The organism is Arcobacter vandammei (genome assembly GCF_016106035.1).
Lineage (GTDB): Bacteria > Campylobacterota > Campylobacteria > Campylobacterales > Arcobacteraceae > Aliarcobacter > Aliarcobacter vandammei.
This window is the reverse complement of sequence record NZ_JADKPZ010000004.1, coordinates 1-57,671: the sequence shown is the minus strand read 5'-3', so window position 1 is coordinate 57,671 and position 57,671 is coordinate 1. Positions and strand designations below refer to the sequence as shown.

The following is a 57,671-nucleotide window of genomic DNA, read 5'->3' as shown; positions in this document are numbered from 1 at the left end:
TCCACCGTTGGAGGCATTTTATATGAGAAAAAATTAAAGTTTTCTTAAAGTGGGTTATTTTCGGTTAATTTTTGGTTAATTTAAGGCTAGATTTAATTATTGCTATATAAATGCTATTTTTTGGGGTATTAATTAAACTATAAATGTGTTAAAATGGAGTTATGAATATAGAAAAATTAATAAATATAGTAGAAAGTGCTTTACTTTCTAAGAGTTGCGAAGCAAAAAGAGTGTTTCATGGTAGGGGGAATTTTTATGAAAATTTCTCATATTTATGTATAGATAGTTTGGATTTTGTTTTATTTGCAACTTTGTATGAAGAAAATGAGATAGAGAATAAACTTTTAAAAGCTTTGGAAGAGTTGGCAAGAAATAGGGGTTTTAAAAGCTTTGTTGTGCAAAGAAAGTATAAGAGTAGCGATTTTTTTGAAGTTGTTTTTGGTGAAGTTTTTGATGATTTTTTTGTAGTTGAAAATGGTTTGAAGTATAAAATAGATTTTAAAAATAGAAATATTGGACTTTTTTTTGATATGAAAAATACAAGAGAGTATTTGAAAAATATATCAAAAGACAAAAGTGTTTTAAACCTTTTTTCATATACTTGTGCTTTTTCTGTGGCTTGTGTTTTTGGAGAGGCTTCTAGGGTTGTAAATATTGATATGGGTAAAAATAGCCTAAGTATTGGAAGGTTAAATCATCAAATAAATGGTTTGGATACAAAAAATGTGAAGTTTCTTGCACATAATATTTTGAAATCATTTGGAAAAATCAAAAGTTTATCACCTTTTGATATAGTAATTATTGATCCTCCTTCTTTTCAAAAAGGCTCTTTTGTTGCTACAAATGATTATGTTAAGATTGTAAAGAGATTAGATTTATTTACACAAAAAAATAGTTTGGTTGTGGCTTGTTTGAATGATCCTTTTTTGAGTAGTTCGTATTTAAAAGAGATTTTTAGTGAATATGCAAAAGAGTTTAGATTTGTAAAAAGAGTAGAAAATCCAAAGGAATTTGTGTCAAATAGCGATGAGAATGGTTTAAAAGTGTTAATTTTTGAAAAGATTTAGTATAATGAATGAAATTATGAAAAAAGATTTGGAAAATGCAGTTTAAAATTACAGATAAGATTAAAAAATTAGATATTGAAGATATTAAAGAGAATCTTCTTCACTACTCTTATGATAATAAGACTTTAAGAGCTTTGGTAAAAAACAATATTTCAAAAGATGAGATTTCTTATATTACTGCTTATAGCAGTTTTGTTGGAGAGATTTATGAAAATATCATTTATGAGCTACTTTTAAAATATGCTTTGGAAAATGATTTGATAAAGAGTTTTGTTTTAAAAGGTCCATATCAGGCAAAAGAGAATCATTTTATTAAAAGTGGGCTTTTAATAGATAGAAGTTCTCAAATAGTTTATAAGTCTGCATATAAAGATATTAGCGAGTTTGATGCTCTATTTTTTACAGAAGATAGTTTGTATTTTGTGGAGATGAGTACATCTAAAAAAACAGCTAGTTTAAATAAAAGATTGGCAAAAAAATATGCACTTTTAAAAATAATTTTTCCAAACTTAGAGATTAAGGCTTTGATTGTTTTGACAAAAGGTTCAAGTGGAGTTAAAAATTTCCCAGAATATGCAAGTATTTGGCTAACAGATGATTTGCTTGATAATGAGCTAATAGAGAAGATAATTTTTGCTAAAAGAGTGAAAAATGAGCTTCAAACACTTGAAGCTCCAAAAAGTGATAAATTTATTGAAGCTTATAATATAAGATATAAAAAATTTCCATATTTTCCGACTTTAGAGTGGATTTTAAATACTTCTAGGAAACATCCAAAATTTAAGGTTGATTTGAGATTTTTTTCTAGTCCTAAAATGTCTTTGTATTTTGATATTTATACAAAATTATATATAGGTTATATAAGTAGTAGTGATTTTAAAGAGTTGTTTAGTGATTTTTGTTATATTGTAAAAGAAGATAAGGTGATTGTAACTTTGGAGAAGATAAATCAAAGTGAAATAGATATAGTTTATTATGTAAAAGAGACAAATGAGAAGCTTCAAAGAGTTCGACTTTGTGGTGAAGATGAAGTATCTATAAAAGAGAAAGAGCCTGATGGTTTTACAAATGCTGAAGTTAGATTTTTTATGAAAGTTTTAGAAGATAGTCATAAATTAGATGTAAATGATATAAAGCATATTATTAAAAATTTAAATATAGTGGAGTTTAAAAAGTAGTTTTTTGAGGCTTAAAAGATTAAGCCTCTTTGGATTTTGTCGTAGTTGTAAATATCTTCTCTAAATTGTAAAACTCCATTTTTATCAACCCAAGTTGTAAGGTAGATTATATGAATTGGTAGTTTTTGGTTTAAACTTATTGATTTCTCTTTTGTATCTTTTAGAATTTCTGTAACTTTGTTTTGGTCTATGTTTTGATTGTCTTGTGAAAGCATAGATAAAAGCTCATTTGGTTTTGATAATCTTACACAACCGTGAGAATAAGCTCTTCTTGCATTTGCAAAAAGGTATTTGTTTGGTGTGTCGTGAAGATACACAGCATGTTTATTTGGGAACATAAATTTCATTTTTCCTAGAGGGTTTTTGCTTCCAGGAGTTTGTGCCATCCTAAATGATTCTAAAGATGCACCGTCTTCTAGTATGATAGAGTTTATAATATCTTTTGTATCCACTTTTGCATTTTCACTATCCCAACCTGCATATATATCTATTCCTTGAGAGATTAAATAATTTGGGTCTTTCATAAGTTTTGGGATAAGCTCTTTTTTTGCTATGCTTGAGGGTATATTCCACGTTGGATTTAAAACTACATAAGACATATTGTCTGAAAAAATAGGAGTTGGAAATTTTACATCTCCTACAATTACGGACATATCTAGTTTTATCTCTTTGTTTTCTATCATTTTAAGATTGTATTCTGGAATATTTATAAGAAGATATTTTTCTCCAAAATCTCTTGGTAACCATCTCATTCTTTCTATATTTAATCTTATTTGTTTGATTTTTTCTTTTGCACTTTTGTTTAAAAATGCTTGAGTTGAGCCACCAACTATTCCATCTGCTAAAAGTCCGTGTTGTTTTTGGAAATTTATAACAGCTTCTTTTAAATCTTCATCAAAGTATTCTGTACAGGGAATCTCTTTTATGATTTTCTCTTCTTTTTGCTCTTCTTCTTGAAGAGTGTTTTGATTTGTTTGAGTATTGTTTGTGATTATGTTTTCTACATTTACACTATTTTGGCAAGTTTTTTGTAAGTCGTTGCTTTGAAATAGCCTATCTCTTAGGATTTTTACATTTTCTCCATAATCTCCAACTCTTAAAGTTTTGAATTTTGGAAGTTTAATATAATCACCAGCTTCAATAATAGATTCTAAGCTAGAAATTGCATCTACTAGCTCTTTTTTATTTGGAAAATTTGTATCTAGGTTTTCAGAGATAAGAGAGATATTATTGCTTTCTATTGCCTCTTTTAGAACTTTTTTGTTATCTTTTTTTACATAAATTCTATCCCAATGGGCATTTATATCTTTTAGTTTTAGCTCTTTTAGTTTTTCTTGGAATTCATCCCATTTTATAGAGCCTTTTAATAGAAAATTTGTATATTTATCATATATTTCTGTGAGCATAAATTCGATTTTTATTAGCTCTTGTTTGTATGATTGGCTTGAAGTGTCTAGTTTTTCTATTTTTGTTTCTAATTCATTTATTGAGAATAGATTGTTTACATTTGGTTTGTAAACTGGGTCATTTTTTACTAGGTTTATAAACTCTAAAGAGATATTTTTTAAACCATTTTCATCTATCCAATAAGTTTTTATATCATTTGTATAGTAACTTTTTAGTTTGTCTGCTTTTATCAAAGCTGGATTTACACTTTTTTGCAAGGAGCTTTTTAGCTCTGTGTTTATGCTTGAAGAGAAAAGATAAGAATTTAATAATAAAATAGGAATTGCTAATTTGTAGTTTAACATTTATGTCTCCGTATAAAATAAATGCTTAAAATATCAAAAAAATAATTAAAACTTACTTTTATTTATATGATAAATTTTTATTGTAAGTAAATTTTGGATATTGTTCTATAAATAAACAAAAAGGTAAAAGATGAGAATGAATTTAAAATTTTCTATATTAGCAGTTGCAAGTGCTGTTTTATTTGCAGGATGTGGAGGAGAGAGTCCAAAAGAAGCAACTACAAAATTTTATGAATCTTTAAAAAATGGAGATGTTGCAACATATAGAAAATATTCAACAGAGTCTACACAAAGATTAATGGGGCTTACTTTTACAATGGGATGTTTTAGCAAAGATTTAAAACAAGATAGTGAATTGTCTATTTGTATGAAAGATATTTTTAAAGATATGATTAGTTTTAAAGTTCTTGATGTAAAAGAGAATAATAAAGTTAGTGCAACTGTAATTGTGGAAGAGAAGACAAAAGATGGTGTAACAAATAATACTATTGAGCTTGAAAAATTAGATGAACAATGGAAAGTTAGTATTAAAAAATAATGAAAATTAGGCTTATTGCTCTTTTATTTTTACTATTTTTTGCTTCGTTTGAAGTTAAGAAGTTTTTTGATAAAAATAGAGATAGTTTGAGTAGTGAAAATATCAAAAATCTAGTTGAATTGAAAAGTGGAGATATTATTTTTAGAAAAGAGTCAAATATTTTAAGTGATATGTTTTCTAAAATTGATGAATCTTCTTATTCTCATATTGGAATTGTTTTACAAAAAGATGATAAAACCTTGATTTACCATATGGAAGCTGATGAAAAAAGTGATGACTTGAAGATACAAAATGTTCAAGAATTCACAAAAAATGCAAAAAGAATAGCAGTTTATAGGGCAAAAAATAGCTTTGTTGAAGAGGATTTGAAGAAAATTTTAGATGAATATGAAAAATCTAAAATAAAATTTGATTACTCTTTTATGCTAGATAATGATACTTTATACTGTACAGAGTTTGTAAATGAGATATATTTCAAACTTTTTAATGAAAATTTATATACATATTTATTTGATTTTTATGGGCTTGAGGGCATATCTATAAATAGTATTTTAAAAAATACAAATTTAGAGAAAAGATATGCTTTGGAGTTTTAAAATTTTTTTAGAATATAATTATATAGAACAAAAATACTTAAGGAATTAATACAAAATGACATTACTGTTTTTATATCTGTTTTTAGCTCTGTTTTTCTCGACTCTTTGCTCAATTTTGGAAGCTACTGTTTTATCTTCTACACCTTCATATATTCAAAGTATGGACAAAAATAACTATAGTCAAAAAAGTATTGAATTGGTACAAAATATGAAAGGTGATATTGATAAATCTATTGCTTCTATATTGACATTAAATACATTCGCTCATACAATGGGAGCTGCTGGAGTTGGGGCTCAAGCTGCTATTGTGTTTGGTGAAAAGTGGCAAAGTTTGGTTGCTTTTATTTTGACTCTTTTGGTTTTATATATAACTGAGATTTATCCAAAGACTTATGCTGCACTTTACTGGAAAAGATTTTTAGTGCCAACAGCTTATATAATCTCTTTTTTAATTAAGATAACTTATCCATTTATTTGGGTTGGAACAAAGATTACAAACTATATTCAAAAAAATAAAAAAGATGAGGCTAATTTTTCAAAAGATGAGATTATGGCACTTGTAACTTTGAGTGAAAAAGAGGGGACTATTCAAGCAAAAGAGAGTGATTTTATAGAGAATTTATTTAAATTAAAAAGTATAAAAACAGAAGATATTATGACTCCTAGAAGTGTTGTTTTTGCTCTAAATAGTCAAATAACTATTAAAGAAGCTGTTGAGATTGATAAGCTTTATGTATATTCAAGAATTCCTGTTTATAATGAGACAATAGATGATATTGTGGGTGTTGTATTTAGTCAAACTATTTTGGAACAGAGATTGAAAAAAAAGAAAAATAAGAAATTAGAAGATATTATGGTGCCTGTCCATAAAGTTTCTGAGGGTTTATCTGTTTCTGTTTTAATAGACTCTTTTTTAAGAAGAAAAACTCATCTGTTTATAGTTCAAGATAGCTATGGGCAAACAAGTGGAGTTGTAACACTAGAAGATGCTTTGGAGACACTTTTAGGTGTTGAAATAGTTGATGAAATGGATGAGGTTACTGATATGCAGGAGTTTGCAAAGATAAAAAGTAAGAAATATAGTAAAATCTTGACAGTTTAAGGGAGAATTTTTGCAGAATTTAAATACAGATATACATTTTGCTAGGGCATTTTATTTCCTAGCTTTTATGTTTTTGGTTGTTTTTACTTTTAATAGTTTAAGTTCTGTTTTAACTCCTATTGCAATAGCACTTTTTATCTGGTTTTTGATAAATGCTTTTGCAAATCAGATTAAAAAAATTCCATTTATAAACAAAAAAGTGCTAGATTTTATAGCAACTCCTTTATCTTTAATAATAATTATATACTCAATGATAAAAATAGGGACTTTTATAACTTCAAGTATGATGGAGTTGGGTTCTGTTGTTGCACAACTTGATTCAAAAATAAATATTGTAATAGAGAAAATTTCAACACTTACTTCAATTGATTTAAAAGAGCCTTTAGAGAAGTTTTTTCAAGAGTTTAATATGGCTTCTTTATTAAATAAAATATTTATGGCTTTTAGCTCAATTTTAAGCAATATGATGCAGATTTTTTTATATGTTCTTTTTTTATTGATTGACCAAAGATTTTTTAATTTAAAATTAAATGCACTTTTTCCAAAAAAAGAGAATAAAGCAAAAGCAGAAAATATTTTAACTTCTATTTCACAAAGTATTAGAACTTATATTTTAATTACAACAATTGTAAGTTTAGTAACTGGTTTTTTAACTTTTGTTATATGTCAATATTTTGGATTACAAGGCTCTGTTTTATGGGGATTTATTGCTTTTATTTTAAACTTTATACCTACAATTGGAACTATTATTGCTGTTTTAATTCCTACAGTATTTGCTATTATTCAATTGACAGATTTTGCTTCAATTCTCTCTTTGTTTATGGCTTTGGTTGTAATTCAATTTGTAATAGGGAATGTAATTTATCCAAGACTTATGGGAAATAGTTTGAATATTTCTCAATTTGTTGTAATTTTATCTTTGGTTGTTTGGGGTGCTATGTGGGGGACGATTGGAATGTTTTTGGCTATTCCTATAATGATGATTTTATTAATAATATTGTCTCAATTTGAAAGTACAAAAAGTTTAGCGATTTTAATATCTGAAAATGGAAATATTGTAAGAAAAGAGGGATAAATTTAAGAAATATTGGGTTTTTGAAATTTATATATTTTTTAAAACTCTTTTGAAAGCTTCCTCATAAACTTCATTCTTTTCTCTTTTTCCAACAGCAACAACTTCTACAATTTTTGCAATATTATTTTCAACTTTTATAACTATTCTATATGTAGCATTTGCAAGATAAGTTTTTCTATAACCTTCAAGATTTAAGCCACCTTTATTGAAAAGTTTTTGGCTATATTTTAGAGGGTCAATTTCATATTTTTCAAAATAATCTATAACTTCACTTAAAATTTCATCTGATAGTTGCATTAAGTCATTTTCAACTTCATCTAATAAATCTAATTTATACATTTTTTCCTCTTGCTCTTAGTCTTTGTTTCATCTCTTCCCAAGATATAGTTTTTATAGGCTCTTTTTTATCAAGAACTCTCTCTTTTATAATATTAGCAATTTCCAAATCTTCTAAATAGTCTTGAAACTCTTTCATTCTTTCGTATTCATCTATACTTATAATAACTGCTTCTGCTTTATTGTGTTTTATAATTGCTAGTTTTTCTACGGCTTTTGATGAAACTTTATCTATAAAGCCACTTAGTGATTTTGAAAGTTCTGTAATACCTACCATCTCTTTTTGTGAATAAGAAACCATATTTTTCTCCTATTTTAAATATATATTATAATCCATATTATAATATATATTTTTTATTAAATCAATATTCTAAATTACTGCTCTTGCCAAAGAAGTTCTAATTTTACATTAAAAATATCAACCATTCTTGGATTTATAAAAATCTCATCAATTTGACAACTTGAGATAGAGTTTTGCTCTTTTATTTTTGAAACTTCATTTTCAAGTGTAGCTTGTAATGACTCTTTTTGAGAGATTAAAAGTTCTATATCATTTTCTACCATTTTTACATCATTTCTCTCTTTTAAGATTTTGTTTGCACCTCTTGCTCCACTTGCTACTTTTCCTAAATTTGAAGCAGCACTTCCTTTCCCAAAAAATGCCCCTAAAATAGAAGTTCCTATATTTAAAATCGTATCTGTTGTTGAAGCATTTGCTTCTCTTTTTTCTTTGTCCAATTTATCATATAGTTTTGATATTTTAAGCTCTAAAGCTTCACTATCTTTTGCATATCTTGTTTTGATTTTTTCTAGTTCTAAATCTATTTTTTCATTTAATCTATCTTGAATTCTTAGTTTAAAGTCTTCTAAATTTTCATCTTGTTTTGAAGATAATCTTAAAGAATCAACTTTGTATAAAGTTAGTTTTGCTGTTCTATAAATGTAGTCAATAAACTCTTTTTCTACTTGTTTTAACTCTCTTTGGTTTTGTATAAAACTAGGAACTTCATAGAAAAATGAGTTGTTTTTTTGTTCTGTTTCATATCTAAATTCACTTAACTCCTCTTTTTCATTGAAGTCCAAAGTTTTCATATTTTTATCAAGATAAAATTTGTATTTAACACTTGTTTCAACATCAATAGCTTTGCTTGTATTTATAAATCTAACAGAACTTGAGCAAAGTAAATAAGGTTGCATATAGTAGCTATCGTTTCTTGAAATATAGTTATAAAGTTCATTTATATTGCTTAATAAAACTGGTTTTGCTTCACCTTTTGAAGTTTGTGAACTATTTTTTGTTTGTTCTGTCGAACTTATATTTTCACTACTTTTATAAGATTTTTTTTCGCTCATTAATTTTTTTATTCCATCTTTTGGAATAGGACCTTTTAGATAAGATAATGCCCATCTTGTCTCAAATACTTTTATTCCGTCTTCATTTATATTGTTTAAAACAAAGTTTCGTTTTTCTAAATTTGATAAAAGAGAAGCTATTTGAGCTTTGTTTATTGTTCCATTTGTGCTTGTTAATCCGTCTATTACTCTATCAATATCTTGTTTTGTTTGAAGTCTTCCTAAAAACCAAGTTCCAATATTTGCTAAACCTTTGTAATCTATATCAACAGGGTTTTGAGTTGAAAGTATAATTCCAATTCCAAAACTTCTTGCTTGTTTTAAAAGAGTTAGCATTGGTTGTTTTGATGGAGGGTTTCCTAAAGGTGGAAAATATCCAAAAATTTCATCCATATAAAGTAGGGCTTTTAGAGATGTTGTTCCCTCTTGTCTTCTCATCCAAGCTACCATTTGATTTAATAAAATAGTTACAAAAAACATTCTTTGAGTGTCATTTAAATGTGCAATTGAAAAAATACTTACTTTTGCTTTTCCTTGTTCATCATAAAGAAGTTTTGAAATATCAAGAGTTTCTCCCTCTATCCAAGTTGAAAATGCTGGATTTGCGATAATTCCATTTAATTTTAAGGCTAGTTTTAATCTATCACTTTGAGAGAAAAATGTCTCCAAATCAAAAACACCAATTTTTGAAAAAGGCGGAGTTACTATTAGATTTATTAAATCTTCAATATTTAAATCTTTTTGCTCTTTAAATTGATTTAAAAAGATTGAAGATAGTAAAATTGACTCTTTTGAGTTTGAATCATTTTTTTCATCTATAATGGCTAAAATAGAACTTACAGTTGAATTTATTAGAGATACTAAAAGTTCATTGTCTTCTAAAACCTCTTTTGAAGGAGCTTTGAAAGAGCTAAGAATTGATACTTGAACACCTGCATCACTTCCAGGAGTATAGATTGTGAAATCAGCAGAATTTTTTAGTTTTTCTACTCTTGAAATCTCTTGAAAATCATCTTCTAAACCTTTTCTCCATAGATTTGCACGACTTTGTGCAAACTCTTGTATAGTTTTTCCACTATTTATTGCTTCTTGTTCTTCTATCCAAGGTTCAAAATCACTAGCTTCTAAATTTGGAAAAGTAAGAAGTAAGTTTGTCATATCTCCTTTGGGGTCAATAATAATAGAAGGAATATTATCAATTGCAGCTTCTTCAAGTAAAGATATACCAAGCCCTGTTTTTCCACTTCCTGTCATTCCTATAATTGCTGCGTGTGTTAATAAGTCTTTATTTTGATAAACAAGAGGTATTTTTTCCCCATTTACTTGCTGTTTTCCTATATAAAAAAGTTTTAAATTCTCATAATCAAAAGTATTTGACATTTTTTAGCCCTTAAATTTAAAATAATTTCGATTATATCCAAATAAAGATGAATACAAAAATTATTTAATTTTAGTATAATAAGAGTAACAAAACTTTAAAAGGAGGCTAAAATGGAAATAGGAATGATTCCAAGAATAGATCAATATAAAGATAATAAAAATATAGAGATGCAACAAGTAAAATCTACTTCAGATTCTGCATCTGTTAAAAGTAGAACAGATTTAGAGCAGATTCAACAAACACTTTTATCAAAGTCTAAAAAAAGTGAAGATATTGAAAGTGTAAAACCTGACCCAGCTAAAGTTGCTGCTAAATATGAGACTTTAATATCAAATATTAATTTTGGTTACAATAAAGAGTCGAAAGATTTTTATGTAAAAGTAACTAGAGGTGATGTAGAAAATCAATATCCAACAGAAGATATGATGAGAGTAAAGGCATATTTATTAAGTGTGCAAGAGGCATCTTTTGATAGCTAAAATATAAAGAGGTAGTTAAAAACCACCTCTTTATATTATTCCATATTAGATAGATTTTTGAAAAACTCTCTATATTTTGTATCTTGCTCATCTCTTGCTTTCATAGCAGCTCGTGGGTGTTCGTTTAGTTGCCCTGTTATCATATAAGGAATACTATAACCCCAATCAAGTTTTTTCTCTAAATCAACAATATAGTTTTCAATAAATTCAAAAACTGGCATTTGTTTATATTTTGGGTTCTTTAAAAATCCTAAAAGAAGTTCTAATGGACAATTTCCAGCACCACGCCCAAGCCCACTAACTGTAACATCAAGAAAACTAGCACCATAAATCATAGCTTCTAAAGTATTTGCATAAGCTAATTGAAGATTATTGTGAGCATGAATTCCTACTTTTTTACCAGATTTTTCTGCAAAACTTAGATATTTTTCTGTTAAATTTCTTATTTGCTCTGGATAAAAAGAGCCAAAACTATCAGCAATATATATTACATCAACTGGAGTTTTTGCAAGTTGTTCTAAAACTTCATCTAGCTCTGTATCAAAAGATTTTGAAATAGCCATAATATTTACTGTTGTTTCATAACCTTTTTTGTGAGCATCTTCTATTAGTTCAATTGCTGCTGGGATTTGGTGAATATATGTTGCAATTCTTATCATATCTACAACACTTTCGCTCTTTGGTCTTAGTTCTTCTTTTAAACTTCTTCCAATATCACTCATAACAGCAATTTTTAAATTTGTGTTATTTTCACCTACAATTCTTCTAATATCTTCCTCTTTACAGAAATTCCAAGCTCCATATTCATCTTCACTCATAAGTGTAGGAGATACATTTTTCCCTATCTCCATATAATCAACACCAGATTTTACACACATTTCATAGTGTGCTTTTACAAATTCATCACTAAAATGGAAATTATTTACTAATCCACCATCTCTAATGGTACAGTCAAAAACTTTTAAATCTTCTCTTACAGAAAGAATAGTTCCTTTTTTCTCTAACATAAGTCATCCCTCTAATTTTAAGTAAATTATAATATCTAAAAATAATAAAAAAAATATTAAGAAGATTTTATTTTTAATACTTCTTCAACTTTTTCATATCTATAAAAATTGAACTCTTCATTTTTCTCTTTTATAGCAGTTAGTGCCATTCTATCGGCTAATTCGTTTCCTTCAACACCGCTATGACCTTTTACATACTCTAAAACCAAATTAGATTTAAGGCTTAAATATAGTTCGTGAGATTTTATTATTAAATCAAGATTTTTTATCTCTCCACCTTTTTTTGTCCAGCCATTTTTTTTCCAAGAAAATGCCCAAGTGCTAATACAATCTATTGAGTATTTTGAATCGCTATAAATATAAATTGTATCTTTAAAGCCACTTTGCTTTGCAATTAATAGTGCTTGATAAAGTGCATTTAATTCTGCAATATTGTTTGTACCATTTTCTACAAAAGCACCATAAAGTAAAACAGGATTTTTTTTGTTTGAGTAGATTGCTAATCCACTTCCTGCAAATCCAGGGTTTCCACTACAAGCACCATCGCAATATATATGTAAAAACTCTTTATCTTCTTCTATTTCATTATTATTAATGTTTTTTGGTGTATAAACTTTTGCATTTATATTATTGTAATTTAAAACCATAAGATAATTAAGCACCAGTTGTTGGGCAAACTCTGGATTTTCTATATTTTTTAAAAGCATTAATAGATTTTTGTTATTTTTTGTAACATCTTTTTGTAAAGCTATATTTTTCCAATTTTTTTCATCTTGTTTTTGTATTTCCAAAATTTCAAACTGTTTTTGTGTTAAAGTGCCGTTGTTTTCGATAAGTTCTAAAAAATCTTTGTCTAATTTCATAATAATATTTCTTTTTTTATAAATTTTAAAAATTATTTTACAAAACTTTTGCAAATTAAAAGCTTTCTTATTTGTTAGAATTTCGTTATTATATAAAGTTAAATATCTTATTTAGGAAAAATTATGTTATCAAAACTATCAATAAAGCAGAAGCTCATATTAATTATGATGATTCCTTTGACTGTGGTTATTTTATTGGCTGCAAAATTATCTCTTGATTCTTATTTAAGTTCTAAAAACTTAAAAGATTTGGATAGTGTTGTTGTTTTATCTACAAAAGTTGGTGCTTTAGTGCATGAAACTCAAAAAGAGAGAGGTATGACAGCAGGATTTATAGGAAGCAAAGGAGAGAGATTTAAAGTAGAGTTACCAGCTCAAAGGCTTTTGGTTGATGATAGAATAAAAGATTTAAATAATTTTTTAACTACTTTTGAAAAAGACCATTATAGAAGTGATTTTATAAGTAACTTAGAAAATAGTTTAAAAAATTTGGATAAGTTAGAAGATATTAGAAAAAATGTAAATAGTTTTTCTATAAAAGCACCTGTTGCTATTGATTACTATACTATTACAAATGCTTATTTATTAAATATCTTAAGCTCTGTTGTAAAAATCTCAAATAGTGCAAATATCTCAAAAGAGTTAATCTCATATATGAGTATTTTACTTGCAAAAGAGCAAACAGGAATTGAAAGAGCTGTTGGAACAAATACTTTTGCACAAAATAGATTTACAGAAGGATTAAAAGCTAAGTTTTATACAGTTGTAGCTGAACAAAATGTATATACAAATCAATTTTTTAAAGTGAGTACAAAAGAATCAACAGAGTTTTATGATAACAATGTTGTTGGAAAAAGTGTAGAGGCTGTTGAAGATATGAGAAAAATTGCACTTTATCAAAATTTGGAAGAAAATTTCAATGTAGATTCTACTGTGTGGTTTAAAGAGATAACTTTAAAAATAGATTTACTAAAAAAAGTTGAAGATTTTGTTTCAAGTCATTTAATGCAAGAGATAGAAAAAGAGCTAAATGTTGCAAATAGAGATATGATAGTTTTTGGTCTTTTAAGTATTTTTGGTATAGTAATTACAATGATTTTATCAAGAACTATTGCATTTACAATTTTGATTGATGTTGCTAGTGTAAAAGCAGGAGTTGAAGACTTTTTTGCATTTATTAATTTCCAAAAAGATGATATTAAATTGATTAATATTAATTCAAAAGATGAATTAGGAAAAATGGCTGAAACTATAAATAAAAATATCAAAAATACAAAAGCAAATATACAAAAAGATAGAGCTTTAATTGCTGATACTATAAGAGTTGCGAATCAGATAAATCAAGGTTATTTAAATGTAAAAATTGAAGCAAATTCAAATAATCCTGCATTAAATGAGTTGAAAGATATTATAAACGAGATGTTAAATACTTTGAATACTAATATTTCTAATATTTTAAAAGTTTTAAACTCTTACTCAAAACTTGATTTTAGACCAAAATTAAAAGATAATAATTTAGAGGGAATTGTAAAAGAGTTAGAAGAAGATATAAATGTCTTAAGAGATGTTATTACTAAGATGCTTGTTGAAAACAAAAATATTGGACTAACTTTAAGTAAAAATGCCTTAACTTTGAGTGAAAATATGCAAAATATTTCAACTGCTGCAAACTCTCAAGCAGCCTCTTTAGAAGAGACAGCAGCTTCTTTAGAAGAGATTACAAGTAATATTACAAACAATACTCAAACTACATCAAAAATGGCAAATTATGGTGAAAAAGTAAAAGAGTCAATCAAAGTAGGGCAAGATTTAGCAAATAAAACTGTTGTTGCTATGGAAGAGATAAATAAACAAGCTTTAGCTATTAGTGAGGCTATTGGTGTAATTGATCAAATTGCATTTCAAACAAATATTCTTTCTTTAAATGCAGCAGTTGAAGCAGCAACAGCTGGAGAAGCTGGAAAAGGTTTTGCTGTTGTTGCTGGAGAGGTGCGAAACTTAGCAAGTAGAAGTGCTGATGCAGCAAATGAGATAAAAAGAATAGTTGAATTAGCAACAAGCAAAACAAAAGAGGGAAGCCAAATTGCTAATGATATGATAGAAGGATATTCAACTTTAAATGAGAATATATCTACAACAATAGAGCTAATCCAAAATGTAACAGTAGCTAGTAAAGAGCAATCCGCTGGAATGGTTCAAATAAATGATGCTGTTAATAATCTTGACCAAATAACACAAAAAAATGCTCAAAATGCAGGTGTTGCAAATGATATAGCACAAGAGACTTTGAAAATTTCAAATGAAATTATAGTTCAAGTAGAACAAAAAGAGTTTGAAGGGAAATAAGAGAGTTAAGGAATATAACTCTCTTTGTCTTTAATAAATTTTGTTGTATAAAAAAGCTCTCTTACAAACAGAATAAAAGATACAATTAGACTAGATATAGATAAAATAAAAAAAGTTGCTATTAAAATACTATGTTCAAAGTGAAATAATGAGCTTAAAAAAATTGTAATAATTACAAGAGATATTAAAAGCCCTGTGATTGTGCCAAAAAGTATTGCTCTATTTGTATTTCTCATTCTTGATACTAGATGTTCTCTTCTTTTTTTTACTATTTGTTGAATATTTTTATCTTCCATAAGGGCTGAATTTTCATACTCATATTTATCTAATTTATCAATTTTATCAATAATTCTTACTAATCTTCCTGTAAATACATTTAACAAAGCTCCTACACCTGCAAGTAAAAATACAGGTGCAATAGAGAGCTGTATCATAGATGAAATAGTGTTTGTTTCGATTTGAGTTAGCACTATTTCGCTTCTTCAATGATTTTTAAAAGCTCATCTTGAGTAGTTTGAGCAATATCCATAAGTTCTGGATTTATATCATCAACTAGTTGAACTAAAGAGTTTAAAGCTATATTTGTTTCACCATCTTGAGTGTAAACAGCTATTTTGCAAGGCATAATACAAGATAAGCTAATATCTTCACTTAGAAAACTTTCAGCTACATTTGGATTGCAAATATCTATTACTTGACAATCTTCATTTATCTCTTTTCCTTTTGATTTTAAAGTCTCTTTAATATTGTGAATGTGTTGAACCCCAAAGCTATATTTTGGTGCTATCTCTTTTATACTATCTACAACTTCTTGAACACTTTTGTTTGAAATTTCAATATATTGCATTTTTCTTCCTTTAAGATTTTATTTGATTATAACAAAATAATTTTTATAAATAGAGAAAAAAAGCCTTAAAAGTTTATAATATTTTAATCTTAGAAGTAATAGAATGAAGTTAATAATATTAAGGAGTTTCAAATGCAGATAAATTATAACTCAGCCTTAAATCAAAATCCATATTTAAATGCAAATCAAGCATTAAATAAAATAGCTACAGGTATAGAGCTAAATAAATCAAGTGATAATGCTGCAAGTTTAGCAATAGCAAATAATTTATTATCTCAGTCAAATGGTTACTCTCAAGCAATTGAAAATACAAATTCAGCAATTGCTGCTACTCAGATAGCTTCAAGTGCAACAAATGAACAATCAAAAATACTAGATAATATAAAAGAGAAACTACTTCAAGCTTCTAGTGATACAACAAGTCAAGAGGGAAGAGATAATATTTTAAAAGATATAAAATCTCAACTAGAGCAGTTTGATAAAATTGCAAGTAACACAAATTATAATGGTCAAACTTTACTTCAAAAAAGCTCAAGTGATAATTCTGCTTCAGAATTGCAACAGTATCAATCTGGTTTAAAAGGTGAAAATATTATTGAAATTTCTTCAATTACTTCAAATAGTTCTGGATATGGACTTAGTGGCTTAGTAAATCAAGATGCTTCTACATTTACATCACAAACAGCAAGAGATTTTTTGGATACAGTTGATAAATCTATTGATAGTCTAAGTAGTGTTAGAGGTGAAATAGGAGCTGCTCAAAATCAATTAGAGAGTTCTGGAAGAAATTTGATGACTCAAAGAACAAATACTTTAAATGCCGCTTCAATGTTTGACACAGATTATGCAAAAGAGTCTTCAAACTTTTCAAAAGAGAATCTTTTGGCAAAAATGGGAGCTTTTGGACAAGCACAAGCAAGTTATATAAATCAACAAATAGTTTCAAGGCTACTTGTTTAATTAATCTAATTACAATTAAGTATAAAGATAAAGAAGAAAAGACTGTATCTTTCTCTTCTTTATCTTTTTTTTTGCCATTTTTGTCTATAATCTTAGTTATAAAAAAATAAAGGAAAAATATGGGATTAGGTGTAGGAATAGTAGGACTTCCAAATGTAGGAAAAAGTACAACTTTTAATGCTTTAACAAAGGCACAAAATGCAGAGGCACAAAACTATCCATTCTGTACAATAGAGCCAAATAAAGCAATAGTTCCAGTTCCAGATAAAAGACTTGATGAGTTAGCAAAAATTGTAAATCCAGATAAAATTCAGCATTCAACTATTGATTTTGTGGATATTGCAGGGCTAGTAAGAGGTGCATCTAAAGGCGAAGGACTTGGAAATCAATTTTTATCAAATATTAGAGAAGTAGAAGTTATTTTACATATGGTTAGATGTTTTGAAGATGGAAATATTACTCACGTAGAAGGTGATGTAAATCCTCTAAGAGATATAGAGATAATCGAAACAGAGCTAATCTATGCAGATATTTCGCAATTAGAGAAAAAAATTGAAAGACTAAAAAAACAAGCAAAAGGGAGCAAAGAAGCGGCTGCTCAACTTGTAATTGCTGAAGAGTTATATGCTCATATTGGGGAGCTTCAACCTGTAAAAACTTTTGAGAATATTGATAATGAAGCTTTTATTTCTTTAGACAAAGAGCTTAGATTTTTATCAAACAAAGATGTGATTTATGGTGCAAATGTTGATGAAGATACACTTTCAAGTGGAACAAATGAGTATGTAGAGATGGTAAAAGAGTATGCAGCTAGTGTAAACTCTGATGTGATAGTTTTATGTGCAAAAATAGAAGAAGAGCTTGTAGGTCTTGAAGATGATGAAGCTAGAGCATTTTTGGATGATTTGGGAGTGCAAGAGTCTGGTTTGGAGCAAATTATTCAAAAAGCATTTGATAAACTAGGACTTCAAAGCTACTTTACAGCTGGAAAAGTTGAAGTTAGAGCTTGGACAATTAGAAAAAATACAAAAGCACCACAAGCAGCAGCCGTTATTCACAATGATTTTGAAAAAGGGTTTATTAAAGCTGAGGTTATCTCTTATGAGGACTATGTGAAATTTGGCGGTGAAACAAAATGTAAAGATGCAGGAAAACTAAGACTTGAAGGAAAAGATTATGTTGTTCAAGATGGTGATATTATGCACTTTAGATTTAATGTATAAAGTTTAATTTGGGGGAAATTATGAATGATAAAATTGTTCAAAAAATAGAGTCTTTACCACCTTTACCAAAGACAATTATTGAAATTGAAGAGTTTAGAAAAAAACAAGATAAAGAACTTAGTGAACTTTTAAAAATTGTTGAAAAAGATGCTCTTATAATCTCAACTTTGTTGAAAATCGCAAATTCAGCTATGTTTGGATTTAGAACAAAAGTAGAAGCTCCTAGTAGAGCTTTAAATCTTTTGGGAATAAATTTTACAGTTTCAATTGCTATTGGTGGAAGTATTCAAAATTTATTAAAAGCTAATTTAAAACCTTATGGAATTACGAGTGATGATTTTATGCAGGGTTCAAATATTGCTTCTTCTTTGGCAAATGTTTGGCTATCTAGCTTTGAAGTTGAACATCAAGATGATATTATTTTGGCTTCTCTTTTACAAGAAGTTGGAAAATTTGTTTTAGCTTCAGTTATTGTATCTGAGGGTAAACAAGATGAGTTTTTAGCAAGGCTTGAAGATTCTTGTGAAAAAGATGTGGAAATGGAGTTTTTAGGAACTACAACAGCAAAAGTAACAGCACAAATTTTTAGACATTGGAAGTTAAGCGATAATCTAATAACAACTATCGAATCTGTGGAAGATATGGCACATGTTGAAGCTGGATTTAAACAAAGAGTTCAAATTTTAGATGTTATAAAAACAGCAGCAAGTGTAATTGATCCTTTAAGTGATGAAAATATACAAAAAGCTTTAGAAAAAGCAAAAGCTTATGGATTTGACACAGAGCTTTTAAAAGCATCTATTGAAGAGGTAAAAACAAAACTAGCAAACAATGAAGAGTTATAAGATAAATCTTATAACCTTTTTAAATCACCTTTTGGAATTTTAATGAACAAAACACTTCTTACACTAAAAAATCTATCTAAATCTTATGAAAATAGTGAAGTTTTAAAAAATATAAACCTTGATATATATGAGAGTGAATTTATCACACTTTTAGGACCTAGTGGTTGTGGAAAAACAACAATTTTAAGGCTAATTGCTGGATTTGAAGAGGCTAATTTTGGAGAAATGTATCTAAAAGATGTATTAATAAATAAAATTCCTCCAGAAAAAAGAGAGATTAATACAGTTTTTCAAAGTTATGCACTTTTTCCACATATGAGTGTTTTTGATAATATTGCTTTTGGTTTGAAAATGAAGAAAAAATCAAAAGAAGAGATAAAAGATGAAGTTGAAAAAGCTCTTAGTATGGTGAAACTTTTAGAACATAAAGATAAAAAACCAAATGAGCTAAGTGGTGGACAACAGCAAAGAGTAGCAATTGCTAGAGCTGTTGTAAATAAACCTCAAATTTTGCTTTTGGATGAGAGTTTAAGTGCTTTGGATTATAAGCTTAGAAAAGAGATGCAAGTTGAGTTAAAAATGCTTCAAAGAAAGTTAGGAATTACTTTTTTATTCGTAACTCACGACCAAGAAGAGGCACTTTCTATGTCTGATAGAATTGTTGTTATGAATAAAGGAAATATTGAGCAAATTGGAACTCCAAAACAGATTTATGAAGAGCCAAAAAACTTATTTGTTGGGCAGTTTATTGGTGAAGCAAACTGTTTTGAAAGTGAAGTTCTTGAGCAAAAAGATGATTTTGTTGTTTTAAAATATTTAGATAAAACTTTTCAGTTAAAATCAAAAGTAAAATTAAATAAAAAATGTACAATTTTAATAAGACCTGAGGATTTTAGAGTAGAGAAAAAGTTTGAAGATGTAAAGTCAAATAACTATTTTATTGGAGAGTTAGAAAATATTATTTACAAAGGTACAACTATTGATTTACTTGTAAAATTAGAAGATAATCAAGAGCTTATTGTAAGTGAATTTTATAATGAAGATAGTGATGCTTTGGCATATGAGATTGGCTCAAAACTATATTTATATTGGGTAGATGGTTGGGAGGTTTTACTTCCTCATGAGTAAGATTTTCTCTTTTTCAAAAATATCAATTTTTGTTGTTGTTTTTTGGCTTTTAGCTTTTGCTTTATTACCACATATTTTAGTAGTAATAAGTAGTTTTTTGACAAAAGGTGAAGATGAATTTTTAAATTTTACTCTCTCTTTTGAAAGCTATATAAAACTTTTTGACCCAATTTATTTAAATATTTTTTTAGATTCAGTTTATTTAGCTACAGTTACAACAATAATAACTCTAATTTTGGCATTTCCTTTTGCTTATATTATTGCTAGTTCACCAAAAAAGTATAAATTTTTGCTTCTTTTATTGGTTATTATTCCATTTTGGACTAGTTCACTTGTGAGAACTTATGCTTTGATTGCTATTTTAAAAACAAAAGGTCTTTTAAATGCCCTTTTACTTAGTGTTGGTTTGATTGAAACACCACTTGAAATTATGTACACACAAACAGCTGTTTTTATTGGTATGGTTTATACTCTTTTGCCTTTTATGATTTTACCTTTATATGTATCTTTGGAGAAAATAGATAGTAGATTGATTGAAGCTGCAAAAGATTTGGGAGCTTCAAAAATAGCTATTTTTAGAACTATTATTATTCCTTTGTCATCTGCTGGAATTATTGCTGGGTCTATTTTGGTATTCTTACCTAGCCTTGGAATGTTTTTTATTCCTGATATTTTGGGTGGTGCAAAAGAGCTTATTATTGGAAGTTTTATTAGAAATCAATTTTTACAATTTAGAGATTGGCCATTTGGAAGTGCTGCTTCTGTTGTAATTTTATTAATTATGTTTATAATGTTGTATTTTTTGGCAAAAGCACAAAATAAATCTAATTTAGGAGATAAAAAATGAGAAAATCTTATGCAAGTTTTATCTATTTTTTACTCTATTTACCCATTGTAGTTTTAATTATTTATTCATTTAATAGCTCAAAATATAGTGTTGAGTGGAAAGGTTTTACACTTGAATGGTATGAGAGTTTGCTAGAACAAGACTCTTTACTTGAAGCTGCACTAAATTCTGTTAGTGTTGCATTTTTCTCAGCTACTCTTGCTACTATTTTGGGGACTTTAGGGGCAATGGCACTTTTTAGATATGATTTTTCTGGAAAGAAATTTATAAACTCTTTGGTTTATATTTTGATTATGTCGCCTGAAATTGTAATGGGAATTTCTCTTTTAATGATATTTATTTTAGTCTCTTTACCTTTAGGATTTACATCATTACTTATTGCACATATTACTTTTTGCCTTCCTTTTGTAATTGTTACAGTAATGGCTAGATTAAATGGTTTTGATAAAAATATTATAGAAGCTGCAAAAGATTTGGGTGCAGATGAGTTTACTACTTTTAAATCTGTTATTTTACCAAATATTCTTCCTGCAATTATTGCTGGTTTTTTACTTAGCTTAACTCTATCTTTTGATGATGTAATTATTAGCTTTTTTGTATCTGGTGCTGATTATGAAATACTTCCTTTGAAGATTTATTCAATGGTGAGATTAGGAGTTAAACCAGAGATAAATGCACTTTGTACAATAATGTTTTCATTCACATTAATTATGGTATTATTTGCACAATTTATAATCAAGGAGAAAAATTGAAAAAAATTATTTTAGCTTTAGTTTTTGCAATTTCACTATTTGCAAAAGAACAAGTTTTGTATGTTTATAATTGGTCTGAATATATGCCAAAAGATGTTTTAAAGAACTTCACAAAAGAGACAGGAATTAAAGTTAAGTATTCAACTTATGATTCAAATGAGGCTATGTATGCAAAGATTAAAACAGCTGGTGGTACATCTTATGATATTATTGTTCCTTCAACTTATTTTGTTAGTAAAATGAGTAAAGAGAATTTATTAGAAAAATTAGATAAAACTAAACTTCCAAATTATGAGAATCTGGATAAAAAACTTTTAAATAAAGAGTTTGACCAAAATAATGATTATTCAATTCCTTATTTATGGGGAAGTTCTGGAGTTAGTTATAATGAAACTTTAGTTAAAAAAGATGTTGATTCTTGGTCAAATTTATGGGATAGTGAGTATAAAAAATCTATCTTGTTAAATGATGATTTAAGAGAAGTTTTTGGTGTTGCATTAAGAGTTTTAGGTTACTCTTCAAATACAAAAGATGCAAAACAAATAGAAGAAGCTTATAATAAATTAAGAGAACTTTTGCCAAATGTAAAGATGTTTTATTCGGAATCTCAAAAACAGGTTTATCTAAATGAAGAGGTAAAATTGGGTATGAATTTTAATGGAGAGAGCTATATGGCTTCTTTAGAGAATTCAAAAATAAAATATGTTTATCCAAAAGAGGGTGCTTTAATTTGGCTTGACTCTTTGGTTATTCCAAAAGGTGCAAAAAATATTGATAATGCTTATGCTTTTATTAATTATCTTTTAAAACCAGAAGTTTCAAAACTAATTAGTGAAGAGATTGGTTATGCATCTCCAAATGCTAAAACTGTAGAACTTCTTGATGATGAGATAAAAAACAATAGAACTATTTATCCAAATGATGAAGATTTAAAAAATAGTGAGTTTCAAAATGATGTTGGTGAAGCTTTAAAAGTATATGAGAAATATTGGGAAATGCTAAAAACTAAATAGTTTTTAAAGTCCTAGAAGTAGAATTTCAAAAAGATTTTCTACTTCATTGTCGCTTAGATTTATAGTTTTTTTTGTTAAAAAAAGCTCTTCAACTCTTTTATAATCAAAAACTTTTCCTTTTATGCACTCTTTATGAACTGGTAAAAAACCTCTTAAAATTGATACAAAACTATCTATTTTTATTTCACAAATCAGGCACTCAAAATCTATATGAAGTCTTCCTTCGTGTTCTAATAAAAGTAAATAAGACTCCAAAATGGCTCTATAAACATTTTGTTTTTCTATTTTTGAAACTAAATCATCAAGTAGATAAAAGTAGAAACTATCTAGTTCTTCAAGTTCTTTAAAATGAGAATAAAAAAGTTTTAGGTATCTTTGCCAAGCATACATTTTTTGGCTATTTAAAATCCAAGGAAAACCTAGTTGAATTACATCTTTTAATCTTGAAATAGATGATTTTGTCTTTTCTAATTCAAAATCTATTTTGTAGCCAATATTGATATTTGAGTGTCTTGCTCCATAAAATCTATATGTTGTAATAAGCTCATTTTCGCACAAAAGAGTAACTATTAAATCATCATCTTTTACTGCTTTTATATCAATAATATAGCCTTGCATTTTTACTTTTCGTCTAAACCTTCAAGCATCTCTATAATCTCATCATAAATCTCTTTTGCCTCTTCATCATCGATTTCACCAGCTTCTAAATCTTTTAAAATCTCTTCAAAATCTTTCTTCATATCTTGCATATGTTGTAGCTCTTCTTTTAACTCTAGGGTTTCTTTTTTTGCAGCGATTATTTCAAAAATATCATCTATATAATCTTCTATTTCTGCTAAAACTTCCTCTTTGATTAAAACTTCAAGTTCTTTTTGGATACTCATTTTTACACCTTTTTTTAAATTTTTCGATTATAACAAAATAAATCTAGCCTTTTGCTTCAATAATATAATATAATTAATTTGATACAATATTAGCGATAAATTTTAAGGAGACTATAATGTCATATTTTAAAGGTGTTTCTATTGCAAAAGCTGCAAATATTTTATACGATGGAAATATTACAAGTAGAGCAATTACATTTGAAGATGGTTCTAAAAAGACTTTAGGAATTATGCTTGCTGGTGAGTATGAATTAAATACTGTAAATAAAGAGATAATTGATATTCAAAGAGGAAAAATAGATTTATTACTTCCTGCTAATGAGTGGCAAGAGTTTGAAGGACCTGCTTCTTTTACTATTCCTGCAAATACAAAATTTAAACTAAGAGTTCACTCTTTAGTTGATTATTGTTGCTCTTTTATTAAAGAGTAATTTTCTTAGACAATGCGAAGAATCGCATTGTAAAGATGTTTTAGTGATGTTTTGCTGGAATATCTTTTTTGCTAATCTCTTCAAATTTTAAGATTTTTGTCCCAAAATGCTCTTTTTTAAACTCTTTTGCACTATCTTCATCTTTAAATGGAATAAGTTCACTCCCCATAGGTCCCATAACATTTGAACCAAGTACAAAAAATGCACTTTTTGCATCTATTTGCTCCAAAGTGTAATATTCTGTTACAAAAATTTTTGCATCTTTTAAATTTTCTATTTTTGAATATTTTTCTGGTTCAAAATAGAATTTAAACATATCTTTTGCTCCATCAAAATAGAAAGTTTCATTTTCTGCTTTTATACTTGCTATCCAGTTTTCATATTTTGCAACAAACATACCACAAACTTGGCACTTTGCATCTTGTGGGATATTTTTGTTTGAGTTTATTTGGTGGTTTTGATGATTTTCATGGTGATGTTTATGCTCCATAGAAAATAAAGATGTCCCTAAAAGTAACATAGAAACTAAAAGCGATTTTTTCATAATCTTCCTTTTTTTAAATTTCAAAAAGTATATAAAACAAAGGTTAAGTTTTTGTTAAACTCAATATAATTTCAGAAAAAAAGGCAAAAGATGATTTTAGGAAAATGTCCTTATTGTGAAGATGGACAAATTGAAGTGAGAAAAAAAGAGGTAAGAGGAAAAAAAGTAGAACTTTATGCTTGTAGTAATGCAAATTGGAAAACTGAAGATGGAGAGTTTTTTGAGCTAACTCTTGAGTCAAAATGTGATTTTAAGATTTGGCAAAATGCACTTAGCCGTTATGGACACTATTTAAAACATAGTGAAGTAAGAGAACTTTTAAGTGGAAATGAAGTAGAGATAAAATTAAAAACACAAAAAAGATTGGGAGTAAAAAATCAAGATAGGAAAGATTACTATAAAATGGCTGTTTTACATAGAGAATATGGTGTGCAAATACTGTTTTAGGAAATTATTTTAAGTAGAATAAAGATAATATTAAAACTCAATTTATTAAAAAATAACTAAATATAAAAATGACAAATATTGTCAAAATAATAAGGAGCTATTTAATTTATGTCACAAGAAAACAGAGAATTTAAGTGGATTCTAAACGATAATTTAAAGTTTAATAATCTCTTATCCAGTACAAATATAAGTCAATTTTATACTGAAATAATAAATAAAAATGCTATTGAAATAGTTGAAAATAATATTGAAGATAATAGTTTTGAAGAAAATTATGATACTGAAATAGAAATTAATAACAATGAGAATAAATCACCAATCAGGAAACTACATGAATATTTAACTTCTCCTATTAGAGAAGATAGTGCAGAGATAATTGAGTCAATGATTGAACTTAGTGGTTCTTTAGAAAATATGAGTGTTGAATCAATAGAATTGAGTAAATTATTAAATGAGTCTGAAAGAGCTAAACTAAATTTACTAAAGGAGATGGGTAAAAAAGGGTTAAATACACATCAATATCCACTTGGAAAATCAAAAAAAGAGCAGATAAATCCAGTAGCTTTTAGTTATGAAGTTGATACAAAATTAAATCTAAGATTAAAACAATTTGGAATTTTATTGGAAGAATTAGCAACAAATAATGATTTAGAATTTAAGAAAAGTGTAATAGAAGAGAAAAAAGAGCTTGAAGAGTTAGGAATTGATATAAAAAAATATGTTTTAAATCAGTTACAGAAAAAAGGATATTTTAGAACTTTGACTTTTGAAGATGAAAGAATTAGTAGAGTTGAACTTGATTTTTTGCTTAACTTTATGAATAATTCAAACTTTAAAAATTCAAAAGTAATAAAAGAGCGAGAAGAGTTTTATAAATCTCTTTTAAATGATGAAAAAAGAACAGATTTTCCAGATACAAGTGAACTAATAAAAGATGTTGCAAAGTTAAAAGGTATTTTAAACCATAAACTAGAAGATTTACCAGCAGTTTTAACTCAAAATGATAAAGAAAATTTTAAAAAATTTTTACCAGCTTTAGACGAGTATTATAAAGACCAAATTTGTGCATTAAGTGGTGGAAAAAGTTTTGTGCCATTGGCAAAAAATCTAAAAGAGATACAAAAAGAGATAAATGAGAATCCAAATGCCAAAAGTCTGCTTGAAAATTGTGAAATCTTGGGCTATTCTCAACAAAGATTATATATTTTACATTGGGTTGCAGAAAGTTTGATGAAAAAGAAATACAGCACTACTTTGGGAAAAGCTCTTATAAATTATTCAAATGAAAACCCAAACCAAAGGTTAAAGTATAAAGAGTTGAGCGAAGCAGTTAGATTTAGAAATGATATAGCTCATAATGGATTATTATGGAATCCAGAAGAGTTTGAAAAATATATAAAATCTTACGAAGACGGAATAAAATTTATATCCGAAGATTTAAATATAAATTTAGATGAATATAGATTAAAAAAACAAGATAGAAATTTAACACCAGCTGAAATAAAAGAAGAAGTTTATAAAGAAATAACAAATCAAACAAATTTAAAAATCTCAACTATTGATAAGATAGGTATAGATTTTACAAAAAATCAAAGAATGAAAACACGATTGTATGATTTTGCAAATATTCTTAAAGAAAAAGAAATTTCTGTACAAAAGTTAATTGATGAGAATACCAATATTGTTAGTGGAATAATCAAATCAAAAGAAGATAAGGTTAGTTATTTAATCAATAAAGAATTTAATCATAATTTTTTTAAGGATAAATTTGCAAAAACATATTTTAATATGGAATTTGATGAATTGATAGAAAGAGCTTCCAAAGTACGAACCAATGTAAATAAATGGCTTTTTAAAATGGCAATGATGAATAAAGAAGATAAATTAACTTCATTAGAAATTGAAGAACTAAAAAAATTTAGGGATAAATTAAATGCAAGATAATAAACTAAAAAATACCATAGAAAATATTGTAAAAAAGATAGAAAATATCGAAAAAGAGCTACAAAAACATAAAAAGCATTTAACCTCAAATGCAACAGATGGCATAGATGTTAAGCTTTTTGTAAAAGGTAAATATATAGATTTTGATGAAGAAAATCAGAGTTTAGAAATTTTAGTTGAAGGCAATACAAGATATTACTCTTTGGAAGATTATTATTCAAAATATCTTCCTTTTCCTGATACTACTGTTGTTATATTTTCTGAAGATGGAAGCAAAGGAGATATAGCCAAAATCTTTGCAACAAACAAAGGCGAGATAGATAAAATCAGCTCATATAAAAGTTTTGTTTACAAAGGTAGCAAAAATAATCAAGCTATATTTCACTCTTTTGAAAGTGCATATTTAACTTTTGAAGAAAAAGATAGTTTGTTTGAAAAATGTGGCTTAAAAATTGGACAAAGTGTTGATTTTAGAGAGATTATTTGGGGTACAAAAATATTTTATATACCTCAAATAGATAAAAATTTTATAAAACAAGATAGATTAAAAATTTTAGAATTAATAAAGGAAAATAGAAAATGATAAATAAAGGAATTTTAATACAAGCTGTGTGGATAATGGCACTTTTTATTGTTTGTGTAGTGTTGCCATCGATAAATCCTGATGAATTAGGATTTGAACTACCTATTTTAGGTGAATATAACTCAAAAATGATTTGGGGAATAATTCATATAAATTCTGCTATTTTTATAGGACTTTCTGCTGTTGGACTTTGGTTCACTGTTGATAGAGATAGTAATAAAACTGTAAGGGCATACGAAAACAAAAGTATAAAAGAGGCTGAAAAATCTTTTGAAGATTATTTTGAAGAAAAAATCACTATTTTTGATTTAAGTGAAAAATCTAAAAAGAATGAAAGTATAGATGAAGTATTGAAAATACTAAGATTTGGTGGTATTGAAGATGATTTGTTGCTAGGAATACAAAAAATATATAACACAATAGATAATTCTTATAGTAAACTAAAAAATGATTATGAATATGCTGCTACTCTTATGCCAATTATCGGTATGATTGGTACAGTTGCAGGACTTTTGATGATGTTTGCAGAACCATCACAAGCTGAAGATTTTGAGAAAAAATTTGCTGGTTTAAGTTTGGCTTTAGCAACAACTTTATATGCATCTTTAGTTACTATTGTTATTTTTAAGCCACTTGCAAGATACAAAGAGAAACAGCAAATTAAGCTCGAAAATGATTTTAATGATTTAGAAATAGCAGTTAGAAAATTTTATCACAAGGTAAATTTTGCAGAGTTTTTAGAAGTTTATGATATTAAAGAAAAAGAAGTAAATAGTAATGACGAAACGAAGATTTAGTAGTAATAAAAATCAAGATTTATGGATTACAAGTTATGCTGATTTGATCTCTGCAATTTTTGCAGTAATGGTTTTGTTTGTATCTTTCTCGAAAATTGATATTGAAAAATATGATATGATTCAAAAAGTTATGATTGAGAAAAAGAAGAAAGAGTATGAAGAGTTTAAAACTTTAGCTCAAATTCAAGTTATTATAGAAAATCTTGTAAAAAACAATAATTTAGAAGAGTTTGTAAATATAAAAATAGATAAAAATGGCTTAATTGTTAGTTTTTCATCTGCAGCACAATTTGAGAGTGGTTCATATATTGTAAATAAAGAGAAAATATCAAAAATGAAACCTATTCTTGATGAGATTGTTGCACATAGCAAGTATAGATATATAGATATTGAAGGGCATACAGATAATGTTCCTAGCTTTAAAGTGTCAAATTGGGAGCTATCTGCTTTAAGAGCTTTGGCAATACAAAAATATTTAGAAGAATTAGGACTAAATAATAAAAATGTAAGATTAGTAGCAAATGCAGAAAATCAACCTTTAGTAGAGTATAAAGGAGAAATAAAAAGCTCAATAGATGAGGAAGCAAGAGAAGCAAATAGAAGAGTTAGTATAATTATTAGGGAAGCAAAATTTGATAATTTGGAACAAAATAAAATTAATAAGGAAAATTAATGAGATATATTTTAGACAATAAACTCATAGCAATTATAGGTATAATAGCTTTTCTTTTAGGACCAGCTTATGATTATTTTGATAATAAATTTTTTACTGGTACTGTTAGTCTATTTTTATGTATTTCTGTTTTAGGTGCTGTTTATTTTGAGTGGAGAAAAGATAAAAAATTTAATAAGAGTGTGGTTCATATTCCAATTGTGATAAAAGTAGATGATGGTTCTCAAACACAATATATTATGAATGAATTGCTTAGAAATATTGAAAAACAGTATGGCTACAAAGATTATAAAAAAATATTGCAAAAATACTATTCTGTAAATACAGATAGATTAATCTTTGAAGAGGTTTGTGATATGGACAATTTTGATAGATTGATGAATTTTGCACGAGTTATAAAATACAATATCGCACAATTAGAAGAAGTTTTAAACAAACCTGTAAAAATACATATAGCTTTTTATAGAAGACCTGCTGTTGCCTTTTTGATAGGAACAATTTTCAAAACAAATAGTGTAGCGATATATCAGACAAACAATAAAAACTCTTTAGATATGGTTGCAAATATTGATGATAGAAGATATAAAGAGAGAATTGGTGAATTTAAAAAATATATTGTAGAAAAAGATATAAAAGATAGCAATATTGATGAAATTCTTGTTGTAATAAATTCTGCTAGTCATAATGTAAATTTAAATTCTGATGATTTAAAAAATTATAAAAATATTGTAAAAATAAAGCTAAAAGAACCTGGGACTATACCATATGAAAATGACTGGACAGAGTATTCTCAAGAGATTTACAATGTATTTAACTCTTTGCAAACACAATACAAAAATATCACAATTGCTCACTCTATGCCAGAAGCTTTGGCAATTTTATTAGGAATGGGTTTTGGAGATTATTGGAATATTACAATCACTCAATACAATAAAGGTTCATATCCAAAAGTATATAAAATGAATGAAATAAAATATTATTTTTAGTAGGAAACAAATATGATTTTAATCTCTCTTTTAGGTATTCACGACTCTTCAATCTTCCCAATTCTTTTTGAATTTAAAGAGAAAATAACAAAACATATAATCATCCACGATGATTCAAAATATGAAACAACTATGATAAAAAAAGTTTTAGCTTCGCAAGAGAAATTCAAAGATTTTTACTCTTTGAGTTTTGAAACACACTCAATAAAAATAGATGAAGACTCTTATGATTCGATTTTAAATTGTTATGAAGAGATTTTAAAACTTTCAAACAGTGATTTTGAAAATATCTACTTCAATGCAACAGGTGGAATGGTATCTTCAACTATCATCTTGTCTTCAAAATTACTTGAAAAAGGTGCAAGTTTTATAGCTTATGATATTTTTGACAATGGCTACAATATCCTTACAAAGCACTCTATGCAAAACAAAATCATCTCAAAAAACAAAGATATTTACACTCACTTTATGCTAAAAGGTTATGAAGTTTTATCTATGGGAAGCAAAATTGAAGCCTATAAAAGAAAAGATATTGTGATGAAAATTTGTGAGAATTTAGCTTCCTATCAAGAGTTTGCTTTTTTGATACAAAATAAAAGATACGATGAGATAGCTGGTTTTAATGAGATAAAAAAAGAGCTTGAAAAGATGGATAAAATCAATGATAAAATGTTTATCCAAGGTACAATTTTTGAAGAGTATATCTACTGGTTAATAGTAGATAATTTCGATTTTGACCATGTAATGTTCAATGTAAAAGTAGAGTTTGAACCACAATTTCAAAACGAATTTGATATTTTGATGATAAAAGATAATCATCTTCATGTAATAGAGTGTAAACTTAGAAAATTTATCGAAGGTGAAGATTTTGTATATAAACTAGATTCAATTATAGATTATTTAGATGATGATGGCAAAGGTATGATTTTGCTTGTTGGAGCAGAAGAAAAAAGAGTTACAAATCAAGGAAATGTAAAAAAATCTTTTACAAATGGCACAAAAGCAAGAGCAAAGGCTTCTGATATTTTAATTCATCACACAAAATATTTTGATAAAGAGGAGTTCCTAGAAGATGTTAGAAAGCATTTTCTAAATTAAAATAGCAAAATTAAATATATTTTGCAAAACTTTGCTACACTTCTTTTATGAATAAAGAAGATTTTTTTATAAAACAAATATCAAATAGTAAGTATAACGGCGATGATGGTGCATTTATAGATGGATATGTTTACTCTATGGATGCTTTTTTTGAAGATGTGCATTTTAAAAAAGAGTGGATAGAAAAAGGGTTTATGAGTTTAAAACAGATAGCTTATAAATCTATGCTTGTAAATATCTCAGATGCAGTTGCTATGAATGCAAGACCAAAATATGCTCTTATAACTGTTGCAATTCCAAATTCTTATAAAGAAGATGATTTAAAAGAGCTTTCAAGTGGTTTTAAAAAGGCCTGTAAAGATTTTGATTTAGAGATTATTGGTGGAGATACTATTGAAAATAAAAAATTAGATATTAGTATTACGATTATCTCTAAAACTACAAAACCTATATATAGAAGTGGAGTAGGATTGGGCGATTATATCTGCTATACAGGAAAACTTGGAAGCTCAAAAAAAGATTTAAATGAGCTTTTAGCAGGAAAAAAGATAAAAAAATCTTCAAAATTTATAAAACCAGAGTTAAAATCAGAGTTTTTTTATGAAGCTTCAAAATATGTAAATTCTGCTATGGATATAAGCGATGGACTTTTTTTGGATTTGGAAAAGCTCTCAAAAGCTTCAAATATAGGTTTTGAGTTTTTCAAAACTATAAAAGATGATATAGGAACTTCAGGAGAAGAGTATGAGATACTTTTTGCCTGTAGTCAAAAAAATCTAAAAAAGATAGAAGATATTGCAAAAAAACATAATACAAAAATAAATATTTTTGCAAAAGCTGTAAAAGGAAGCTACCAAAGTAGCTTTTCAAACCACCATTTTAAAGATTAAGGAAATTATTTGAAAATTCAAAGATATTTAAACCATTCACCAATTGATGTTTATTTTAAACAAAGTAAAGATGATTTTGTGGTTACTGAAGTACCACTTTATGAGTTCACAAATGAGGGTGAACACCTTATAATTAAGCTTAGAAAAAAAGATTTAGCAACTTGGGATGCAATAGAGATTTTGGCAAATTATCTAAAATGTAGCCCTAGAGAGTTTGGCTATGCAGGGCTTAAAGATAAAAATGCGATGACAATTCAGCATATTTCAGTTCATAGAAAATACGAAGAGGCTTTAAAAGAGTTTTCGCACGATAATATAAAAATACTTGAAACAACTTACCACAATAATAAGATAAAAATAGGGCATTTAAAAGGGAATAATTTTTTTATACGACTTAAAAGAGTAGGGCTTGTAGAAAAGCAAAAAATAGAGGAAGCTTTAGGACAAATTGCCACTTTTGGGATGCCAAACTATTTTGGTTTTCAAAGATTTGGAATAGATGGAGAAAACTATAAAAAAGGAAAACAAATAGTTGAAGGAACATTAAAAGAGCGAAATAGAAACCTAAAACAGATGTTTATAAATGCTTATCAAAGCTATTTGTTTAACTCTTGGCTTTCAAAAAGAATAGAGATTTCAAAATTAATTGAGGCATTTGAACCAAAAGAGATTTATACAAAATTAAATTTACCACTAGATGAAGTCAAAAGAGCCAAAAAACAGCCACATCCTTTTAAAATTTTAACAGGAGATTTACTAAGTCATTACCCTTTTGGAAGAATTTTTATAATAGATGATTTGGAAAGTGAAAGCCAAAAGTTTTTTGATAAAGATAGAGTTCCAACAGGTCTTTTATGTGGAAAAAGAGTAAAAAAATCTGAAGGTTTTGCTCATGAAATAGAAAAAGAGTTTGAAGTAGAAATGAGTGAAGATGGAGCAAGAAGATTTGCTTTTGTTTTTCCTGAAAATATTGGAAGTAATTATAAAGAGGATAAAAACCATATGGAATTAAGCTTTTATCTTCCAAAAGGCTCTTATGCAACAGAGTTAATAAGTGAAATTTTACACATAGATTTAACAAATAACTAAAAACAAGGAAACAAAATGAACTATGAAAATACTATTTTAGAGCTTTGTGAAGTGATAAAAGAATCAGAACATAATGCCCAAGAGATTTTTAATAATATTGAAAGTATAGATGAATTTTTACAAGAGTTATCTTTACCTTTGCATCAAAAAAATAAGCTTTCAAATCTTATTTCAAATATTTATGGACTTTTACAAAATCAAGATTTACATAGACAAAAAATAGAGAGAGTTGTAAACTTTGTTTGTGATAGCAATAATATCGATAAAACTCAATATAATCTAGCTCCTAGTGCAAAAAATATTGATGCAAGTGAAGATACACTTAGCCCTGCTGAATTAGAAGCTTTGATTAAAAGTATGCAAGAGTAGATTTTAAATAGTTTTTAAATTAAAAGAAAAATTATCAACTTTTGGATAAAATCTATACTTAAAATTAAAAAAATAGAAAAAAGGACAATAAAAATGGCATTATATACATGTGGACACATTATTCCAGATTCAGATTCAGTTTGTTCAGCTATTTCACTAGCTTATCTTTTAAACAAAATTGGTCGTCCTGCAACTCCTGCAAGACAAGGTGAATTAAATCCTGAAACAAAATTTATTTTAGATAAATTTGGATTTGTTGCTCCAGAACTTAAAACTTCTTTTGCTGGTGATGAACTTTTTATCACTGATTATTCAGATATTGCACAAGCTCCACAAGAACTTGATAAAACAACAGTTGTTGGAATAGTTGATCATCACAAACTAGGAGATATTACAACATCAGCTCCACTAGAGTGCTGGATTAGACCTGTTGGCTGTACAAATACAATTGTAAAAGAGATGTATGACTATCATAAAGTTGAAATTCCTGCAAATATTGCTGCTATTATGATGTGTGCGATTTTATCTGATACAGTTATTTTTAAATCACCAACTTGTACAGCTCTTGATATTCAAGTGGTAAAAGAGTTGGCAAAAATTGCAAATATTGAAGATTATGGTGCTTTAGGTATGGAGATGTTTAAAGTAAAATCGGAAGTTGAAGGAACTCCTATAAGAGAACTTGTAATGAGAGATTACAAAAACTTCGATATGCATGGAAACAAAGTAGGAGTTGGACAACTTGAAGTTGTAGATGGTTCAGTTTTTGACTCTATAAAAGATGAGCTTCTAGCAGATATTCAAAAAGTAAAAGAGGAGAGCAAACTTCATACTGTAGCACTACTTTTAACAGATATTATGAAAGAGGGAAGTGAAGTTTTAGTTGTAAGTGATGATTACTCTATTTTTGAAAAAGCTTTCTCTTGTAAACTTGAAAACCAAAAAGTTTGGCTTGATGGTTGTTTGAGTAGAAAAAAACAAATCATTCCTTTCTTAGAACCTGCATTTGCTTAAAATATAAAGCCTTTTGGCTTTGTATTTAAAAATTAACTTATCTTCCTTTAGGATACAAAATGAAAAAATATTTAATAGAATTTTTGAAAGATTTAGGAGTTGATCCTACATTTTTAGTTTTAAGTATATCAATTTTACTTATTATTGTAGTTACTTCTATAATAATTCACTTCGTTTTACATAAAATAATTTTAAAAACTATCCAAAAACTTGATAAAAAAAGAAGAAATATAATAACTTCATCTTTACTAGAAGAGAATCTTTTTCAAAGATTGGCTCTTCTTTTTCAAGGTTTGGTTGTTTATTGGCAAACTACAATTTGGATTGAAAAAGGTTCAATTTATGAAACTTTATTAACAATATCTTTGGTTTGGATAAGTATTTTTGGGCTTTTAGCAATTTATTCTATTATTGATAAAACATTTAAGACCCTTCATACAGCAACAGAAGTGCAGTTTTTTGCTACAAGAACAATTATTCAAAGTATTAAATTAATATTTGGAATAGTATGTTTTATCTATATAGTTTCTATTTTAGCAGGTAAATCTCCAGTTGCTATTTTAAGTGGACTTGGAGCTATGTCTGCTGTTTTAATGTTGGTTTTCAAGGATACAATTTTAGGGTTCACTGCAGGACTTCAACTAAGCACAAATAAGATGGTTCAGGTTGGAGATTGGATAGAGATGCCAAAATATGGTGCTGATGGAGATATTATTGATATTGGATTAAATGTTGTAAAGGTGCGAAATTTTGATAAAACTATTACAACAATTCCAACTTATGCTCTTGTATCGGACTCTTTTAAAAACTGGCGAGGTATGAGAGAAAGTGGTGGGAGAAGAATAAAAAGAGCCATAAAAATCGATATAAAAAGTATAAAATTTTTGGATGATGAGGATATAAGAAGACTAGAAAAAGCAAATCTTTTAGCTCCATATTTACATGAAAAACAGTGTGAAATAAGAGATTATAATGAGAAAAATCATTTTGATTTAACTGTTGCTATGAATGGAAGAAGGCTTACAAATATTGGTACTTTAAGAGCTTATTTGCTTACATATCTAAGAAATCATCCAAATATAAATAAAGATATGACAATAATGGTAAGACAACTAGCACCAACAGAATATGGTATTCCACTAGAGATTTACTGTTTTACATCAACAACAATTTGGGCTGATTATGAGAATATACAATCAGATATTTTTGATCATATATTCTCTGTTTTGGGTGAATTTGGAATAAAATCTTATCAATATAGTTAAAAAATAGTTTTTAACTATATACAAAGTAAAAAGATAGTATTCTAAAGTTTAATTTTTTAAAAAGGATAATAATATGAAACACGAATTAATGAAATTACCATTTACAAGTTTAGCACCTTTAATGTCAGATGAGACATTAGAGTATCACCACGGAAAACACCACAACACTTATGTAACAAACTTAAATAACCTAATCCCAGGAACAGAGTTTGAAAACCTAAGTTTAGAAGATATTATCAAAAAATCAAGTGGAGCAATTTTTAATAATGCTGCTCAAGTATTTAACCACGATTTCTTCTGGAATGGATTAACTCCAACTCAAGGTGCAATTCCTTCAAATGTTGAAGCTGCTTTAACAAAAACTTTTGGAAGTGTTGAAAAATTTAAAGAGGAGTTTACAGCTAAAGCTATTGGACAATTTGGTTCAGGTTGGGCTTGGTTAGTTCTTGATGGAAGTGAGTTAAAAATCGTTACAACTTCAAATGCTGGCTGTCCTTTAACTGATGGTTTAAAACCAGTATTAACATGTGATGTTTGGGAACATGCATACTATATTGATACAAGAAATGCTAGACCAAAATTCTTAGAGAACTTCTGGCAACTTGTAAACTGGGATTTTGTAGCTAAAAATTTAGCTTAATCTTTTAAGTTCAAGGAAAAAGTATGGAGCTTTTCCATACTTTTTTATATGAAATCTGCAATTTTTAAAAACTCAAAATTAAACTTCCTAGAGCTACGATATATAAAAGATATTCAAGATTGTATAAAAATGCATCTTCATGAAGAGCTTACTATTACAGCTATTAAAAAAGGTTCTTTAAAACTAATTTTTGAAAACATCTCTTGTGATATAAAAGTAAATGAAATAGCTATTATAAATAGCCAAATTCCACATTGTGCGACTTTAAATGAAGTTTCAAAAGATGGTTATGTTTTGTATTTAGATAAGAACTATCTACAAAAAATTGATTTTGAATTTAACTCAAATTTTGAACTGATAAAAAATAAAAATATCTATAAAAACTTTATAAATCTTTGTGATTGTTTACTTGATAATAAAATATCTCTGCTTGAAAAAGAGGAGAGATTTTATCAATTTTGTTTAGATTTTTTCTCTTTTAAACAAGATAAAATTGCCTATAAAGAGGAGTCTATTTTAGCTTTAAATTTGAAAAAATATTTAGATGAGAATTTTTTGGAGGAGCTTTTACTAGAAGATTTATCTTTAAAATTTGATTTAAGTATAGTTCACTTGATACGAATTTTTAAAAAAGAGTTTGGGCTTCCTATTCACTCATATATAATAAACAAAAAAGTGCATTTAGCAAAAGAGCTTTTGGCTTCAAATTTGCCAATAATTGAAGTTGCACAAAGTAGTGGATTTTTTGACCAAAGCCATTTAAATAGAAGTTTTAAAAGAATTTTTCAGCTTACACCAAAAGAGTATCAAAACAATATTTTCAAATGTTAATTTTGTACAAGATTTAAATATATTAAAAGGCTAATATTTTGAAAAATTAGACTGGAAATAATTATGAGTTTTACAAAATATGAAAAATACCCAAGAGTTGAAAACTTCAAAAGAGAGTGGGCAGATAAAAGTATAGAAAAAGCACCAATTTATTGTAGTGTGGATTTAAGAGATGGAAATCAAGCTTTGATAAACCCTTTAACAGTTGAGCAAAAATTGGAATATTTCCAAGCTTTATTAAAAATGGGATTTAAACAAATAGAGGTTAGTTTTCCTAGTGCTAGTGATACAGATTTTTCATTTACTAGAAAATTAATAGATGAAAATTTAGTGCCAGATGATGTTGCAATTCAAGTTTTAATCCCTGCAAAAAAAGAGTTGATTAAAAAAAGTGTTGAAGCTATGAAAGATGTAAAAAATGGAATTTTTCATCTTTACAATCCTACAAATGAGTTTCAAAGAAGAGTTGTTTTTCAAAAAAGTGATGATGAGATAGTTCAAATGGCAGTTGATGGAATGAAATATTTAGTCGAACTTACAAAAGATTTTAAAGGAGATGTAACTTATCAATACTCGCCTGAAAGCTTTTCTCAAACAAACTTAGATTTTGCTATAAAAATATGCAATGAAGTGATAAATGTAGTAAAACCAACAAAGCAAAATAAGATGATAATAAACTTGCCAAATACACTTGAAGCTTGTACTCCAAATATTTATGCAGATAGAATTGAGTATATGTGTAAAAATCTAAACTATCGCGAAGCTTTGATTATGAGTGTTCATCCACATAACGATAGAGGAACATCGGTTGCTAGTGCTGAATTAGCAGTTCTTGCTGGTGCTGATAAAGTTGAAGGAACTTTATTTGGAAATGGGGAGAGAGCTGGAAATTTGGATATTGTAAACTTTGCTTTTAATATTTATTCACAAGGAATTGACCCAAAATTAGATTTATCAATTATTGATGAGATAAAAGCTATGTATGAAAAAAATACAAATTTAAAAGTACACCCAAGACACCCATATGTTGGGGATATGATATTTACAGCTTTTAGTGGAGGACATCAAGATGCTATAAAAAAAGGTATAGATTTTTATAGAGAAAATGAAAGTAAGATTTGGAATGTACCATATTTGCCAATAGACCCAAAAGATATAAAAAGAGGTTATGAAAATGTTATAAGAGTAAATTCACAATCAGGAAAAGGTGGAATTAGCTTTATAATAAGTGAGTTTTTTGGTGTAAATATAAGTAAAGATGAAGCTATAAAATTTGGACAAATTATAAAAGATGAGTCAGATAAGCTAAAAAGAGAGTTAGAAAAGTATGAGATTATAGAGCTTTATAAAAATTTTAAAAAGTGAGAAAACTCACTTTTTACCTAAACTCAATTTTCCCTTGACTTGCTAACAATGCTCCACAAAGATTGTATAAAACCCTAGCTCCTACATTTTCATCAAAGCCATCATTACTTGTTCCAACTTCACATAAATCAAAACCTATTATATTTCTTCCACTTTTTACAATCATAAAAATAAGATGTTCAAGTTCTCCATATCTTAGTCCACTAGGTACTGGAGTTCCTGTGTTTGGACAGTTTAGAGGTTCAAGTCCGTCTATATCAATAGATAAATATACATTTTGTGGTAATTTTTCAATATAAAAAGAGAAAAGTTCTTCCAAAGATTTTCCACTTGCTAATTGGCTTTGCATAGCTGTATCATACAAACATGCACCTTTTTCACCCAAATTTTGCATTCTTTGAGACTCTTCTTTACTATAATCTCTTATTCCAACTTGTACAAGTCGTGAAACTTTATCACACTCATTTAAAACATTATAAAAAATCGAAGCATGAGAGTAAATAAAGCCTTCATAAGCCTCTCTTAAATCGTGATGAGCATCTACATGAAGTATTCCAAACTCTTCATCTAAAGTATCATTTAAAGCTTTTATAAGTCCAAGTGGGCAAGAGTGGTCACCACCTACAACAGCTACAAATTTTCCATTTTTTATTTGCTCTAGTGATTTTTCATAAACAAAACTATTTAAAGTTTTTGAAGCTTCATTTACAAATTTTAAAGCTTTTTTATCATTTTTCTCATTTTCTAAAGCTTCAATAACTTTTATCGCTTTTTTTCTAGCTTTAGAACTCAATTTTTTTATATTTTTATCTGATTCAAGCATAGAAATTCCTGCACTATAAGGCTTAATATAGTGATAGTTTTCAACATCTAGTTGATGACTTGCTAACTTTATAGCCTCAGGTGCACTAGCTGTTCCCTCTCCAAAAGAAACAGTAGCTTCCCAAGGAACTGGTAGTAAAACCAAAGTAGCATCTTCTGGGCTTAATCTACCTCCTATAAATCCATCATTTTCTAGTGGAGGAAGTCCAAGTTCTAAAGCTTTTATCTCTTCTTCTAAATTTCTATAATTCATTTTTTTATCCCGATATTTTATAATTTTGTTTTATTATATGATAAATAAGGAAATAGTATAGTAAAATTTAAAAGTATATTTTAAAATATCTAAATATAGAGGTAAAATGACTCCTGCTATTAATTTGCTAAAAAAACATAAATGTAATTTTCAAATTCATAAATATGACCATGATCCAGCTTGTGTAAATTTTGGAGATGAAGCAGTTGAAAAATTAGGACTTGATGCAAACCAAGTATATAAAACATTGCTTGTGGAATTAAGTCCAAAAGAGTTGGTTGTTTGTGTTGTTCCTGTTTCAAAGCAGTTAAGTTTAAAAAATGTAGCTGATATTTTTGATTCAAAAAAGGCACAAATGGCTTCAAAAGATGAGGCTCAAAAGGTTACTGGGTATTTACTTGGTGGCATTTCTCCTTTAGGGCAAAAAAGACTTTTGCGAACAATTTTAGATGAAACAGTAAAAGATTTTAAAACAATTTTTATTAGTGGTGGAAAAAGAGGATTGGATATAGAACTGAATCCAAAAGATTTAGAAGTTCTTTTAAATGCAAAAATAGGTAAAATTACTGCATAAAATAAAAAGGAGTTTTGTATGTCAAAAAATAGTGGTGAACCAACTTTAACAAAAATAGATGATTATAATGGAAACGAGTCAAAACAGAAAAGAAATACTGTAAGATTAATAGTTATTGTACTTTTAATAATTGGTGCAATTTTTGCATATTTAAAACAACCAATTCAAGAAGAAGCTATACAAATTCAAGAAAAAACACAAATTCCAGCAAAATAAAATAGATAAAAAGCTAGAAATAGCTTTTTATCTCATATTTATTAAACTTTTTCAATCTTAAATTTTTTCTCGATTATATCTTTTGCTACAATTAAAGTAACACCAAATAAAATTAGAACTATTCCTATACCCAAAGAAATTGTTAGTTTTTCATTAAATACTAAAACACCTATCATAACAGCGGTTAATGGCTCTAATGCTCCTAAAATAGATGTAGGTGTTGCACCTATCATATTTATAGCTTTAATTAAAAAAATCAATGATATAACAGTTGGAACAATGGCTAAAAATATTGAGAAAAACCACATATTAAAAGTTATTAAGCTCTGAATAGCATATTTCTCATCAAAAAATGAGTAGATTAAAATAGTCAATGTACAAAAAAACATAGAGTAAAATGTAAGTTTTATTGCTGGAATTTTTAAAGCTTTATTTACAATTACTATATAAATTGCATAAAATAAAGATGAAATAATAACTAAAACAATACCAATGAAATCGATACTCTCTCCACCAATTTCAAATAGTAAGATAACTCCTGTAAATGCTATAAGTATTGATAAAACAGTTATGATTGATACTTTTTCTTTAAAAACAACACTCATAATAACAGCTACAAAAATAGGGTAAATAAATAAAATAGTTGAAGCAAGTCCAGCATCCATATATAAAAAGCTTCCAAATAGACATAAAGCAGAAAATCCAAATAAAGAGCCAATTAGTGCTAAAAATGACAACTCTTTTTTTGTAACATAAAATGATTTTTTTTGAAAACTCATTAACAAAGCTAAGAGAATAACAGCAAATAAAAATCTGTAAAATACAACAGAGCTTACATTTAGTCCTTCTTGATATAAAAATAGAGCCCCAAAAGGGTTCATCCCGTAAGCAACAGCTGAAACAACAGCAAAAATAATACCTTGAATTTGAATACTCATTTTAAATTTCCATAATTTTTCAGCGATTGTACTCAAAAGAGGCTTATTTTGGCTTTTAAGAGCTAGTTTAATATAATCTGATTTTAAATTAGGAGTCATAGTATGAAAATAGATAAAATATTGTTTTTTGGGATATTTTTTGGGTTTTTAAGCTCTTTATTTGCAATGGACACAAAATTTTATGCAGGTCTTAGTGCAGCTAAGGTTGATAAGAATAGTTATACACAATATACAATTGCTCAAGATACTAGTACAAAATTTGATAATGGAATTTTAGCTGGTTTTTCAAATAGTCTTAGTTATGGAAGAGTTAAAACAGGACTTAGTGCTACAACTTTGGATTTGGATTTAAAATTAGGATATGAGTTTATTCCTAATTTAAGAGCCTATGCAATAGGAAGTGGTGCAGTACAATTTTTTGATAATAGTACATATACAGGTTTAGGTTATGGTGGAGCTTTAGAGTATAGAATTAGCTCTTTAGTTTCAGTTGAGGGTTCATATAAAACTATGAATATGAGTAAAAGTAACTACTCTTATGATTACGATACCGCTAGTTTAGGGATTAGATTTGGTTTTTAGAAAATGAATAGCACACTTAAAAGTTTTGCCCAAGTAATGTTTCAAAATAGTCAAATAAGTGGACTATTTTTCTTTATAGCTATTTTTATAAACTCTATAAATCTTGCTTTTGGTATGCTTTTAGGAGTCGTTGCTTCAAACTATTTTGCAAAAATATTGGTATCTAATAAAAATGATATAGAAGATGGATTGTATGGTTTTAATGGAGCTTTGGTAGGAATTGCATTATTACTCTTTTTTAAACACACTATTTGGTTATATATAGTTTTGATTTTCGCAAGTTTTTTTGCTACTTATGTATTTTATTATTTAAAAAATAGTTTAATTAATTTTCAAGCATTTACTTTTCCTTTTATCTTAACTGTTTGGATAGTTTTATATTTTTCAAATACTTTTTTATTAGATTTACAAATACTCAATAAAAATATCACTTCATACAATATATTTGAAACTATCTTTTTAAATATCTCTCAAGTATTTTTTCAAGATTACTATTTAAGTGGAATATTAATAGCTATAGGAGTATTTTTAAATTCAAAAAGAGATTTCTTTTATATAATTTATGCTTCATTTATAGCTTTGATTTTTGCAAATTTATTTTCCTTTGCAACAAATGATATAGAGGTTGGTTTATATGGATATAATGCCGTATTAATAGCACTATCTTTGGTTTATGCTGGGAAAAATCTATTTACTATAACCTTGGCAATAATCTTATCTATTTTTGTAGTAAAGATATTTTTTGCTCTAAATTTAGTAGCTTTGACTTTCCCTTTTGTTTTAGTTTCGTGGATATTTTTATATAAAAAAACATCTGAAGTTTAATCTTCAGGTGTGTTTATCATCCAAATTGAGAAAATATCTAAATAATCCCAAAAAGATTTTATAAGTTCTTCTTCTATTTCTAGTTTTTCTAAAAGAGGAATATAACATTCAAGCCAAACTTTTCTTGCACTTTGAGTTATTTTAAATGGTTGATGTCTAACAAACATCATAGGAGCTCCACGATTCTCATTGAAATATTTTCTTCCACCACAAATTTGTATGAAAAAATCGCTAGAGTTTAATTTAGCTTGTTCATATTCAGCATCATCTTGTGGAAAAATATCATATATTGAGCTTTGTTTTATTAAGTCATAGTGGTCACTAATTAATTTTCTAATTCCATCTTCACCCATAACTTCTAAAAATCTTCTATTTGGAGTTTTTACCTGAGGTCTTGTACCAAACCGTGCATAAGATATATTAAATTGCATTTTAAACCTTTTTAATTATAAATTCTATTTTATTGTACAATAGTTTATATTTTAATAGCTTTACTTAAATATTGTTATAATATCTTTTAATTTTAAAATAGGTAAATAATGATAGATTTAAACAAAGTAGTAGAGTGTTATAGTTGTGGACTTTTTGTAGAAAAAAGTGAAGATGAAACTATTTCACAAATTTGCCCTAGATGTGAGAGTAAATTGGCAAAAAAACACAATTTTTCTATTGATTCTTTGTTTTATGCAATTTCTAGTTTAATGTTATTTTTTATTTTATCTTTGTATCCAATTATTAGTTTAAATATAAATGGTCAGGAATTAGATGCAAATATTTTAAAAACAGTATATATTTTATATGAGCAAGATTTTTATATCGTCTCTTTTTTGGTTCTATTTACAATAATTTTAGCACCAGTTTTAAACTCAATAGTTGTAATCTTAGTATTTTTTCAAACAAAATTTAAAGTACAGATTTTTAAAAAGCCATTTTTATATGACTCTTACCATTTTTTTAAAGAGTGGGGATTTATAGAAGTATTTGTTATTAGTTTGATTGTAACTTATATTAAGCTTGTTGGAATGGTAAGTGATACAAAATTTGATATAGGATTTTTTGTTATTTTAGCTTATGTTTTTTGTTTTATTATGTCAAATATAAAATTTGATGCAAGTGCTATTTTGGATGATTAAATGGTTTTAATATCTTGTAAAAATTGTAAAAAAGTGTATGAAAAAGATGATTATACACCTTTTAAATGCGAAAGATGTAATCATAAAGTGAGAAAAAGGGTTGAAAACTCTTTACAAATATCATTGGCACTTACCATTTGTGCTATGCTTTTGTATATTCCAGCTATGATTTATCCTATGATGGTAGTTACTCAATTTGGAGTAAATCTTGAAAGCACTATAGTTGAAGGAATTATTAGCTTTTTAGAGATGAAAAGTTATTTTGTAGCAAGTGTTATTTTTGTAGCAAGTGTTGCTATTCCAATAGTAAAGCTTTTTGCTCTCTTTTTTATTTTTTTGACTCTAAAAATAAATATACAAATGGAAAATAAAACAAAGATTTTACTTTATAAATATATTGAAGCTATTGGAAAATGGTCGATGATTGATATTTATGTTGTGGCTTTATTAGCTTCAATTGTTCAGCTTGATGAGTTATTTAATATAAAAGGTGGAGTTGCTGCTACATCTTTTGCTTTAATGGTAATAATTACAATTTTTGCAGCAAATAGATTTGATACGAGGATAATTTGGGATGAAAAAAGAGATGATTAATAGTAATTTAAATGAAACAGTAGTTTATAAAGCAGAAAAAGAGAGTAAAAGAAAATTCTCTTTTGTGTGGTTACTTCCTTTGGTAATACTTGGAATTTTGGGCTATATTGCTTATGATTCGTATTCAAAACAAGGGACAAATATTGTAGTATATTTCAAAAGTGCAGAAGGATTAAAAGAGAATGTTACAACTTTGGAGTACAAGGGGCTTACTTTAGGAAAAGTTACAAAAATATCTATGCACGAAGATTTAAAAAGTGTTGCTGTTAATATTTTAGTAAATAGTGATGTAGCTTCTTATGTAGCAAATGAAGACTCTCAATTTTGGATAAAAAAACCAACAGTATCTTTGACAAAAATATCTGGACTTAGCACATTAATAAGTGGTTATAAAATAGAACTATCATCAGATTTTAAAAATAGAGATGATATTAAAAATATAAAGCCAAAGTGGTATTTTAATGGGCTTGATTCTCAACCAGATGAAGAGTTTGAAGAGAATGGATACTATGTTACACTTCTAGCAAATGACAAAGATAATATTGATGTTGGAACACCAATTTTTTATAACAAATACCAAATAGGTGAGGTTGTTTCAAAAGAGTTTAAAGAAGAGGAGCTTTATGCAACAGTTTATATTTATGATAAATATAACTATTTAGTAAATAAAAGCTCAAAATTTATTATGAATGAAGCCTTAAAAGTAAGTTATGGAGCAAGTGGATTAAATATTGAAGTTGGTTCACTTTACTCAGCAATTATAGGTGGAATTACAGTGGTTACCACTTCAAAAGATGATGAAAAAATATCTAAGGAAGATATTCAAATTTTATATGCTTCAAAAGATGATTTGAAAAAAAAGATATATTTTTCAATAGATTTTACTGATGCAAGAATAGAAGAAAATACACCTATTTTATTTAAAGGAATCGAAATAGGGAAGGTTACAAATATTAAATTACATGAATATATTTTAAGTACAAAGGCTTATGTTTACGAAGAGTACAAATATCTACTTACAAAAAATACTAGATTTTTTGTGGAAGAACCAACTATATCTTTTGGTGGAATAAAAAATTTAGGAAATATTGTAAAAGGGAATTTTATCTCTCTAGATTTTAAAGAAGGTGATTTTAGTGATAAATTCTCTGGAGTATCAAAGAAAGATTTAAAAAAGAGTTTACATACTATAAAAATTGATTTAACTTCAAATAGTTTGAACTCTATTAATGAAAGAACGAAAATATATTATAAAAATATTGAAGTTGGAAGAGTTGATAGCTATGAACTAAGTAAAGATTATAAAAGTGTAAGAATATCTATATTAATAGATGAAAAATATAAAGATTTGATAAACGATAATAGCAAATTTTATGATATGAGTTCAAAAATATTAGAGATAAAAAACTTTGATTTAAATCTAAATTATAGTGGTTTAGAATCAGTTTTAAATGGTTCTATTGGGCTTATTTCAAATAAAAATGATGGAAAATTAAGTAAAAAAGAGTTTACTTTATACTCTTCATATAAAGATATAGAAAAAATTAATAGAGATAAAAGTAGTGGTTTTATTGTATATACTGAGTTTGATAATAGTTTTGTAATCAAAGAAAATATGGCACTTATTTATAAAAATCAAGAGATAGGTTTTGTAAAAAATATAAAATTTGATGATAGAGTTTCAAAAGTTGAGATTTTTGTATATGAAGAGTTTAGAAACTATATAAAAAATACAAGTAGATTTTATAAAAAACCAAAAATAGATTTTAAGGCAAGTTTGAGTGGAGTTTTATTTGAAGTTGATAATTTTACAAGTCTTTTAGAAGGCTCAATAGAGCTAGATAATAGTTCAAAAACTCCTTTAGGTAACCACGAGATTTATTCAAGTTTTGATGATATGCAAATGGCTACAAATATGATAACTATTATTTTTGATGATGTTGAAGGTTTACAAGAAGATTTCTCAAAAATAGTTTATAAAGGTGCAAATATAGGAAAAGTTAAAAAAATATCTCTAAATAAAAATCAAAAAGTTGAAGTAAAAGTGATAATAGATAGAGATTTTGGTGATTTTGCAAAAGAAGGAACAATTTTTTATCTTAAGAAACCTAGAATTTCTCTTCAAGAAGTTGCAAATGTAGGTTCAACTTTGATGGCTGTAAATATTGGTGTAATTAAAAATGATAGAAGCGAATACCAAACAAGATTTATAGGAAGTGATAAAGAACCAAGTGTGAGTTCAGATATTGGAACTATTATAAAAGTAGAAGATAAAACAGCATCTAGTGTAAATGTTGATTCACCTATTTATTATAAAAATGTACAAATTGGAAAAGTATTAAGAGTTGATTTAAGTACTGATGCTTCAAGAGTTATAGTTGATTGTTTGATTTTTGATAAATATAAAAAATTTGTACGAAAAAACTCTGAATTTTATGATATTAGCGGTTTTGAGATGGAATTTTCTATTTTTTCTGGTTCAAAAATAGAGTCAAATACTTTTACTAGTTTACTTAAAGGTGGGCTTGTTGTGGTTACTCCTTATGAATACAATGAAATAGCAACATCAAATGATAGATTTAATTTGAATAAAACATTAAGAGAAGATTGGAAGAGTATAAGCCCAAGTATTAAATAAATTTTATAAAAAACTAAGGTTAAAAAATTGAATTATGAGATAAAAAATAGCTCTATAAAAGCAAAAATAAAATCTTTTGGAGCAGAACTAAATAGCTTAAAAAGGTGCGATGAAGATTTTGAGTATATTTGGCAAGGAGATAGTAAATATTGGGCTAGACACTCTCCTGTGCTTTTTCCAATTGTTGGTAGATTAAAAGATGATAGCTACATTTATAAAAATCAAAAATATTCTCTAACTCAACACGGTTTTGCAAGAGATAAAGAGTTTGAAGCTTTAAGAAAAGAAGAAGATTTTATAGAGTTTATTTTAAAAAATGATGAAGAGAGTATAAAAATATATCCATTTTCTTTTGAATTTATTATCTCTTATAAATTGGAGAAAAATAGTCTAAAAATATCTTATAAAGTAAAAAATAGAGATACAAAAGATATATATTTTTCTATTGGAGCTCATCCAGCTTTTAATATTTCAAATGGTGATTTTTTAGAATTTGAAAATATTACAAGATCTAAAAGATATTTTTTAGATGAAAATGGCTTGATATATAAAAATGAAGATTTAGAATTTTTAGAAAATAGGCTTATTTTAGATAAAAATATTTTTAAAGATGATGCTTTGATTTTTTGTGATAAAAATATAAATTCTGTTATTTTAAGAGATGAAAAAAATACAATATTAAAAGTAGAGTTTGATAATTTTCCATATTTGGGTATTTGGTCAAAGCCAAATAATACACCATTTGTTTGTATTGAACCTTGGTTTGGAATAGCAGATGAAAAAAATTCAAATCAAAAAATAGAAGATAAAAAAGGTATTTTACTTTTAAAAGAGGATGAAGAGTTCTCTTGTAGCTATAGGATTAAAGTTAAATGATAAAATTGCTTTACATTTATTCTTAAATATCTTATAATGATAAGTAAATTTATCATTATGAGTAAAAAATGAAAAAAATATCTGTAAAAATTGATGAAAAAAATATTGGTGAACTATTTTTTGAAAAAGATAAAAATCAGTATGGATTTAACTATTTAGAAAACTACAAGCCAATATCTTTGATTATGCCTTATAAAAACTCTACTTATATTTGGAAGTATAAGCTTCATCCAATCTTTGATATGAATATGCCAGAGGGCTATCTTTTTGAACTTTTTAAAAACTTTCTTACAAAAGAGTATGGATATATAGATGATTTTTTGGTTTTTTCTCATATTTGTTCAAATATTCAAAGTAGATTAACTTTTGAAAATGAGCTAAAAAAAGATGAGTTTTTCTCTTTTGATTTAGATGAAGTTTTACAAAATGATACACAAGATACATTTTTTAAAATTGTTACAAGTTTTCTAAATAAAAATGCAATAAGTGGAGTTCAACCAAAATCACTTGCTATTTTAAAAGACAAAGAAAGCTTGGTTTCAAAAGAGTATATTATAAAAACTTGGGCAGATGAGTATCCACAACTTGCATTCAATGAATATTTTTGCTTAAAAGCAATAGAAAAAAGTGGAGTTAAAATCCCAAATATAAAGCTATCAAAAAACAATAAATTTTTATTGGTAGAGAGATTTAATTATGACAAAATTTCGGACAGTTTTTTAGGATTTGAAGAGATTTTATGTTTACTTGGAAAAAATAAAGATGAAAAATATAGTGGAAGTTATGAACAAATTGCAAAAGTAATTTATAGTGTAAGTACACAAAAACAAGATGATATGATGAGTTTTTATAAAGTAATAGTTATGAACTACTTGCTTAAAAATGGAGATGCACATCTAAAGAATTTTGGAGTTCTTTATAATGATGATTTTTCACAAATACATTTTGCACCAGCTTATGATGTTGTAAATACTTTAGTATATTTTCCAAAAGATAGACCAGCACTTACTATGTTTGGCAAAAAAATTTGGTTTGGTAAAAAAGAGTTAGTTCGTTTTGGCATACAAAATTGCTACCTAAAAGAAAGTGAAGCAAATGAAATATATGAAATTTGTATTAAAACTTTAAAAAATAGTATTTTAGAACTTGAAAATTATTTAAAAACAAATGAAGAGTTTGAAAATATTGGAAGAAAAATATTAGAAATTTGGAAAGTTTCTTTGGATGAAAAATCATATAAGGAGATAAAAATTGAAACTATATGAAATAGGGCAGAAAATTAGAATCTTAAGGGAAGAAAAAAAACTAACTCAAGAAGAGTTAGCAAAAACTTGTGGAATTAGTCGTGTAACTTTAGGCAAAGTTGAAAAAGGAGAAATGGGCAATACAAGTGTAAAAACTCTTGATTTGATTTTGGATAGATTAGGTTTTGAAATAGAGTTTAAAACCAAACAAGGCTTTGGATTACCTAGTTTAGATGAGTTGTAAAGAGAATTTAATTTCTCTTTACAGCTTTTTTATTTGGTAAATCTGTGATTGTTCCATCATAGATTTCTGCGGCCATACCAATTGACTCATGAAGTGTTGGGTGTGCATGAATTGTAAGTCCCAAATCCTCAGCATCGCAATCCATTTCAAGAGCAAGAGATATTTCTCCTAGAAGTTCACCAGCATTTTCTCCTACAATTGCTCCACCAATTATTTGGTTTGTGTCTTTATTGAATAGAAGTTTTGTAAGTCCACTACTTGCTACATCACTTGCTAATGCTCTTCCACTTGCACTCCAAGGAAATGATGCTACTTCATAGTTAATTCCAGCTTTTTTTGCTTCATTTTCAGTCATTCCAGCCCATGCAATTTCAGGGAAAGTATATGCAATAGATGGAATTTGTTTTGGTTCAAAAAACACTTTATGCCCAGCAATTACTTCAGCGGCCACATGCCCTTCATGTACAGCTTTGTGTGCAAGCATTGGTTGTCCTACAATATCTCCAATAGCAAAAATATTTTTTGCTTTTGTTCGCATTTGATTATCAACTTTGATAATTCCTTGCTCATCTACTTCTACACTTGTATTTTCAAGTCCCAGTTTATTTCCATTTGCACTTCTTCCAAGGGCAACTAAAACAGCATCATAAGTAGTTCCACTTGCTGGTGCATTTTCTCCACTAAACTCTACATAAATTCCTTCAGATTTTGGGATTATGCTTTTTGTTTGAGTTTTGTACATAATATTAAATCTATCTTCATTTGCTTTTGTGTAGATTTTTATTAAATCTTTATCAGTTCCCGTCATTAATTGCTCACCTCTAATTGCAATTTCAACTTCACTTCCAAGATTTGAATAAACTGTTGCCATTTCAAGTGCAATAATTCCACCACCAAGAACTAGAAGTTTTTTTGGAACTTCTTTTACTTCAAGTGCATTTGTAGAGTCCCAAATTCGTGGGTCTTCATGTGGAATAAATGACATTTTAGAGCTTTGGCTTCCAGCTGCAATAATACAATACTCAAAACTTATTTTTGTAGTTTCGCCATTTGTTAAAGCAACTTCAACACTATTTTCATCTAAAAACTTTGCAAGACCTTGAATATGTTGCACGTTTCTCATTTTTGCCATAGCACCCAAACCATCTGTTAGTTTTTTAATAACTCCACTTTTATAAGATGCAACTTTTTCTATATCAATTTTTGGCTCTTCATAAAAAATTCCAGCATTTTTGATATGTTTTGCTTCATCTATTACTTTTGCTACATGAAGTAGGGCTTTTGATGGAATACAACCAACATTTAAGCAAACTCCACCCAAAGTTGGGTGTCGTTCAACTATTATTGTATCAAGTCCTAAATCAGCACTTCTAAAAGCAGCTGAATATCCACCAGGACCTGCACCAATTACTAAAACTTGAGTTTTAATTTCTGACATCTTTTAAACTCCTTATAAACTTAGTAATCTTAAATCACTTAAGATTTTAGATAAAGTTGTCGTAAATCTAGCACCATCTGCACCATCAATTACTTTGTGGTCATAAGATAAACTTAGTGGCAAAATAAGTCTTGGTTTAAACTCAGAGCCATCAAAAATTGGTTTAATTGATGATTTTGAAACACCTAAAATTGCAACTTCTGGAGAGTTAATAATTGGTGTAAAATATGTTCCACCAATTCCACCTAGACTTGAAATTGTAAAGCATCCACCACTCATATCAGAGTTTGTTAGTTTTCCATCTCTTGCTTTTTTTGAAAGCTCTGCTAACTCAATAGCAATATCTTTGAAGCCTTTTTTATCTGCATCTTTAATTACAGGTACAACTAAGCCATTTGGAGTATCAACAGCTATTCCAATATTATAATATTTTTTCATAATTAGCTCTTGCCCATCAGCACTTAAACTTGCATTGAATTTAGGGTGAGTTTGTAGAGCTTTTACAACAGCTTTTATTATAAATACAAGAGGTGACAGTTTAAACTCATTTACACTATTTTGCTCTTTTCTAAAGTTCTCCATCTCTGTAATATCAGCTTCATCAAACTGAGTAACATGCGGACTAGCTAGATAGTTTCTATGTAAAAATGGTCCAGAAACTTTTTGAATACGGCTTAGTTCAATTTTTTCAATCTCCCCAAATTGTGAGAAGTCAATCTCTTTGCTTTCTGGTAAGTTAAATCCAAAACCAACACCAGTTGCACTTGCTGGTTTGTTTAGTTGCTCTTTTACATAAGCTTTTATATCTTCAACTAAAATTCTGTTTTTGTGTCCGCTTCCTTTTACAAAACCTAAATCAACACCAAACTCTCTTGCAACTCTTCGCACACTTGGACTTGCATAAACTTTTGCTGCTTTTTTAGATAATACTTTGCTCTCTTCAAGTTCAACACTTCTAGCAGCAACTTCTTGCAGAGTTGGAGTCTGTTTTTGTTCAACTTTCTCTTCTTTAGCCGTTGTCTGTGGTGCTGGAGTTGGAACTTTATCTTCAATTACAACTGTTTTTATAACTTTTGCAATTAAATCACCACTATTTAGTTTTTGACCTTTTTCAACACAAACTTCAATAACTTCTCCACCAAAAGGTGCTGGAACATCCATTGAAGCTTTTTCAGTTTCAAGAGTGATGATGCTGTAATCTTTTACTATTACATCACCAGTATGAATCATAACATCTATTAAATCAACATCTTTTTCAGCTCCTAAATCAGGAACTCTTACCTCTTCAAGTACAGATTTAACTGATTGTTGTTTTACAAACTGTGTTGGTGTTGTTGTTTCAAAATTTACATTTGTTGCAGGTGCTTCTTTTATAGTTTCTTCTTTAATTGGAGCTACTTCTTCTTTTACGGCTTCAGATGAAGAACTTTCCTCTTCCACTCTTGCTATTAAATCTCCACTATTTACCTTGTCGCCAACTTTTACTAAAATCTCAACAATTTTCCCTTTAAATGGAGTTGGTACATCCATAGATGCTTTTTCAGTTTCAAGTGTGATTAAACCATCTTCAACTTCAACCATATCTCCAACTTTTACCATTATGTCGATTAAATCAACATCTTTATCAGCTCCTAAATCAGGAATAAAAACATCTTTAATATTTGCCATTTTTTACCCCTTATGCTTTTAGTGGATTAATTCTTGTTGAATCAATCTCATATTTTTTCATAGCATCAATTGCCACTTTTTTATCTATTTTTCCATTAATTGCAAGTTCAGCAAGTGTTGTATAAACGATAAAATCTGTATCAACTTCAAAGAATTTTCTTAAATTTGCTCTACTATCACTTCTTCCAAAACCATCAGTTCCTAGTGCTTTGAAGCTACCTTTTACATAAGGTCTTATTTGATCTGAATAAGCTTTTACATAATCAGTTGCACTTACAATAATATTATCTTCATTGCTTCCTAAAACTTGCTCAACATAAGGAGTTTTTGGCTCTTTATCAAGATTTAAAAGGTTATATCTTTCTATTTCTTGTGCTTCTCTTGTTAATTCATTGTATGAAGTAACTGAGTAAATATCCACTTTTATATCATATTCACTTGCTAGTATTTGGGCAGCTTTTAGTGCTTCTTGGAAAATAGAACCTGAACCTAAAAGTTTAACTTTATAATCATTTTTTGCTTCAAAAGTTTTTACTTTGTAAATTCCTTTTATAATTCCTTCTTCAACACCTTGTGGTATTGCTGGTTGTACATAGTTCTCATTTAAAGTTGTAATATAGTAGAAAATATCTTCTTGTTTCTCTCCATACATTCTATTAATTCCATCTTGCACAATAACAGCAACTTCATATCCATAAGTTGGGTCATAAGTTACACAATTTGGAACAGTATTTGCTAAAATATGAGAGTGTCCATCTTCGTGTTGTAATCCTTCACCATTTAGTGTAGTTCTTCCACTTGTTCCTCCAACTAAGAAACCTCTTGCTTTTTGATCTCCAGCTGCCCAACATAAATCTCCAGTTCGTTGAAATCCAAACATTGAATAGAAAATATAAAATGGAATCATTGGATAATTATTAACTGAATATGATGTAGCAGCTGCAATCCATGAACTCATAGCTCCTAACTCATTAATTCCCTCTTGTAAAACTTGACCTTTAATGTCCTCTTTATAGAATGCTACTTGGTCTTTATCTTGTGGGATATATTTTTGTCCAGCACTTGAGTAAATTCCATATTGTCTAAACATTCCTTCCATTCCAAATGTTCTAGCTTCATCAGGAACTATTGGAACGATACTTTTTCCAATATTTTTATCTTTTAGTAAAACATTTAAAGCTCTTACAAATGCCATAGTTGTAGATATTTCTCTATCACCACTTCCATTTAAAATTGCTTCAAATTCACTTAAAGCTGGAATTTCAAGTTTGTTTGTAAACTTTTCTAATCTTTGAGGTACAAATCCACCTAAAGCTTCTCTTCTTGATTTTAAATATTGAATTTCAGGAGAGTTTTCATCTGGTCTATAATATGAGTAAGATTCAACTTCTTCATCACTTATTGGTAAATCAAATCTATCTCTAAATGCTTTTAGTTGATTTACATCTACTTTTTTTACTTGGTGTGCAATATTCATTCCTTCTGCTGCACTTCCCATTCCATAACCTTTTACAGTTTTTGCTAAAATAACTGTAGGACGTCCTACTGTTTCAGTTGCTCTTTTAAATGCTGCATAAACTTTAACAGGGTCATGTCCACCACGATTTAATTTCCAAATATCATTATCACTTAAATTTTCAACTAGTTTTGCAGTTTCTGGAAATTTATTAAAGAAGTTTTCTCTTGTATATGCTCCACCTTTTTGTTTAAAGTTTTGGTACTCTCCATCAACTGTTTGTTCCATTAATTCAAGAAGTTTTCCAGATGTATCTTTTTCAAGTAAAGAATCCCATAATCCACCCCAGATTACTTTTAGAACTTCCCATCCAGCACCTCTAAATTCACCTTCAAGCTCTTGAATGATTTTTCCATTTCCTCTTACTGGACCATCAAGTCTTTGTAAGTTACAATTTATTACAAATATAAGATTATCTAAGCCTTCTCTTGCTGCCATTCCAATAGCTCCTAGAGATTCTGGCTCATCTGTTTCACCATCTCCCATAAAGCAGTACACTTTTTGTGCAGAACAATCTTTTATTCCTCTATTTGTAAGATATTTTAAAAATCTTGCTTGATAAATAGCTTGTAGAGGTCCTAATCCCATAGAAACTGTTGGAAATTGCCAATAATTTGGCATTAATTTTGGGTGTGGATATGATGAAAGTCCATCATTAAATGCTTCTTGTCTGAAGTTATCCATTTGCTCTTGTGTAAATCTTCCTTCAAGAAAACTTCTAGCATAAATACCAGGGCTTATATGTCCTTGAAAAAATATTAAATCTCCACCATCTTTATCATTTGGTGCTCTAAAAAAGTGATTAAAACAAACATCATATAAAGTTGCAGATGATTGAAATGATGCAATATGACCACCAAGCTCTAACTTTTTGTTTGAAGCTCTTTGAACCATAATTTGTGCATTCCATCTAATAATTGATCTTATTTTTCTCTCCAAATCCATATTTGCTGGCATTTTTGGCTCTTCTTCAGGAGAAATTGTATTTATATATGCAGTTGTTGCACTATATGGTAAGTGGGCTCCACTTCTTCTTGATTTATCTATTAGTTTTTCAAGTAAAAAATGAGCTCTCTCTACTCCTTCTTCTTCGATTACAGCTTCTAAAGCTTCCATCCACTCTTTTGTTTCAAGAGGGTTAATATCTTCTAAATTTAACTTTGGCATAAATCTCCCTTTATAAAAGTTTTCTTAATTTTTAAAATTAATTTGCAATTTTAATATAAAATAAATTATAATTCACTTATAAAAATATTTTTAGGATAAAAATAGATGAACTTTAACAATAAATTTAGATTGATTATATCACAAAACCTTAGCTCTAAAGTTAATTCAAATATAGATAAAGCACTATTTAAAAATTTTGTAAATAGTCAAAACCCTATTTTAAGAATTTACTCTTGGGAAGATAGTCTTACTTTTGGGGCAGGGCAGAATATTGAAGATTTTTCTGAGCTTAAAAATAGGTATCAAAACAATGTATCAAAAAGATTAACAGGTGGTGGGGTACTTTTTCACGGGCATGATATTTCATATACTATTTTATTGAGTCCAAATCAAATAGAAAACAAAGATGTAAAAGAGACATATTTTTTGATTTGTCAGTTTTTAATAAAATTTTATGAAAATTTAGGATTAAAAGCCCATTTTGCAAAAGATGATGAGAATATAATTTTAAGTAAAAGTCCATTTTGCCAAATTGGTTTTGAAGCTTATGATATTATAATAGACGGTAAAAAAATAGGTGGAAATGCACAAAAAAGGGCAAAATTTTGTATTTTACAACATGGCTCTATTCCACTTTTTTCTAAAAGTTCAAATGATTTTTTAGGAAGTTCTTTGCAAGATTTTGGAATAAATATAGGCTTTATTGAGGCAAAAGATAGTTTAATTAAAGCCTTTAAAGAGACTTTTGAAGTAGAATTTATAAATGATGATTTAGATGAAAATGAGAAAAATATTTTAAAAAACTTAGAAGAGGAAAATTAATATGACACAAGCATTAAATAGTGAAATAACTACAATAAATTATAAAAAACCAGAGTGGCTTAGAAAAAAATTAACTCCACATACACAAGTTGAGATGGAGACTTTATTAAAAGATGTAGGTGGACTTCACACAATTTGTCAAGAGGCAAAATGCCCAAATATTAGTGAGTGTTTTTCAAATAAAAATGCCACTTTTTTGATTTTGGGAAATATTTGTACTAGAAGATGTACATATTGTAATGTAAAAACAGGGCTTCCAAACGGTGTTGATGAGAGTGAAATAAAAAAAGTAACAACTTCTGTTTTAACTTTGGGGCTTAAATTTGTGGTAATTACAAGTCCAGCAAGAGATGACTTAAAAGATGGTGGAGCAGAGCAGTTTTACAAAGTTACAAGAGATATTTTGGAGAAATCTCCACAAACAAAAGTGGAGATTTTAATTCCTGATTTTAAAGGAAATGAGGATAGCTTAAAAAGAGTCATTGATTCAGGTGCAACAATTATTGGACACAATGTTGAAACAGTTCCGTCTCTTTATCGTATTAGAAGAAACGGAACTTATGGAAGAAGTATTGAAGTTTTACGAAAATTAAAAGAGTTTGGTGGTGAAAAAGTTAAAACAAAAAGTGCTTTGATGGTTGGCTTAGGTGAAACAAAAGATGAGATGATAGCAGTTTTCCAAGATTTGCTAGATGTTGGTTGTAAGTTTTTAAGTATTGGACAATATCTTGCACCTAGTGGAGAGTATGAAAAAGTTGTGGAGTTTGTAAAGCCTGAAGTTTTTGAAGAGTATGAAAAAATTGCTTACTCTATGGGATTTGAATTTGTAAAAGCAAGTCCCTATGCAAGAAGCTCATATATGGCTCATCACTACCTTAATATGGCTTCTGCACTATAAAAAAGAAGATTTTGAACCTTATGGTATTTAAAATATAAATTTGATATATAATATGAAAATAATCAGATTATTTACAGATTCAAGTGTAAATCCACAAAAAAAGATAGGTTTTGGAGCTTTTTTAGAAGTTTCTGATGATAATTTAGAAATTGATGATTTAAAGAAAAATATAAAAATAAAAAGATTTGATGATACAAGTTCTACAAAACTTGAACTTCAAACTCTACTTTGGGCTTTAGATAAAATTTGTACAACAAATAGCAAAATAGAACTTTACACAGATTGCCAAAATATTATAGGTTTGCAAGATAGAAGAGAGAAATTTGAGATAAATGAGTACAAAACTTCAAGTGGAAAGATTATAAAAAATCATGAATTATATAAATTATTTTTTAAGAAAATAGATGAATTAAATATTGATTTTATAAAAGTAAAAGGCCATAAGAAAAATAGTTTAAAAGATGAAATAGATACTATCTTTAATCTTGTAGATAAAGCTTCAAGAAATGCTTTAAGAGAGAATATAAGTGTTTAAAATGGGACCATAAATTAAACTGTGTAAACCACCTTTATTGCTTCACCGATAAATAATCTTAATTATAGTATAATGTTTTATGGAAAAAATAGATGCTAGAAAATTAACACCAAGAGAATTATCAGAGAAACGAAAGATAGTTATTAAATTA

Annotated in this window: 61 protein-coding genes; 44 read left to right on the top strand and 17 right to left on the bottom strand. The window is 27.7% G+C overall.

The window, feature by feature from the left end; genetic code table 11:
* The first annotated feature begins 161 nt into the window (after positions 1-161).
* Together IQC44_RS03240 and IQC44_RS03235 are read left to right on the top strand one after the other, a co-directional pair.
* Complete coding sequence (locus tag IQC44_RS03240; protein WP_198304774.1) at positions 162-1,067, top strand: class I SAM-dependent methyltransferase; 906 nt, start codon at positions 162-164, stop codon at positions 1,065-1,067.
* 35 nt (positions 1,068-1,102) lie between these two features.
* Positions 1,103-2,245, top strand: a complete 1,143-nt coding sequence (locus tag IQC44_RS03235) for a hypothetical protein (protein ID WP_198304773.1) — start codon at positions 1,103-1,105, stop codon at positions 2,243-2,245.
* Between the two features lie 11 nt (positions 2,246-2,256).
* Here IQC44_RS03235 and IQC44_RS03230 read toward each other — a convergent pair whose 3' ends face one another.
* Positions 2,257-3,996 (bottom strand): L,D-transpeptidase family protein, encoded by a 1,740-nt coding sequence (locus IQC44_RS03230; RefSeq protein WP_198304772.1) that lies wholly within the window; start codon positions 3,994-3,996, stop codon positions 2,257-2,259.
* A 130-nt stretch (positions 3,997-4,126) separates the two neighbouring features.
* Here IQC44_RS03230 and IQC44_RS03225 point away from each other — a divergent pair, with 130 nt between their 5' ends.
* Genes IQC44_RS03225 through IQC44_RS03210 form a run of 4 tightly spaced genes read left to right on the top strand, consistent with a single transcriptional unit; the run spans position 4,127 to position 7,307 of the window.
* A complete protein-coding gene (locus IQC44_RS03225; protein WP_198304771.1) occupies positions 4,127-4,534 on the top strand; it encodes a DUF4878 domain-containing protein in 408 nt (135 codons plus the stop codon).
* Complete coding sequence (locus IQC44_RS03220; protein ID WP_198304770.1) at positions 4,534-5,130, top strand: YiiX/YebB-like N1pC/P60 family cysteine hydrolase; 597 nt, start codon at positions 4,534-4,536, stop codon at positions 5,128-5,130. The genes IQC44_RS03225 and IQC44_RS03220 overlap by 1 nt, the downstream gene beginning before the upstream one ends.
* Positions 5,131-5,185: 55 nt before the next feature.
* A complete protein-coding gene (locus IQC44_RS03215; protein WP_198304769.1) occupies positions 5,186-6,232 on the top strand; it encodes a CNNM domain-containing protein in 1,047 nt (348 codons plus the stop codon).
* Positions 6,233-6,242: 10 nt separating this feature from the next.
* Positions 6,243-7,307 (top strand): AI-2E family transporter, encoded by a 1,065-nt coding sequence (locus IQC44_RS03210; RefSeq protein ID WP_198304768.1) that lies wholly within the window; start codon positions 6,243-6,245, stop codon positions 7,305-7,307.
* Positions 7,308-7,334: 27 nt separating this feature from the next.
* Here IQC44_RS03210 and IQC44_RS03205 read toward each other — a convergent pair whose 3' ends face one another.
* From IQC44_RS03205 to IQC44_RS03195, 3 genes are all read right to left on the bottom strand, one after another.
* Positions 7,335-7,646 (bottom strand): type II toxin-antitoxin system RelE family toxin, encoded by a 312-nt coding sequence (locus IQC44_RS03205; RefSeq protein ID WP_198304767.1) that lies wholly within the window; start codon positions 7,644-7,646, stop codon positions 7,335-7,337.
* Positions 7,639-7,944 carry a type II toxin-antitoxin system Phd/YefM family antitoxin gene (locus tag IQC44_RS03200; RefSeq protein WP_198304766.1) on the bottom strand — a complete coding sequence of 102 codons (306 nt, stop codon included), beginning with the start codon at positions 7,942-7,944 and terminating at the stop codon, positions 7,639-7,641. The genes IQC44_RS03205 and IQC44_RS03200 overlap by 8 nt, the downstream gene beginning before the upstream one ends.
* A 74-nt stretch (positions 7,945-8,018) precedes the next feature.
* Positions 8,019-10,376 (bottom strand): helicase HerA domain-containing protein, encoded by a 2,358-nt coding sequence (locus IQC44_RS03195; RefSeq protein WP_198304765.1) that lies wholly within the window; start codon positions 10,374-10,376, stop codon positions 8,019-8,021.
* 111 nt (positions 10,377-10,487) lie between these two features.
* Here IQC44_RS03195 and IQC44_RS03190 point away from each other — a divergent pair, with 111 nt between their 5' ends.
* Positions 10,488-10,856, top strand: coding sequence for a hypothetical protein (locus IQC44_RS03190; protein WP_198304764.1), 369 nt, complete (start codon positions 10,488-10,490; stop codon positions 10,854-10,856).
* Positions 10,857-10,891: 35 nt separating this feature from the next.
* Here the strand turns inward: IQC44_RS03190 and IQC44_RS03185 are convergent, their stop codons facing one another.
* On the bottom strand, positions 10,892-11,863 hold the full coding sequence (locus IQC44_RS03185; RefSeq protein ID WP_198304763.1) for an aldolase catalytic domain-containing protein: 972 nt from the start codon (positions 11,861-11,863) through the stop codon (positions 10,892-10,894).
* A gap of 56 nt (positions 11,864-11,919) precedes the next feature.
* The gene (locus IQC44_RS03180) at positions 11,920-12,726 is read right to left on the bottom strand and encodes a ribonuclease H family protein (protein WP_198304762.1); all 807 of its coding nucleotides are present in this window, start codon (positions 12,724-12,726) and stop codon (positions 11,920-11,922) included.
* Positions 12,727-12,849: 123 nt separating this feature from the next.
* Between IQC44_RS03180 and IQC44_RS03175 the strand changes: the two genes are divergently transcribed.
* Positions 12,850-15,072 (top strand): methyl-accepting chemotaxis protein, encoded by a 2,223-nt coding sequence (locus IQC44_RS03175; RefSeq protein WP_198304761.1) that lies wholly within the window; start codon positions 12,850-12,852, stop codon positions 15,070-15,072.
* 5 nt (positions 15,073-15,077) lie between these two features.
* Here the strand turns inward: IQC44_RS03175 and IQC44_RS03170 are convergent, their stop codons facing one another.
* Together IQC44_RS03170 and IQC44_RS03165 are read right to left on the bottom strand one after the other, a co-directional pair.
* Positions 15,078-15,542 carry a DUF2721 domain-containing protein gene (locus tag IQC44_RS03170; RefSeq protein ID WP_198304760.1) on the bottom strand — a complete coding sequence of 155 codons (465 nt, stop codon included), beginning with the start codon at positions 15,540-15,542 and terminating at the stop codon, positions 15,078-15,080.
* Positions 15,542-15,919 carry a DUF302 domain-containing protein gene (locus tag IQC44_RS03165; RefSeq protein WP_198304759.1) on the bottom strand — a complete coding sequence of 126 codons (378 nt, stop codon included), beginning with the start codon at positions 15,917-15,919 and terminating at the stop codon, positions 15,542-15,544. The genes IQC44_RS03170 and IQC44_RS03165 overlap by 1 nt, the downstream gene beginning before the upstream one ends.
* A gap of 132 nt (positions 15,920-16,051) precedes the next feature.
* On the opposite strand from IQC44_RS03165, the gene IQC44_RS03160 reads away from it, so the two are divergent.
* The 7 genes from IQC44_RS03160 (at position 16,052) to IQC44_RS03130 (ending at position 22,687) form a co-directional block, all read left to right on the top strand.
* Positions 16,052-16,879: a flagellin N-terminal helical domain-containing protein gene (locus tag IQC44_RS03160; protein ID WP_198304758.1), complete on the top strand. Its 828-nt coding sequence runs from the start codon at positions 16,052-16,054 to the stop codon at positions 16,877-16,879.
* Positions 16,880-16,998: 119 nt separating this feature from the next.
* Entirely contained in the window at positions 16,999-18,102 is a 1,104-nt protein-coding gene (ychF, locus tag IQC44_RS03155; protein WP_198304757.1) for a redox-regulated ATPase YchF, read from the top strand.
* 20 nt (positions 18,103-18,122) lie between these two features.
* Positions 18,123-18,947, top strand: coding sequence for an HDOD domain-containing protein (locus IQC44_RS03150; protein ID WP_228286244.1), 825 nt, complete (start codon positions 18,123-18,125; stop codon positions 18,945-18,947).
* Between the two features lie 42 nt (positions 18,948-18,989).
* Positions 18,990-20,075, top strand: coding sequence for a spermidine/putrescine ABC transporter ATP-binding protein PotA (gene potA / locus IQC44_RS03145; RefSeq protein WP_198304756.1), 1,086 nt, complete (start codon positions 18,990-18,992; stop codon positions 20,073-20,075).
* Positions 20,068-20,922 (top strand): ABC transporter permease, encoded by an 855-nt coding sequence (locus IQC44_RS03140; RefSeq protein WP_198304755.1) that lies wholly within the window; start codon positions 20,068-20,070, stop codon positions 20,920-20,922. The genes potA and IQC44_RS03140 overlap by 8 nt, the downstream gene beginning before the upstream one ends.
* A complete protein-coding gene (potC, locus tag IQC44_RS03135) occupies positions 20,919-21,674 on the top strand; it encodes a spermidine/putrescine ABC transporter permease PotC (protein ID WP_198304754.1) in 756 nt (251 codons plus the stop codon). The genes IQC44_RS03140 and potC overlap by 4 nt, the downstream gene beginning before the upstream one ends.
* Positions 21,671-22,687 carry an ABC transporter substrate-binding protein gene (locus IQC44_RS03130; protein WP_228286243.1) on the top strand — a complete coding sequence of 339 codons (1,017 nt, stop codon included), beginning with the start codon at positions 21,671-21,673 and terminating at the stop codon, positions 22,685-22,687. The genes potC and IQC44_RS03130 overlap by 4 nt, the downstream gene beginning before the upstream one ends.
* A 3-nt stretch (positions 22,688-22,690) precedes the next feature.
* Here the strand turns inward: IQC44_RS03130 and recO are convergent, their stop codons facing one another.
* Together recO and IQC44_RS03120 are read right to left on the bottom strand one after the other, a co-directional pair.
* Positions 22,691-23,305, bottom strand: a complete 615-nt coding sequence (gene recO / locus IQC44_RS03125; protein ID WP_198304753.1) for a recombination protein RecO — start codon at positions 23,303-23,305, stop codon at positions 22,691-22,693.
* Between the two features lie 2 nt (positions 23,306-23,307).
* Positions 23,308-23,571, bottom strand: a complete 264-nt coding sequence (locus tag IQC44_RS03120; RefSeq protein ID WP_198304752.1) for a hypothetical protein — start codon at positions 23,569-23,571, stop codon at positions 23,308-23,310.
* Positions 23,572-23,687: 116 nt separating this feature from the next.
* Here IQC44_RS03120 and ppnP point away from each other — a divergent pair, with 116 nt between their 5' ends.
* Entirely contained in the window at positions 23,688-24,002 is a 315-nt protein-coding gene (ppnP, locus tag IQC44_RS03115) for a pyrimidine/purine nucleoside phosphorylase (RefSeq protein ID WP_198304751.1), read from the top strand.
* A 40-nt stretch (positions 24,003-24,042) separates the two neighbouring features.
* Here the strand turns inward: ppnP and IQC44_RS03110 are convergent, their stop codons facing one another.
* A complete protein-coding gene (locus IQC44_RS03110; protein ID WP_198304750.1) occupies positions 24,043-24,546 on the bottom strand; it encodes a nitrous oxide reductase accessory protein NosL in 504 nt (167 codons plus the stop codon).
* Positions 24,547-24,636: 90 nt separating this feature from the next.
* Between IQC44_RS03110 and IQC44_RS03105 the strand changes: the two genes are divergently transcribed.
* The 15 genes from IQC44_RS03105 (at position 24,637) to IQC44_RS03035 (ending at position 38,537) form a co-directional block, all read left to right on the top strand.
* Positions 24,637-24,993 (top strand): hypothetical protein, encoded by a 357-nt coding sequence (locus tag IQC44_RS03105; RefSeq protein WP_198304749.1) that lies wholly within the window; start codon positions 24,637-24,639, stop codon positions 24,991-24,993.
* Positions 24,994-25,101: 108 nt separating this feature from the next.
* Positions 25,102-26,937 carry a hypothetical protein gene (locus tag IQC44_RS03100; RefSeq protein ID WP_198304748.1) on the top strand — a complete coding sequence of 612 codons (1,836 nt, stop codon included), beginning with the start codon at positions 25,102-25,104 and terminating at the stop codon, positions 26,935-26,937.
* Positions 26,927-27,520: a hypothetical protein gene (locus IQC44_RS03095; protein ID WP_198304747.1), complete on the top strand. Its 594-nt coding sequence runs from the start codon at positions 26,927-26,929 to the stop codon at positions 27,518-27,520. Before IQC44_RS03100 ends, IQC44_RS03095 begins: the two co-directional genes overlap by 11 nt.
* Positions 27,517-28,317, top strand: a complete 801-nt coding sequence (locus tag IQC44_RS03090; protein WP_198304746.1) for a MotA/TolQ/ExbB proton channel family protein — start codon at positions 27,517-27,519, stop codon at positions 28,315-28,317. The genes IQC44_RS03095 and IQC44_RS03090 overlap by 4 nt, the downstream gene beginning before the upstream one ends.
* A complete protein-coding gene (locus IQC44_RS03085; protein ID WP_198304745.1) occupies positions 28,298-28,990 on the top strand; it encodes an OmpA/MotB family protein in 693 nt (230 codons plus the stop codon). The genes IQC44_RS03090 and IQC44_RS03085 overlap by 20 nt, the downstream gene beginning before the upstream one ends.
* A complete protein-coding gene (locus tag IQC44_RS03080) occupies positions 28,990-29,976 on the top strand; it encodes an SAVED domain-containing protein (protein WP_198304744.1) in 987 nt (328 codons plus the stop codon). Before IQC44_RS03085 ends, IQC44_RS03080 begins: the two co-directional genes overlap by 1 nt.
* Before the next feature lie 12 nt (positions 29,977-29,988).
* A complete protein-coding gene (locus IQC44_RS03075) occupies positions 29,989-31,074 on the top strand; it encodes a Card1-like endonuclease domain-containing protein (RefSeq protein WP_198304743.1) in 1,086 nt (361 codons plus the stop codon).
* 47 nt (positions 31,075-31,121) lie between these two features.
* Positions 31,122-31,964, top strand: a complete 843-nt coding sequence (locus IQC44_RS03070) for a thiamine-phosphate kinase (protein ID WP_198304742.1) — start codon at positions 31,122-31,124, stop codon at positions 31,962-31,964.
* A 9-nt stretch (positions 31,965-31,973) separates the two neighbouring features.
* A complete protein-coding gene (truD, locus tag IQC44_RS03065; RefSeq protein WP_228286242.1) occupies positions 31,974-33,053 on the top strand; it encodes a tRNA pseudouridine(13) synthase TruD in 1,080 nt (359 codons plus the stop codon).
* A 15-nt stretch (positions 33,054-33,068) separates the two neighbouring features.
* Positions 33,069-33,422, top strand: a complete 354-nt coding sequence (locus IQC44_RS03060; protein WP_198304741.1) for a hypothetical protein — start codon at positions 33,069-33,071, stop codon at positions 33,420-33,422.
* Positions 33,423-33,515: 93 nt separating this feature from the next.
* The gene (locus tag IQC44_RS03055) at positions 33,516-34,436 is read left to right on the top strand and encodes a manganese-dependent inorganic pyrophosphatase (RefSeq protein ID WP_198304740.1); all 921 of its coding nucleotides are present in this window, start codon (positions 33,516-33,518) and stop codon (positions 34,434-34,436) included.
* A gap of 59 nt (positions 34,437-34,495) precedes the next feature.
* On the top strand, positions 34,496-35,701 hold the full coding sequence (locus IQC44_RS03050) for a mechanosensitive ion channel family protein (RefSeq protein ID WP_198304739.1): 1,206 nt from the start codon (positions 34,496-34,498) through the stop codon (positions 35,699-35,701).
* Positions 35,702-35,774: 73 nt separating this feature from the next.
* Positions 35,775-36,341, top strand: a complete 567-nt coding sequence (locus tag IQC44_RS03045; protein ID WP_198304738.1) for a superoxide dismutase — start codon at positions 35,775-35,777, stop codon at positions 36,339-36,341.
* A gap of 48 nt (positions 36,342-36,389) precedes the next feature.
* Positions 36,390-37,172, top strand: a complete 783-nt coding sequence (locus IQC44_RS03040) for a helix-turn-helix domain-containing protein (protein WP_198304737.1) — start codon at positions 36,390-36,392, stop codon at positions 37,170-37,172.
* A 63-nt stretch (positions 37,173-37,235) separates the two neighbouring features.
* Positions 37,236-38,537 carry a 2-isopropylmalate synthase gene (locus IQC44_RS03035; RefSeq protein ID WP_198304736.1) on the top strand — a complete coding sequence of 434 codons (1,302 nt, stop codon included), beginning with the start codon at positions 37,236-37,238 and terminating at the stop codon, positions 38,535-38,537.
* 13 nt (positions 38,538-38,550) lie between these two features.
* Here the strand turns inward: IQC44_RS03035 and IQC44_RS03030 are convergent, their stop codons facing one another.
* The gene (locus IQC44_RS03030) at positions 38,551-39,612 is read right to left on the bottom strand and encodes an agmatinase family protein (RefSeq protein ID WP_198304735.1); all 1,062 of its coding nucleotides are present in this window, start codon (positions 39,610-39,612) and stop codon (positions 38,551-38,553) included.
* A gap of 106 nt (positions 39,613-39,718) precedes the next feature.
* On the opposite strand from IQC44_RS03030, the gene ybaK reads away from it, so the two are divergent.
* Together ybaK and IQC44_RS03020 are read left to right on the top strand one after the other, a co-directional pair.
* Positions 39,719-40,186, top strand: coding sequence for a Cys-tRNA(Pro) deacylase (gene ybaK / locus IQC44_RS03025; protein ID WP_198304734.1), 468 nt, complete (start codon positions 39,719-39,721; stop codon positions 40,184-40,186).
* Between the two features lie 18 nt (positions 40,187-40,204).
* Complete coding sequence (locus tag IQC44_RS03020) at positions 40,205-40,402, top strand: hypothetical protein (protein WP_198304733.1); 198 nt, start codon at positions 40,205-40,207, stop codon at positions 40,400-40,402.
* Between the two features lie 41 nt (positions 40,403-40,443).
* Here IQC44_RS03020 and IQC44_RS03015 read toward each other — a convergent pair whose 3' ends face one another.
* On the bottom strand, positions 40,444-41,340 hold the full coding sequence (locus tag IQC44_RS03015) for an EamA family transporter (protein ID WP_198304732.1): 897 nt from the start codon (positions 41,338-41,340) through the stop codon (positions 40,444-40,446).
* A 102-nt stretch (positions 41,341-41,442) separates the two neighbouring features.
* Here IQC44_RS03015 and IQC44_RS03010 point away from each other — a divergent pair, with 102 nt between their 5' ends.
* The gene (locus IQC44_RS03010; protein WP_198304731.1) at positions 41,443-41,922 is read left to right on the top strand and encodes a hypothetical protein; all 480 of its coding nucleotides are present in this window, start codon (positions 41,443-41,445) and stop codon (positions 41,920-41,922) included.
* Between the two features lie 3 nt (positions 41,923-41,925).
* Positions 41,926-42,747, top strand: coding sequence for an urea transporter (locus IQC44_RS03005; protein ID WP_198304730.1), 822 nt, complete (start codon positions 41,926-41,928; stop codon positions 42,745-42,747).
* On the opposite strand, the gene IQC44_RS03000 is transcribed toward IQC44_RS03005, so the two are convergent.
* On the bottom strand, positions 42,744-43,178 hold the full coding sequence (locus tag IQC44_RS03000) for a globin domain-containing protein (protein WP_198304729.1): 435 nt from the start codon (positions 43,176-43,178) through the stop codon (positions 42,744-42,746). The genes IQC44_RS03005 and IQC44_RS03000 overlap by 4 nt on opposite strands.
* A gap of 108 nt (positions 43,179-43,286) precedes the next feature.
* Between IQC44_RS03000 and IQC44_RS02995 the strand changes: the two genes are divergently transcribed.
* From IQC44_RS02995 to IQC44_RS02970, 6 genes are all read left to right on the top strand, one after another.
* Positions 43,287-43,880 carry a paraquat-inducible protein A gene (locus tag IQC44_RS02995; RefSeq protein ID WP_228286241.1) on the top strand — a complete coding sequence of 198 codons (594 nt, stop codon included), beginning with the start codon at positions 43,287-43,289 and terminating at the stop codon, positions 43,878-43,880.
* Entirely contained in the window at positions 43,881-44,474 is a 594-nt protein-coding gene (locus tag IQC44_RS02990) for a paraquat-inducible protein A (RefSeq protein WP_198304728.1), read from the top strand. It begins immediately after the preceding gene.
* Positions 44,455-47,112 (top strand): MlaD family protein, encoded by a 2,658-nt coding sequence (locus IQC44_RS02985; protein WP_228286240.1) that lies wholly within the window; start codon positions 44,455-44,457, stop codon positions 47,110-47,112. Before IQC44_RS02990 ends, IQC44_RS02985 begins: the two co-directional genes overlap by 20 nt.
* Before the next feature lie 27 nt (positions 47,113-47,139).
* Positions 47,140-47,988, top strand: a complete 849-nt coding sequence (locus tag IQC44_RS02980; protein WP_198304727.1) for an aldose 1-epimerase family protein — start codon at positions 47,140-47,142, stop codon at positions 47,986-47,988.
* A gap of 68 nt (positions 47,989-48,056) precedes the next feature.
* On the top strand, positions 48,057-49,253 hold the full coding sequence (locus IQC44_RS02975; RefSeq protein ID WP_198304726.1) for a type II toxin-antitoxin system HipA family toxin: 1,197 nt from the start codon (positions 48,057-48,059) through the stop codon (positions 49,251-49,253).
* Positions 49,240-49,476: a helix-turn-helix domain-containing protein gene (locus IQC44_RS02970; protein WP_198304725.1), complete on the top strand. Its 237-nt coding sequence runs from the start codon at positions 49,240-49,242 to the stop codon at positions 49,474-49,476. Before IQC44_RS02975 ends, IQC44_RS02970 begins: the two co-directional genes overlap by 14 nt.
* 7 nt (positions 49,477-49,483) lie before the next feature.
* On the opposite strand, the gene lpdA is transcribed toward IQC44_RS02970, so the two are convergent.
* Genes lpdA through aceE form a run of 3 tightly spaced genes read right to left on the bottom strand, consistent with a single transcriptional unit; the run spans position 49,484 to position 55,265 of the window.
* Positions 49,484-50,914, bottom strand: coding sequence for a dihydrolipoyl dehydrogenase (gene lpdA, locus IQC44_RS02965; protein WP_198304724.1), 1,431 nt, complete (start codon positions 50,912-50,914; stop codon positions 49,484-49,486).
* 12 nt (positions 50,915-50,926) lie between these two features.
* Complete coding sequence (locus IQC44_RS02960) at positions 50,927-52,582, bottom strand: dihydrolipoyllysine-residue acetyltransferase (RefSeq protein ID WP_198304723.1); 1,656 nt, start codon at positions 52,580-52,582, stop codon at positions 50,927-50,929.
* Positions 52,583-52,592: 10 nt separating this feature from the next.
* Entirely contained in the window at positions 52,593-55,265 is a 2,673-nt protein-coding gene (gene aceE, locus IQC44_RS02955; RefSeq protein ID WP_198304722.1) for a pyruvate dehydrogenase (acetyl-transferring), homodimeric type, read from the bottom strand.
* A 105-nt stretch (positions 55,266-55,370) separates the two neighbouring features.
* Between aceE and IQC44_RS02950 the strand changes: the two genes are divergently transcribed.
* From IQC44_RS02950 to IQC44_RS02940, 3 genes are read left to right on the top strand one after another with little or no spacing between them, the layout of a single operon-like run.
* Positions 55,371-56,087: a lipoate--protein ligase family protein gene (locus tag IQC44_RS02950; protein WP_198304721.1), complete on the top strand. Its 717-nt coding sequence runs from the start codon at positions 55,371-55,373 to the stop codon at positions 56,085-56,087.
* A 1-nt stretch (position 56,088) separates the two neighbouring features.
* On the top strand, positions 56,089-56,985 hold the full coding sequence (locus IQC44_RS02945) for a lipoyl synthase (protein WP_198304720.1): 897 nt from the start codon (positions 56,089-56,091) through the stop codon (positions 56,983-56,985).
* A gap of 52 nt (positions 56,986-57,037) precedes the next feature.
* Positions 57,038-57,520: a ribonuclease HI gene (locus IQC44_RS02940; RefSeq protein WP_198304719.1), complete on the top strand. Its 483-nt coding sequence runs from the start codon at positions 57,038-57,040 to the stop codon at positions 57,518-57,520.
* Positions 57,521-57,671 lie beyond the last annotated feature (151 nt).

Excerpts from the sequence above, each read along its gene's own strand:
- IQC44_RS03240 (WP_198304774.1), top strand. The coding sequence starts at position 162 with ATGAATATAGAAAAATTAATAAATATAGTAGAAAGTGCTTTACTTTCT.
- IQC44_RS03235 (WP_198304773.1), top strand. The coding sequence starts at position 1,103 with ATGCAGTTTAAAATTACAGATAAGATTAAAAAATTAGATATTGAAGAT.
- IQC44_RS03230 (WP_198304772.1), bottom strand. The coding sequence starts at position 3,996 with ATGTTAAACTACAAATTAGCAATTCCTATTTTATTATTAAATTCTTAT.
- IQC44_RS03225 (WP_198304771.1), top strand. The coding sequence starts at position 4,127 with ATGAGAATGAATTTAAAATTTTCTATATTAGCAGTTGCAAGTGCTGTT.
- IQC44_RS03220 (WP_198304770.1), top strand. The coding sequence starts at position 4,534 with ATGAAAATTAGGCTTATTGCTCTTTTATTTTTACTATTTTTTGCTTCG.
- IQC44_RS03215 (WP_198304769.1), top strand. The coding sequence starts at position 5,186 with ATGACATTACTGTTTTTATATCTGTTTTTAGCTCTGTTTTTCTCGACT.
- IQC44_RS03205 (WP_198304767.1), bottom strand. The coding sequence starts at position 7,646 with ATGTATAAATTAGATTTATTAGATGAAGTTGAAAATGACTTAATGCAA.
- IQC44_RS03200 (WP_198304766.1), bottom strand. The coding sequence starts at position 7,944 with ATGGTTTCTTATTCACAAAAAGAGATGGTAGGTATTACAGAACTTTCA.
- IQC44_RS03195 (WP_198304765.1), bottom strand. The coding sequence starts at position 10,376 with ATGTCAAATACTTTTGATTATGAGAATTTAAAACTTTTTTATATAGGA.
- IQC44_RS03190 (WP_198304764.1), top strand. The coding sequence starts at position 10,488 with ATGGAAATAGGAATGATTCCAAGAATAGATCAATATAAAGATAATAAA.
- IQC44_RS03185 (WP_198304763.1), bottom strand. The coding sequence starts at position 11,863 with ATGTTAGAGAAAAAAGGAACTATTCTTTCTGTAAGAGAAGATTTAAAA.
- IQC44_RS03180 (WP_198304762.1), bottom strand. The coding sequence starts at position 12,726 with ATGAAATTAGACAAAGATTTTTTAGAACTTATCGAAAACAACGGCACT.
- IQC44_RS03175 (WP_198304761.1), top strand. The coding sequence starts at position 12,850 with ATGTTATCAAAACTATCAATAAAGCAGAAGCTCATATTAATTATGATG.
- IQC44_RS03165 (WP_198304759.1), bottom strand. The coding sequence starts at position 15,919 with ATGCAATATATTGAAATTTCAAACAAAAGTGTTCAAGAAGTTGTAGAT.
- IQC44_RS03160 (WP_198304758.1), top strand. The coding sequence starts at position 16,052 with ATGCAGATAAATTATAACTCAGCCTTAAATCAAAATCCATATTTAAAT.
- ychF (WP_198304757.1), top strand. The coding sequence starts at position 16,999 with ATGGGATTAGGTGTAGGAATAGTAGGACTTCCAAATGTAGGAAAAAGT.
- IQC44_RS03150 (WP_228286244.1), top strand. The coding sequence starts at position 18,123 with ATGAATGATAAAATTGTTCAAAAAATAGAGTCTTTACCACCTTTACCA.
- potA (WP_198304756.1), top strand. The coding sequence starts at position 18,990 with ATGAACAAAACACTTCTTACACTAAAAAATCTATCTAAATCTTATGAA.
- IQC44_RS03140 (WP_198304755.1), top strand. The coding sequence starts at position 20,068 with ATGAGTAAGATTTTCTCTTTTTCAAAAATATCAATTTTTGTTGTTGTT.
- potC (WP_198304754.1), top strand. The coding sequence starts at position 20,919 with ATGAGAAAATCTTATGCAAGTTTTATCTATTTTTTACTCTATTTACCC.
- recO (WP_198304753.1), bottom strand. The coding sequence starts at position 23,305 with ATGCAAGGCTATATTATTGATATAAAAGCAGTAAAAGATGATGATTTA.
- IQC44_RS03120 (WP_198304752.1), bottom strand. The coding sequence starts at position 23,571 with ATGAGTATCCAAAAAGAACTTGAAGTTTTAATCAAAGAGGAAGTTTTA.
- ppnP (WP_198304751.1), top strand. The coding sequence starts at position 23,688 with ATGTCATATTTTAAAGGTGTTTCTATTGCAAAAGCTGCAAATATTTTA.
- IQC44_RS03110 (WP_198304750.1), bottom strand. The coding sequence starts at position 24,546 with ATGAAAAAATCGCTTTTAGTTTCTATGTTACTTTTAGGGACATCTTTA.
- IQC44_RS03105 (WP_198304749.1), top strand. The coding sequence starts at position 24,637 with ATGATTTTAGGAAAATGTCCTTATTGTGAAGATGGACAAATTGAAGTG.
- IQC44_RS03100 (WP_198304748.1), top strand. The coding sequence starts at position 25,102 with ATGTCACAAGAAAACAGAGAATTTAAGTGGATTCTAAACGATAATTTA.
- IQC44_RS03095 (WP_198304747.1), top strand. The coding sequence starts at position 26,927 with ATGCAAGATAATAAACTAAAAAATACCATAGAAAATATTGTAAAAAAG.
- IQC44_RS03090 (WP_198304746.1), top strand. The coding sequence starts at position 27,517 with ATGATAAATAAAGGAATTTTAATACAAGCTGTGTGGATAATGGCACTT.
- IQC44_RS03085 (WP_198304745.1), top strand. The coding sequence starts at position 28,298 with ATGACGAAACGAAGATTTAGTAGTAATAAAAATCAAGATTTATGGATT.
- IQC44_RS03080 (WP_198304744.1), top strand. The coding sequence starts at position 28,990 with ATGAGATATATTTTAGACAATAAACTCATAGCAATTATAGGTATAATA.
- IQC44_RS03075 (WP_198304743.1), top strand. The coding sequence starts at position 29,989 with ATGATTTTAATCTCTCTTTTAGGTATTCACGACTCTTCAATCTTCCCA.
- IQC44_RS03070 (WP_198304742.1), top strand. The coding sequence starts at position 31,122 with ATGAATAAAGAAGATTTTTTTATAAAACAAATATCAAATAGTAAGTAT.
- IQC44_RS03060 (WP_198304741.1), top strand. The coding sequence starts at position 33,069 with ATGAACTATGAAAATACTATTTTAGAGCTTTGTGAAGTGATAAAAGAA.
- IQC44_RS03055 (WP_198304740.1), top strand. The coding sequence starts at position 33,516 with ATGGCATTATATACATGTGGACACATTATTCCAGATTCAGATTCAGTT.
- IQC44_RS03050 (WP_198304739.1), top strand. The coding sequence starts at position 34,496 with ATGAAAAAATATTTAATAGAATTTTTGAAAGATTTAGGAGTTGATCCT.
- IQC44_RS03045 (WP_198304738.1), top strand. The coding sequence starts at position 35,775 with ATGAAACACGAATTAATGAAATTACCATTTACAAGTTTAGCACCTTTA.
- IQC44_RS03040 (WP_198304737.1), top strand. The coding sequence starts at position 36,390 with ATGAAATCTGCAATTTTTAAAAACTCAAAATTAAACTTCCTAGAGCTA.
- IQC44_RS03035 (WP_198304736.1), top strand. The coding sequence starts at position 37,236 with ATGAGTTTTACAAAATATGAAAAATACCCAAGAGTTGAAAACTTCAAA.
- IQC44_RS03030 (WP_198304735.1), bottom strand. The coding sequence starts at position 39,612 with ATGAATTATAGAAATTTAGAAGAAGAGATAAAAGCTTTAGAACTTGGA.
- ybaK (WP_198304734.1), top strand. The coding sequence starts at position 39,719 with ATGACTCCTGCTATTAATTTGCTAAAAAAACATAAATGTAATTTTCAA.
- IQC44_RS03020 (WP_198304733.1), top strand. The coding sequence starts at position 40,205 with ATGTCAAAAAATAGTGGTGAACCAACTTTAACAAAAATAGATGATTAT.
- IQC44_RS03015 (WP_198304732.1), bottom strand. The coding sequence starts at position 41,340 with ATGAGTATTCAAATTCAAGGTATTATTTTTGCTGTTGTTTCAGCTGTT.
- IQC44_RS03010 (WP_198304731.1), top strand. The coding sequence starts at position 41,443 with ATGAAAATAGATAAAATATTGTTTTTTGGGATATTTTTTGGGTTTTTA.
- IQC44_RS03005 (WP_198304730.1), top strand. The coding sequence starts at position 41,926 with ATGAATAGCACACTTAAAAGTTTTGCCCAAGTAATGTTTCAAAATAGT.
- IQC44_RS03000 (WP_198304729.1), bottom strand. The coding sequence starts at position 43,178 with ATGCAATTTAATATATCTTATGCACGGTTTGGTACAAGACCTCAGGTA.
- IQC44_RS02995 (WP_228286241.1), top strand. The coding sequence starts at position 43,287 with ATGATAGATTTAAACAAAGTAGTAGAGTGTTATAGTTGTGGACTTTTT.
- IQC44_RS02990 (WP_198304728.1), top strand. The coding sequence starts at position 43,881 with ATGGTTTTAATATCTTGTAAAAATTGTAAAAAAGTGTATGAAAAAGAT.
- IQC44_RS02985 (WP_228286240.1), top strand. The coding sequence starts at position 44,455 with ATGAAAAAAGAGATGATTAATAGTAATTTAAATGAAACAGTAGTTTAT.
- IQC44_RS02975 (WP_198304726.1), top strand. The coding sequence starts at position 48,057 with ATGAAAAAAATATCTGTAAAAATTGATGAAAAAAATATTGGTGAACTA.
- lpdA (WP_198304724.1), bottom strand. The coding sequence starts at position 50,914 with ATGTCAGAAATTAAAACTCAAGTTTTAGTAATTGGTGCAGGTCCTGGT.
- IQC44_RS02960 (WP_198304723.1), bottom strand. The coding sequence starts at position 52,582 with ATGGCAAATATTAAAGATGTTTTTATTCCTGATTTAGGAGCTGATAAA.
- aceE (WP_198304722.1), bottom strand. The coding sequence starts at position 55,265 with ATGCCAAAGTTAAATTTAGAAGATATTAACCCTCTTGAAACAAAAGAG.
- IQC44_RS02950 (WP_198304721.1), top strand. The coding sequence starts at position 55,371 with ATGAACTTTAACAATAAATTTAGATTGATTATATCACAAAACCTTAGC.
- IQC44_RS02945 (WP_198304720.1), top strand. The coding sequence starts at position 56,089 with ATGACACAAGCATTAAATAGTGAAATAACTACAATAAATTATAAAAAA.
- IQC44_RS02940 (WP_198304719.1), top strand. The coding sequence starts at position 57,038 with ATGAAAATAATCAGATTATTTACAGATTCAAGTGTAAATCCACAAAAA.